The organism is Lentzea albidocapillata subsp. violacea, assembly GCF_900100275.1.
GTDB lineage: Bacteria > Actinomycetota > Actinomycetes > Mycobacteriales > Pseudonocardiaceae > Lentzea > Lentzea violacea.
Map to the genome: position 1 here is coordinate 1 of NZ_FNET01000011.1, position 57290 is coordinate 57290.

Annotated in this window: 54 protein-coding genes and 2 pseudogenes (1 of these 56 running past the window's edge); 20 read left to right on the forward strand and 36 right to left on the reverse strand. The window is 68.9% G+C overall.

The annotated features are described in order from the left end of the window. A partial coding sequence (locus BLR21_RS23625; protein WP_143027847.1) for an IS3 family transposase occupies nt 1-282 on the forward strand: 282 nt, incomplete at its 5' end. 109 nt (nt 283-391) lie between these two features. Here BLR21_RS23625 and ftsY read toward each other — a convergent pair. Then, nucleotides 392-1660, reverse strand: a complete 1269-nt coding sequence (ftsY, locus tag BLR21_RS23630; RefSeq protein ID WP_090008392.1) for a signal recognition particle-docking protein FtsY — start codon at nt 1658-1660, stop codon at nt 392-394. Between the two features lie 120 nt (nt 1661-1780). Between ftsY and BLR21_RS23635 the strand changes: the two genes are divergently transcribed. After that, nucleotides 1781-2905 carry an anhydro-N-acetylmuramic acid kinase gene (locus tag BLR21_RS23635; protein WP_090008394.1) on the forward strand — a complete coding sequence of 375 codons (1125 nt, stop codon included), beginning with the start codon at nt 1781-1783 and terminating at the stop codon, nt 2903-2905. Then, nucleotides 2893-4452: a sodium:solute symporter gene (locus BLR21_RS23640; protein ID WP_090008396.1), complete on the forward strand. Its 1560-nt coding sequence runs from the start codon at nt 2893-2895 to the stop codon at nt 4450-4452. The genes BLR21_RS23635 and BLR21_RS23640 overlap by 13 nt, the downstream gene beginning before the upstream one ends. On the opposite strand, the gene BLR21_RS42680 is transcribed toward BLR21_RS23640, so the two are convergent. Continuing rightward, nucleotides 4402-5325, reverse strand: a complete 924-nt coding sequence (locus tag BLR21_RS42680; protein ID WP_176929761.1) for a GNAT family N-acetyltransferase — start codon at nt 5323-5325, stop codon at nt 4402-4404. The genes BLR21_RS23640 and BLR21_RS42680 overlap by 51 nt on opposite strands. Nucleotides 5326-5415: 90 nt before the next feature. On the opposite strand from BLR21_RS42680, the gene BLR21_RS42685 reads away from it, so the two are divergent. From BLR21_RS42685 to BLR21_RS23660, 4 genes are all read left to right on the forward strand, one after another. After that, nucleotides 5416-5865: a tetratricopeptide repeat protein gene (locus BLR21_RS42685; protein ID WP_176929762.1), complete on the forward strand. Its 450-nt coding sequence runs from the start codon at nt 5416-5418 to the stop codon at nt 5863-5865. A 128-nt stretch (nt 5866-5993) separates the two neighbouring features. Beyond that, the gene (locus BLR21_RS23650) at nt 5994-6332 is read left to right on the forward strand and encodes a hypothetical protein (protein WP_030479697.1); all 339 of its coding nucleotides are present in this window, start codon (nt 5994-5996) and stop codon (nt 6330-6332) included. A 24-nt stretch (nt 6333-6356) separates the two neighbouring features. Then, nucleotides 6357-7070, forward strand: coding sequence for a lysophospholipid acyltransferase family protein (locus tag BLR21_RS23655; RefSeq protein WP_090008825.1), 714 nt, complete (start codon nt 6357-6359; stop codon nt 7068-7070). Next, nucleotides 7067-9751, forward strand: a complete 2685-nt coding sequence (locus tag BLR21_RS23660) for an AfsR/SARP family transcriptional regulator (RefSeq protein ID WP_176929763.1) — start codon at nt 7067-7069, stop codon at nt 9749-9751. Before BLR21_RS23655 ends, BLR21_RS23660 begins: the two co-directional genes overlap by 4 nt. 58 nt (nt 9752-9809) lie before the next feature. On the opposite strand, the gene smc is transcribed toward BLR21_RS23660, so the two are convergent. The 4 genes from smc to BLR21_RS23680 are packed head-to-tail and all read right to left on the reverse strand — an operon-like array spanning nt 9810 to nt 14941. Then, entirely contained in the window at nt 9810-13481 is a 3672-nt protein-coding gene (smc, locus tag BLR21_RS23665) for a chromosome segregation protein SMC (protein WP_090008402.1), read from the reverse strand. Nucleotides 13482-13541: 60 nt separating this feature from the next. Further along, nucleotides 13542-14132, reverse strand: coding sequence for an anti-sigma factor family protein (locus BLR21_RS23670; protein WP_090008404.1), 591 nt, complete (start codon nt 14130-14132; stop codon nt 13542-13544). Continuing rightward, nucleotides 14129-14635: a sigma-70 family RNA polymerase sigma factor gene (locus tag BLR21_RS23675; RefSeq protein ID WP_090008406.1), complete on the reverse strand. Its 507-nt coding sequence runs from the start codon at nt 14633-14635 to the stop codon at nt 14129-14131. Before BLR21_RS23675 ends, BLR21_RS23670 begins: the two co-directional genes overlap by 4 nt. 33 nt (nt 14636-14668) lie before the next feature. Continuing rightward, on the reverse strand, nt 14669-14941 hold the full coding sequence (locus BLR21_RS23680; RefSeq protein WP_090008408.1) for an acylphosphatase: 273 nt from the start codon (nt 14939-14941) through the stop codon (nt 14669-14671). 81 nt (nt 14942-15022) lie between these two features. On the opposite strand from BLR21_RS23680, the gene BLR21_RS41775 reads away from it, so the two are divergent. The 3 genes from BLR21_RS41775 to BLR21_RS23695 all read left to right on the forward strand — a co-directional run bounded on the left by BLR21_RS41775 (nt 15023) and on the right by BLR21_RS23695 (nt 16864). After that, nucleotides 15023-15751 (forward strand): CAP domain-containing protein, encoded by a 729-nt coding sequence (locus BLR21_RS41775; protein WP_256334894.1) that lies wholly within the window; start codon nt 15023-15025, stop codon nt 15749-15751. A gap of 22 nt (nt 15752-15773) precedes the next feature. Then, nucleotides 15774-16250, forward strand: a complete 477-nt coding sequence (locus BLR21_RS23690) for a hypothetical protein (RefSeq protein WP_090008410.1) — start codon at nt 15774-15776, stop codon at nt 16248-16250. Nucleotides 16251-16378: 128 nt separating this feature from the next. Then, nucleotides 16379-16864, forward strand: coding sequence for a hypothetical protein (locus BLR21_RS23695; protein ID WP_143027849.1), 486 nt, complete (start codon nt 16379-16381; stop codon nt 16862-16864). A 162-nt stretch (nt 16865-17026) separates the two neighbouring features. Here BLR21_RS23695 and BLR21_RS23700 read toward each other — a convergent pair whose 3' ends face one another. After that, nucleotides 17027-17707 (reverse strand): response regulator, encoded by a 681-nt coding sequence (locus tag BLR21_RS23700; RefSeq protein ID WP_090008416.1) that lies wholly within the window; start codon nt 17705-17707, stop codon nt 17027-17029. Continuing rightward, a complete protein-coding gene (locus BLR21_RS23705; RefSeq protein WP_256334895.1) occupies nt 17704-20193 on the reverse strand; it encodes a DUF4118 domain-containing protein in 2490 nt (829 codons plus the stop codon). Before BLR21_RS23705 ends, BLR21_RS23700 begins: the two co-directional genes overlap by 4 nt. A gap of 330 nt (nt 20194-20523) precedes the next feature. On the opposite strand from BLR21_RS23705, the gene BLR21_RS23710 reads away from it, so the two are divergent. Further along, entirely contained in the window at nt 20524-20964 is a 441-nt protein-coding gene (locus BLR21_RS23710) for a MarR family winged helix-turn-helix transcriptional regulator (RefSeq protein ID WP_090008418.1), read from the forward strand. Nucleotides 20965-20998: 34 nt separating this feature from the next. Here BLR21_RS23710 and BLR21_RS23715 read toward each other — a convergent pair whose 3' ends face one another. The 8 genes from BLR21_RS23715 to BLR21_RS23750 form a co-directional block, all read right to left on the reverse strand. Next, entirely contained in the window at nt 20999-22102 is a 1104-nt protein-coding gene (locus tag BLR21_RS23715; protein ID WP_090008420.1) for an HAAS signaling domain-containing protein, read from the reverse strand. Continuing rightward, on the reverse strand, nt 22099-22425 hold the full coding sequence (locus BLR21_RS23720) for a PadR family transcriptional regulator (protein ID WP_030479709.1): 327 nt from the start codon (nt 22423-22425) through the stop codon (nt 22099-22101). Before BLR21_RS23720 ends, BLR21_RS23715 begins: the two co-directional genes overlap by 4 nt. 166 nt (nt 22426-22591) lie before the next feature. After that, nucleotides 22592-23449: a bifunctional DNA-formamidopyrimidine glycosylase/DNA-(apurinic or apyrimidinic site) lyase gene (gene mutM, locus BLR21_RS23725; RefSeq protein WP_090008422.1), complete on the reverse strand. Its 858-nt coding sequence runs from the start codon at nt 23447-23449 to the stop codon at nt 22592-22594. Between the two features lies 1 nt (nt 23450). Further along, nucleotides 23451-23651 carry a hypothetical protein gene (locus tag BLR21_RS23730; RefSeq protein WP_030479711.1) on the reverse strand — a complete coding sequence of 67 codons (201 nt, stop codon included), beginning with the start codon at nt 23649-23651 and terminating at the stop codon, nt 23451-23453. 8 nt (nt 23652-23659) lie between these two features. Beyond that, nucleotides 23660-24463 carry a ribonuclease III gene (rnc, locus tag BLR21_RS23735; protein ID WP_030479712.1) on the reverse strand — a complete coding sequence of 268 codons (804 nt, stop codon included), beginning with the start codon at nt 24461-24463 and terminating at the stop codon, nt 23660-23662. 16 nt (nt 24464-24479) lie between these two features. Next, the gene (gene rpmF / locus BLR21_RS23740; protein ID WP_030479713.1) at nt 24480-24662 is read right to left on the reverse strand and encodes a 50S ribosomal protein L32; all 183 of its coding nucleotides are present in this window, start codon (nt 24660-24662) and stop codon (nt 24480-24482) included. Nucleotides 24663-24664: 2 nt separating this feature from the next. Further along, nucleotides 24665-25246, reverse strand: coding sequence for a YceD family protein (locus tag BLR21_RS23745; RefSeq protein WP_090008424.1), 582 nt, complete (start codon nt 25244-25246; stop codon nt 24665-24667). Nucleotides 25247-25395: 149 nt separating this feature from the next. Next, on the reverse strand, nt 25396-26112 hold the full coding sequence (locus tag BLR21_RS23750; RefSeq protein WP_030479715.1) for a DivIVA domain-containing protein: 717 nt from the start codon (nt 26110-26112) through the stop codon (nt 25396-25398). Between the two features lie 121 nt (nt 26113-26233). On the opposite strand from BLR21_RS23750, the gene BLR21_RS23755 reads away from it, so the two are divergent. Next, the gene (locus BLR21_RS23755; protein WP_338061067.1) at nt 26234-26674 is read left to right on the forward strand and encodes a GNAT family N-acetyltransferase; all 441 of its coding nucleotides are present in this window, start codon (nt 26234-26236) and stop codon (nt 26672-26674) included. On the opposite strand, the gene coaD is transcribed toward BLR21_RS23755, so the two are convergent. The 4 genes from coaD to BLR21_RS23775 form a co-directional block, all read right to left on the reverse strand. Beyond that, a complete protein-coding gene (gene coaD / locus BLR21_RS23760) occupies nt 26671-27153 on the reverse strand; it encodes a pantetheine-phosphate adenylyltransferase (protein WP_030479717.1) in 483 nt (160 codons plus the stop codon). The genes BLR21_RS23755 and coaD overlap by 4 nt on opposite strands. 53 nt (nt 27154-27206) lie before the next feature. After that, nucleotides 27207-27761 carry a 16S rRNA (guanine(966)-N(2))-methyltransferase RsmD gene (gene rsmD, locus BLR21_RS23765; RefSeq protein ID WP_090008428.1) on the reverse strand — a complete coding sequence of 185 codons (555 nt, stop codon included), beginning with the start codon at nt 27759-27761 and terminating at the stop codon, nt 27207-27209. Between the two features lie 455 nt (nt 27762-28216). Then, nucleotides 28217-29290, reverse strand: coding sequence for an MBL fold metallo-hydrolase (locus BLR21_RS23770; RefSeq protein ID WP_090008430.1), 1074 nt, complete (start codon nt 29288-29290; stop codon nt 28217-28219). 126 nt (nt 29291-29416) lie between these two features. Continuing rightward, entirely contained in the window at nt 29417-32794 is a 3378-nt protein-coding gene (locus BLR21_RS23775) for a pyruvate carboxylase (RefSeq protein WP_090008433.1), read from the reverse strand. A gap of 319 nt (nt 32795-33113) precedes the next feature. Between BLR21_RS23775 and BLR21_RS23780 the strand changes: the two genes are divergently transcribed. Continuing rightward, nucleotides 33114-34349 (forward strand): hypothetical protein, encoded by a 1236-nt coding sequence (locus BLR21_RS23780; protein ID WP_143027850.1) that lies wholly within the window; start codon nt 33114-33116, stop codon nt 34347-34349. 119 nt (nt 34350-34468) lie between these two features. Here the strand turns inward: BLR21_RS23780 and BLR21_RS23785 are convergent, their stop codons facing one another. The 4 genes and pseudogenes from BLR21_RS23785 to BLR21_RS23795 form a co-directional block, all read right to left on the reverse strand. Further along, nucleotides 34469-35980 (reverse strand): alpha/beta fold hydrolase, encoded by a 1512-nt coding sequence (locus BLR21_RS23785; protein WP_256334896.1) that lies wholly within the window; start codon nt 35978-35980, stop codon nt 34469-34471. A 369-nt stretch (nt 35981-36349) separates the two neighbouring features. Next, nucleotides 36350-38014: pseudogene (locus BLR21_RS43230) on the reverse strand (helicase-related protein); the annotation flags it as partial. A gap of 1020 nt (nt 38015-39034) precedes the next feature. Continuing rightward, a pseudogene (locus BLR21_RS43950) lies at nt 39035-39532 on the reverse strand (OB-fold nucleic acid binding domain-containing protein); the annotation flags it as partial. Between the two features lie 14 nt (nt 39533-39546). Next, complete coding sequence (locus BLR21_RS23795) at nt 39547-41157, reverse strand: DAK2 domain-containing protein (RefSeq protein WP_090008441.1); 1611 nt, start codon at nt 41155-41157, stop codon at nt 39547-39549. 148 nt (nt 41158-41305) lie between these two features. Between BLR21_RS23795 and rpmB the strand changes: the two genes are divergently transcribed. After that, nucleotides 41306-41497 carry a 50S ribosomal protein L28 gene (gene rpmB, locus BLR21_RS23800; RefSeq protein ID WP_030467945.1) on the forward strand — a complete coding sequence of 64 codons (192 nt, stop codon included), beginning with the start codon at nt 41306-41308 and terminating at the stop codon, nt 41495-41497. 19 nt (nt 41498-41516) lie between these two features. Here rpmB and BLR21_RS23805 read toward each other — a convergent pair whose 3' ends face one another. The 5 genes from BLR21_RS23805 to BLR21_RS23825 are packed head-to-tail and all read right to left on the reverse strand — an operon-like array spanning nt 41517 to nt 45380. Then, complete coding sequence (locus BLR21_RS23805; protein ID WP_176929764.1) at nt 41517-42692, reverse strand: MFS transporter; 1176 nt, start codon at nt 42690-42692, stop codon at nt 41517-41519. A 26-nt stretch (nt 42693-42718) separates the two neighbouring features. Then, nucleotides 42719-43393, reverse strand: coding sequence for a uracil-DNA glycosylase (locus BLR21_RS23810; RefSeq protein ID WP_030479726.1), 675 nt, complete (start codon nt 43391-43393; stop codon nt 42719-42721). Nucleotides 43394-43413: 20 nt separating this feature from the next. Further along, nucleotides 43414-43935 carry a gamma carbonic anhydrase family protein gene (locus BLR21_RS23815; protein ID WP_030479727.1) on the reverse strand — a complete coding sequence of 174 codons (522 nt, stop codon included), beginning with the start codon at nt 43933-43935 and terminating at the stop codon, nt 43414-43416. Nucleotides 43936-43945: 10 nt separating this feature from the next. Beyond that, nucleotides 43946-44401 carry a GNAT family N-acetyltransferase gene (locus BLR21_RS23820; RefSeq protein ID WP_090008445.1) on the reverse strand — a complete coding sequence of 152 codons (456 nt, stop codon included), beginning with the start codon at nt 44399-44401 and terminating at the stop codon, nt 43946-43948. 10 nt (nt 44402-44411) lie between these two features. Continuing rightward, nucleotides 44412-45380, reverse strand: coding sequence for a thiamine-phosphate kinase (locus BLR21_RS23825; RefSeq protein ID WP_090008447.1), 969 nt, complete (start codon nt 45378-45380; stop codon nt 44412-44414). A 97-nt stretch (nt 45381-45477) separates the two neighbouring features. Between BLR21_RS23825 and BLR21_RS23830 the strand changes: the two genes are divergently transcribed. After that, nucleotides 45478-45711 (forward strand): Lrp/AsnC ligand binding domain-containing protein, encoded by a 234-nt coding sequence (locus tag BLR21_RS23830; RefSeq protein ID WP_090008449.1) that lies wholly within the window; start codon nt 45478-45480, stop codon nt 45709-45711. A 19-nt stretch (nt 45712-45730) separates the two neighbouring features. Next, the gene (locus tag BLR21_RS23835; RefSeq protein ID WP_256334897.1) at nt 45731-46294 is read left to right on the forward strand and encodes a DUF3515 domain-containing protein; all 564 of its coding nucleotides are present in this window, start codon (nt 45731-45733) and stop codon (nt 46292-46294) included. Here BLR21_RS23835 and BLR21_RS23840 read toward each other — a convergent pair. Both BLR21_RS23840 and pdxR read right to left on the reverse strand, forming a co-directional pair. Continuing rightward, complete coding sequence (locus tag BLR21_RS23840; protein ID WP_090008451.1) at nt 46291-47340, reverse strand: D-alanine--D-alanine ligase family protein; 1050 nt, start codon at nt 47338-47340, stop codon at nt 46291-46293. The genes BLR21_RS23835 and BLR21_RS23840 overlap by 4 nt on opposite strands. Nucleotides 47341-47382: 42 nt before the next feature. Next, nucleotides 47383-48753 carry a MocR-like pyridoxine biosynthesis transcription factor PdxR gene (gene pdxR / locus BLR21_RS23845; protein WP_090008453.1) on the reverse strand — a complete coding sequence of 457 codons (1371 nt, stop codon included), beginning with the start codon at nt 48751-48753 and terminating at the stop codon, nt 47383-47385. Between the two features lie 67 nt (nt 48754-48820). On the opposite strand from pdxR, the gene BLR21_RS23850 reads away from it, so the two are divergent. Next, a complete protein-coding gene (locus BLR21_RS23850; protein WP_090008455.1) occupies nt 48821-49453 on the forward strand; it encodes a pyridoxamine 5'-phosphate oxidase family protein in 633 nt (210 codons plus the stop codon). On the opposite strand, the gene BLR21_RS23855 is transcribed toward BLR21_RS23850, so the two are convergent. The 4 genes from BLR21_RS23855 to BLR21_RS23870 all read right to left on the reverse strand — a co-directional run bounded on the left by BLR21_RS23855 (nt 49434) and on the right by BLR21_RS23870 (nt 52799). Then, entirely contained in the window at nt 49434-49892 is a 459-nt protein-coding gene (locus BLR21_RS23855) for a cysteine dioxygenase (protein ID WP_090008457.1), read from the reverse strand. The two genes, BLR21_RS23850 and BLR21_RS23855, sit on opposite strands and share 20 nt — an antisense overlap. Before the next feature lie 119 nt (nt 49893-50011). After that, entirely contained in the window at nt 50012-51079 is a 1068-nt protein-coding gene (locus BLR21_RS23860; protein ID WP_090008459.1) for a cystathionine gamma-lyase, read from the reverse strand. Then, complete coding sequence (locus BLR21_RS23865) at nt 51076-52086, reverse strand: NAD(P)H-dependent glycerol-3-phosphate dehydrogenase (protein ID WP_090008461.1); 1011 nt, start codon at nt 52084-52086, stop codon at nt 51076-51078. The genes BLR21_RS23860 and BLR21_RS23865 overlap by 4 nt, the downstream gene beginning before the upstream one ends. 5 nt (nt 52087-52091) lie before the next feature. Then, complete coding sequence (locus BLR21_RS23870; RefSeq protein WP_090008463.1) at nt 52092-52799, reverse strand: lysophospholipid acyltransferase family protein; 708 nt, start codon at nt 52797-52799, stop codon at nt 52092-52094. A gap of 70 nt (nt 52800-52869) precedes the next feature. Here BLR21_RS23870 and cofC point away from each other — a divergent pair, with 70 nt between their 5' ends. The 3 genes from cofC (at nt 52870) to BLR21_RS23885 (ending at nt 55850) form a co-directional block, all read left to right on the forward strand. Beyond that, complete coding sequence (gene cofC, locus BLR21_RS23875; RefSeq protein WP_090008830.1) at nt 52870-53493, forward strand: 2-phospho-L-lactate guanylyltransferase; 624 nt, start codon at nt 52870-52872, stop codon at nt 53491-53493. A 53-nt stretch (nt 53494-53546) separates the two neighbouring features. Then, nucleotides 53547-54521 carry a hypothetical protein gene (locus BLR21_RS23880; RefSeq protein WP_090008465.1) on the forward strand — a complete coding sequence of 325 codons (975 nt, stop codon included), beginning with the start codon at nt 53547-53549 and terminating at the stop codon, nt 54519-54521. Nucleotides 54522-54680: 159 nt separating this feature from the next. Next, on the forward strand, nt 54681-55850 hold the full coding sequence (locus BLR21_RS23885) for an acyltransferase family protein (protein ID WP_090008467.1): 1170 nt from the start codon (nt 54681-54683) through the stop codon (nt 55848-55850). Here BLR21_RS23885 and BLR21_RS23890 read toward each other — a convergent pair. Then, nucleotides 55769-57290, reverse strand: partial view of an LVIVD repeat-containing protein gene (locus BLR21_RS23890; RefSeq protein ID WP_090008469.1) — the 3' portion only. It continues 14 nt past the right edge of the window; 1522 of the gene's 1536 nt are visible here — the last part of the coding sequence; its start codon lies off the right edge, out of view; the stop codon is at nt 55769-55771. The genes BLR21_RS23885 and BLR21_RS23890 overlap by 82 nt on opposite strands.

Genomic DNA, 57290 nt, shown 5'->3' on the forward strand with positions numbered 1-57290 from the left:
CAGGGCCTGCACTACCAGCACCCCACCTGGCGCGCCATCCTCGACAAAGCCCGTCTGCCCCAGTCGATGTCCCGCCGAGGCAACTGCCTGGACAACGCCATGGCCGAGAACTTCTTCGGCCACCTCAAAGCAGAACTGTTCCACCACACCAAGTTCGACACCGTCACCGAGCTCACCACCGAACTCGACAACTACATCGACTGGTACAACACCACCCGCATCTCCACCACACTCGGCGGCCTGAACCCGGCCCAATACCGAGCCCAGAACCAACCCGCCTAACCTCCACTTAGCCAGTCCAACTTCCGGGGACCAGTTCAGGGCAGCGCCCCCAGGGGACGCACGCAACCGCAAGGTCGCCGCCCGCAAGCCAGGGGAACGGACCAGGCGATCACCCAAGCAAAGCATCCACAAACGCCCCAGGCTCAAACGGAGCCAAGTGATCAGCCCCTTCACCCAGCCCAACCAGCTTCACCGGCACCCCAAGCTCACGCTGAACCTGAAAAACAATCCCACCCTTGGCCGTACCGTCCAACTTGGTCAGCACAATCCCGGTAATCGCAACCTGCTCAGCAAACACCCGAGCCTGCGTCAACCCGTTCTGCCCGGTAGTGGCATCCAAAACCAGCAGAACCTCATCCACCACAGCCTGCTTCTCGACGACACGCTTGACCTTGCCAAGCTCGTCCATCAAGCCCTTCTTGGTATGCAACCGCCCAGCAGTGTCGATCAACACCGTGTCAACCCCGGTGTCCACCCCCCGCTTCACCGACTCAAAGGCCACAGAAGCCGGATCCCCACCCTCAGGCCCGCGCACAGTCTCCGCACCAACCCGCTTACCCCAGGTCTCCAACTGGTCAGCAGCAGCAGCACGGAACGTGTCGGCGGCACCGAGCAACACCGTCCGCCCGTCAGCGACCAGAACGCGCGCCAACTTGCCGGTGGTGGTCGTCTTGCCGACCCCGTTGACCCCGACCACCAGCAGCACAGCGGGCTTGCCGGCGTGCGGCAGAGCCTTCAAAGAGCGATCCATCGCCGGCCCGAGAGCATCGACGAGCACGGACCGCACCAACGCCTGAGCCTCAGCCTCGGTCCGCACCCCGGACCCGGCGATCTTCGCGCGCAGCGTCGACACGATCTCGGTGGTCAGCGCCGCGCCCAGGTCGGCGACCAGCAGCGTGTCCTCGACGTCCTGCCACGAGTCCTCGTCCAGGTCTCCAGCACCCAAAAGCCCCAGCAGCGAGGTGCCGAACGCGTTGCGGGACTTCGAGAGCTTGCCGCGCAGACGTTCCAGGCGACCGGCCGTGGGCTCGATCTCCTCGACCTCGGACGCCTCTTCCGGCAGGTCGACCTCGACGAAGCCGCGCTTCGCCGAGTCGCGTGGCACGGCGGCGTCGTCGCCTACTCCCGGCTGGCCGTCTACCTCGGTCCGCTCGGCCACCGGGTGCTCGACGGGCACCGGGGGCTCGGCCACCGCTTCGGGGGCGGCCGGGGTCAGCGAGATCCCGGACGACGCCTGGTATCCGCCAGGCCTCGGCGTCTCCTCCTTCTGGGTCAGGCTGATGCGACGGCGACGCGTCAGCACCACACCGGTCACCAGCGCGGCGATCAGGACGACCGCCACGACGACGAGGATCAGGACAAGGGAGGACGTCGACACGGGCTCATGGTTTCACAGACGCTCATGTGACCTGTCAACCATGTGTTGCTCAATTAGGCGAAGATTTCACCAAAGCACTTGCGTCCCGCCACACTGTGGAATAGACCACACGTCGTGAGGGTGATCGGACTGATTTCCGGCACGTCGATGGACGGTATCGACGTCGCCGTCGCCGACCTGTCGATCCACGGCGACGTCGTCGAGCTCGTGCCGGTGCAGTGCGCCGAGCACCCGTTCCCGAAGGACCTTCTGGAGATACCACGGGACCTCGCCGAAGTGTGCGCCTTCGACACGTCGCTCGGACAGGCTTTCGGCGAAGTCGCCGCCGGGTACCTGCCGGCGGACCTGATCTCCTCGCTCGGGCAGACCGTGCACCACGAGGTGCAGGACGGCGACTGCCTCGGCACCCTGCAGCTCGGCCAGCCCGCCTGGATCGCCGAACGCACCGGTGTCCCCGTCATCGCCGACCTCAGGGTCCGCGACGTGGCCGCGGGAGGCCAGGGAGCGCCTCTCGCGAGCACCCTCGACGCGCTGTGGCTCGCCGGCATGGCGGAGAACGCGATCGCGCTGAACATCGGCGGCATCGCGAACATCACCGTCGTGAGACCCGGAAGCCGGCCCGTCGCGTACGACACAGGGCCCGGCAACGCGCTGATGGACGCCGTCATGGAGGTGCTCTCCCATGGCGAACGGCGCCAGGACACCAACGGCGAGTTCGCGAGCAGGGGCAACGTCCGCGAGGACGTCCTCAAGAAGCTCCTCGCCGACCCGTACTACGCCAAGCCGTGGCCGAAGTCGACCGGCAAGGAGCACTTCAACGCCGAGTACCTCCAGGGCTTCCCGACGGTCCAGGCCGAGGACATGCTCCGCACGCTCGCCGAACTCACCGCCCGCACCATCGCGGACGCCTGCCGCGCGCACGACGCGAGCACCGTCGTCGCGTCCGGCGGCGGGATGCGCAACCCGGTGCTGGTCGAGGCGCTGACCAGGGCGCTCGACCCCATCCCGTTGCAGATCAGCGACTCGCTGGGCCTGCCGCGCGACGGCAAGGAGGCCTATCTCGCCGCGCTGCTCGGATTCCTGACGTGGCACGGGGTCGCGGGCAACACGCCGTCCGCGACCGGGGCGTCCGGGCCGCGGCTGCTCGGCAGCATCACGCCCGGCGCCGGGCCGCTGCGCCTGCCAGAACCCGTCACCGGTCCAGTGACCAAGCTGAATGTGGGGGAGCCGAAGTGCGTGCACTAGACCTCGCGATCATCGTCCTGTTCCTCGTCGGAATGCCGTTGCTCGGCATGTGGATCGGCGGCAGGCAGAAGTCGTCCACCGACTACTTCGTCAGCGAGAAACGCATCTCGTGGTGGGTCGTCTGTCTCTCGGTCGTGTCCGCGGAGACGTCGACGCTCACGGTGCTGAGCGTGCCGGTGATCGCGTACATGGCGACGCCCGCGCAGGGCGGCATGACGTACCTGACGCTCGCGCTCGGCTACATCATCGGGCGCATCATCGTCAGCTTCGTGCTGCTGCCGCGCTACATCGCTGGTGACCTCGTGACGGCGTACGCGTTCCTGGGCAAGCGCTACGGCAACGGCATGCGCGCCACAGCGTCCGTGACGTTCCTCTTCACGCGCCTGCTCGCGGACGGCATCCGGCTCTTCGCGACGGCCATCCCGATCAAGCTGGTGCTGAGCCAGTACGGCATCGACGCGAACTACTGGACGATCATCCTGGTGCTCGGCATCGCGATGGTGTTCTACAGCTTCTTCGGCGGCGTGCGCGCGGTCGTGTGGGTCGACGCCATCCAGATGCTCTGGTACGTCCTCGGCGGCCTCGTGGTGATCTGGTGGCTGTCCGGCCAGCTGCCCGACGGCTGGTTCTCCAAGGCCGTCGACGTCGACAAGTTCCAGGTCTTCGACTTCACCTCGTCACCGCTGACGGGCGCGTACCCGTTCATCGCCGCGTTCTTCGGCGGTGCGCTGCTGTCGATGGCCTCGCACGGCGCGGACCAGCTGATCGTGCAGCGGCTCATGTCCACCAAGGACGTGAAGTCCGCGCAGAAGGCGTTGATCGCCTCCGGTTTCGTGGTGTTCCTGCAGTTCGCGTTCTTCTTGTTCATCGGCGTGATGCTGTGGGCGTTCTACAACGGCGTGGACCCGGTGAAGGACCTGAAGCTCGGCAACAAGGACGAGCTCTTCGGGTACTTCATCGTCAACTCGCTGCCGTCGGGCCTGTCCGGCTTCGTGATCGCCGGCATCCTCGCCGCCGCGCTGTCGTCGTCGCTGGGCGCCCTGGCCTCCAGCACGGTCACCGACGTCTACGAACGCATCCGCAAGACCCCGATGACCGACGCGGAACGCCTGCGCCACGGCCGGCTCTGGACCCTCGCGTGGGCGGGTCTGCTGATCGTCTGCGCGGGCCTGTTCGCTTCCTCGAACAAGACCACGGCGGATCCGATCGTGGTGCAGGCGCTCGGCATCGCCGGCTACACCTACGGCGCGCTGCTCGGGGCCTTCCTCCTCGGCCTGATCTTCAAGCGCGTCACGCAGGTGGACGCGATCATCGCGTTCGTGTCGACGGTGCTGGTCGTCGGTTTCGTGATTCTCGGCGTCAAGTTCGCCGGCAGCACGCCGACGATCTACTTCGGGAAGGCGACGGCCGACCTGAAGTCCCTGACCGGCTGGTGGAACACGCCGCTGGGGGTGGCGGTCACCTTGCTGGTGGGTGGATTGCTGCAGTTGCGGCACTCACGCGGTGTGCCGGTACGAGACGAGCTCGATGTGAAGGCGGAATCCTAGGCGGGCGAACATGTTCTGCGACGACTCGTTGCCCGCGTAGATGGACGCGGCGGCCTGCGGCCGGGCACCGTGGTCCGCCGCGAGCTTCCACAGCAGTTCGGTGACGAGGGCAGCGCCGACGCCCTGACCGCGGACGTCGGGCTCGACGGCCACGAAGTCGACGTAGTACTCCTCGGGCTGGGCTTTGCCCGCGGCGTAGCCGAGCACGCGTTCGCCGTCCATGGCGACGACGACCGTGCGTTTGGCCGGATCGGATTCGACGAGTTGTTTGCCGGACAGGTACGTGTGCGGAAAACATCGTTCGTGCAGGACCGCGACGGCCTCGTGCACGAACCGGTCGGTCGGGAGGACGCGCATCTCACGGTCGCTGGGACATTTCGCGTCCCTGAGCAGCAACGTGCGCAGGTCCCCGTTGTCGAGGATGTGGATGGCGCTCGCCTTGCCGGCGCTGAAGGCGTGCCGTTCGGCGAACGCCGCCAGTCGCCGGTGGGCTGTGTGCCCGTAGAGCTCGAGGTCGGTGATGCCGGTGAGGAGCTCGGCGGCGCGCCGGAACATGGCGTCGGCGGTCTGGTCCCAGATGCGGCTGCCCGCGGGGTGGTTGACCGGTACGTCGACGAACGGTCCGTGCAGCCACGCACGGCCGAGCTCGGCATCGATCTCCACGCTGAGCATGCCGGTGATGTTGTCGTCGGCGTCGACGGCCACCACCGTGCAGTCCGCCCAGGAGGGCTCGAACTCGCCGAGCTCCGCGCGGAGCTCTTCGACTGTCTCACCGAGGTACCCGATGTGGTGTGCCTTGTCGGCCTGGAGCCGGACCAGCAGCGCCATCGTGGCGCCGAGGTCGCCAGGTTCGGCGAAACGGATGTCGTACATAGAAGGAATGGTCACTCGCACGGCCGTTCGAAGCGAGGGAGTTTTCGCCTGTCCCAGGTCACGAACGGTTTGCCCGGTAAAATCGCGCGGATGTCGTCCGTCGGAGAACTCGAAGAGCTGACCGCCAGGAACGCTCAGGCGCAGGCCAGGGCCCATGCGGGCGACTTCAGGGGCGCGGCCGGCGAGTTCAGGGCGCTCGCGAGGGATTTCACGCGCCTGGCGGGTGCGGACGACCCCCGGACCCTCGGCGTTCGCCTGAACCTGGCGCGGGTGCTCGGCACGGCGAAGCAGGCCGGCAAGGCCATCGAGGTCTGCGTGCCCCTGCTGCGCGACCAGGCCCGCGTCCTCGGTCCCGACCACGACGACGTCCTGGAGACCACTCAGCTGCTGGCGAACCTGCGCTACCAGGCCGGTGACGCCGAGGGCGCGGCCGAGGATCTGGAGCGGCTGCTGGCCGCTCTGTCCCGCGTGCTCATGCCCACCCACGACCGGATCGCCAAGGTGAAGCGCGACATCGCGTTCTTGAAGCGCACTACATGACGCACGAGACATCACTCACACCGGTGGGCTCCGCGGCGCTGGTATGCCGTGTCACGAACACCCACGTCGCAGGCGCAACCCCCAGATTCGGGCTTGCAGGGCAGGTGAGGGTGGGGGACTCTTCTACAGTGAGTGAGGAAACGATCCAACTCGATCTCAACGAATCCGGGGTGGCCGTCGACCTGCCCTTGCCGCCGAACAACCGGGACGGTGTCCAGGGTGTTCCGTATCGGCCGGTCGAATTCCGAGACGATGATCTTCCGTCAGCTCTGGAACGCGCTGCCGCCTGGTTGCGGCAGACCCAGGACTGGCTGGGCGAGCCCGTGGACGTGATCGCAGTCCATCTCGACTACGACGACACCCACGGCAACCCGTACTACGACCTCAAGCTGCTGTGCAACGACGAGGATCTGGCGGGCGTGCCAAAGATCATGCGAGAACACGAAGGGGCCGCAACCGGTCAGTAGCTTCCTACGCTACCGTTCGGAAGCATGTCGGATCGCGTATATCCCCCGGTGATCGCCGCAGCGAAGCTCATGTTCAAGGTGCTCGACCTGCGGATCACCGTCGAGGGGGCGCACCACGTTCCCCGCACGGGTGGGGCGGTGCTGGCGTCGAACCACGTCAGCTACCTCGACTTCATCTTCGCGGGCTTCGGCGCGCATCCCTCGGGGCGTCTCACGCGGTTCATGGCGAAGCACGAGATCTTCGCCAACAAGATCGCAGGCCCGCTCATGCGCGGCATGCACCACATCCCCGTCGACCGGAGCGCGGGTCAGGGCTCCTACCAGCAGGCCCTGTCCGCGCTCCGCACCGGCGAGGTCGTCGGGATCTTCCCCGAGGCCACGATCAGCCGTTCGTTCACGATCAAGGACATCAAGTCCGGCGCGAACCGCCTGGCGCACGAGGCCGGCGTGCCGATCATCCCCGTCGCGCTGTGGGGCACCCAGCGCCTGTGGACCAAGGGCCGTCCCAAGAACCTGACCCAGCGGCACGTGCCGGTCACCATCCTCATCGGCGAGCCGTTCGAGCCCTCCCCCGGCGACTCCGGCGACGACGTGCTGCGCAAGCGGATGCAGGAGCTGCTGGACACGGCGCAGGCCTCCTACCCGAACGAGCCCGGTGCCTGGTGGGCTCCGGCGCACCTCGGCGGCACCGCGCCCACCCCGGAACAAGCGGCACGGCTGGACGCGCGCGGCGCGTGACGCGGTTCCGCCTGCTCGGCGAGGTGACGATCGACGGCCGTCCGCTCGCCACCTCGCACGCCAGCGTGCTCACCGTGCTGTCGGTGCTGCTGATCAACGTGAACCGCGTGGTGCGGACCGAACAGCTCGTCGACGACCTCTGGGGTGAACGGCTACCGGCCAAACCGCGCGACGCCCTCTACAGCTACCTCTCCCGGCTGCGCGCCGCTCTGCCGCCGGACATCTCCGTGCGGCAGCGCTCGGGCGGCTACGTGCTGCAGGCCGATCCCGGCTCGGTCGACCTGCACCGGTTCCGCGCGCTGGTCGCCACCGCACGGGCGGACGACCAGGACCGGGTCGCGACGCTCACGGAGGCACTGGCGCTGTGGACGGGCGAGCCCTTCACCGGTCTGACGGCACCGGGACTGGAGGCGACGCGGCCCGCGCTCGCCGCCGAGCACCTCGCCGCCCGGCTCGACCTGCACGACGCGCAGCTCCGGCTGGGCCGGCACGCGGAACTGCTGCCCTTACTGCACCCGTTGGCCGAAGAGCACCCGCACGACGAACGCCTCGCCCGCCAGCTGTTGCTCACGCTGACGGCGTGCGGGCGGCAGCACGACGCGTTGTGCCACTACCACTCGCTCCGGGAGCGCCTCGCCGACGAGCTCGGCGTCGATCCCTCGCCGGAGACCCGGCAGGTCTACCAGCGGATCCTGGACGGACCACCCACGACGTCCGCGGTGCCCCGCGAGCTCCCGGCCAGGCCTGGTCACTTCAGCGCCAGGGCCGCGGACCTCGCCGCGCTCACGGACGCCACGGGCGAGGGACCTGTGGTGATCAGCGGGCCGGGCGGCGTCGGGAAGACCGCGCTCGCCCTGTCCTGGGCGCACGACCACCTGGACCTCTTTCCCGACGGCCAGCTCCACCTCGACCTCCTCGGGTTCACCCCGTCCGGTGAACCCGTGCCGGCGGCGGACGCGTTGCAGCGGATGCTCGCCGGCCTCGGCGTCACCAGCGTGCCCGACGGCGTCGACGCGCGGGCGGCGTTGTTCCGCAGCACGGTGGCCGATCGGCGGATGCTGCTGGTGCTGGACAACGCGGCCGACAGCGCCCAGGTCACGCCGCTGCTGCCGGGAACGGCGTCGTGCTCGGTGCTGATCACGAGCCGCGACCGGCTGTACGGCGTCATCACGGCCGTTGGGGCGCGGGCACTTCCGCTCACCACGCTGTCCGCTGAGGACTCCCGGCTGCTGCTGGCCGAACGGCTGGGCACCGCGCGGCTCGACGCGGAGCCGGTGGCCGTGGACGAGCTGCTCACGTGGTGCGCCGGGCTGCCCCTGGCGCTCAGCGCCGTCGCCGGCCACGCCCGGATGCGGCCGGGCTTCGGGCTCGCGGTGCTCGCCGACGAACTACGGGACGAGTCCGATCGCCTGCAGGCCATGGACTTCGATGATCCGGTGGCGTCACTGACGGTCGTGCTGTCCTCGTCGTACCGGGCGCTGGAACCCGATCACGCCCGCACGTTCGGCCTCCTGGCAGCCGCTCCGGGTCCGGACATCAGCCTGGAGTGCGCGAAGGCGTTGACCGGAAACCCTCGCGTGCGCGGCGATCTCCGCACGCTGGAACGGGTCTCGTTGGCCGAAGAGCACCTCCCCGGCCGATGGCGGATGCACGACCTCGTGCGCCTCTACGGCCAAGCAAACGCCGCTCCGCCAGACCTGAGCGAATCGTTGAACCGGCTGACCAACCACGTCCTGCACACCGCCGCCGCGGCCGACCGCCTGATCCTCTCCAGCCGCAGACCGATCACGCTCACGCCGTGCTTCACCGTGCCGCTCGCGTTCGAGGACCGGGCGGCGGCGGTGGCGTGGTTCGACGCGGAACACCGCACGGTCCTGGCACTCCAGCGGGTCGCTGACGACACCACGTCCTGGCAGCTGGCGTGGGCGCTGGACAGCTACCACCAACTCGGCAGGCGCCACATGGACGACTTCGTCGCGGCATTGCGGCACGGTCTGGCGGCGGCGCAACGACTGAACGACCCCACCGCGCTCCTCGTCCTGCACCTGCTGCTCGGGAAGCAGCGCCTGAATGTCAACGCCTTCGCGGAAGGCGAGCGTCACCTCCGCGCGGCACTCGTGTTCGCGGAGGCGCAGAACGACCGGTGGCGCCGGGTCGCCGCACTGATCACGCTCTCGCACGTGCTGCAACAGCAGGGCGATCCGCTGGCAGGCCTGGAGGTCGCGCTCGACGCGCTCACTCTGACGCGCTCGCTGGGAAGCCCCGCCTGGGAAGCGGAGGCCATCACCACCGTCGGTCTGCACGCGACGAAGGCGGGCAAGTTCGACGTGGCCGAGGAGCACTGCCGGGAGGCCCTGACGACGAGCATGGCTCTCGGCGACCGCGAGGCCGAGGCGATGAGCCGCGCGACCCTCGGCTCCGTTCTGCACGCGACCGGACGGCACGCGGAGGCGCTGTCGTCGCTCGGCGCCGCGGCGGCACTCTTCAGCGAGCTGGGCAGCAGGTTCCAGGAGGCGCTGGCGGTGGAGCAGATCGGCGACACCCTGCTCGCCCTCGGCAGGACCGCCGAGGCGGGCGAGGCCTACCGGCGGGCGCTGCCGCTCGTCGAGCAGCGCCAGGACTCGTCGCTGGCGTCCCGGCTGCGGCTCAAGATCGGTGCCAGGTCCGCGCAAGATCGCTGACAGGTCCGTCCGGCAGAGCGGGCGCGAGGCCGGTTCAAGCCTGCCCCGACCGCCCTTCTCAGGCCTCTGTTTCCGCCGGTCCAGGCGAAGTATCAGCGGTTTCGACGGGCTCCGCCGCCGCGACTGGTTCGGCCACCGCGGCGGGTTTCGCACGCGCGGGCTCGTCACCCGTCGTGCGCAGCCGCTGCGAGATCACCTGCGAGATGCCGTCACCGCGCATCGAGACGCCGTACAGCGCGTCCGCGATCTCCATGGTCGGCTTCTGGTGCGTGATGATCAGCAGCTGTGACCGTTCCCGCAGCTGCTCGAACAGGCCGATCAGCCGGTGCAGGTTCGTGTCGTCCAGCGCGGCCTCGACCTCGTCCATCACGTAGAACGGTGAGGGGCGGGCGCGGAAGATCGCGACCAGCATCGCGACCGCTGCCAGCGACTTCTCGCCGCCGGAGAGCAGCGACAGGCGCTTGACCTTCTTGCCGGGCGGGCGGGCCTCCAACTCGATGCCGGTGGTCAGCATGTCGCCGGGCTCGGTCAGCACCAGGCGGCCTTCGCCGCCGGGGAACAGGACCTTGAAGACGATCTCGAACTCACGCGCCACGTCCTCGTAGGCCAGCGAGAAGACCTCGAGGATCTTGTCGTCGACCTCCTTCACGACCGTGAGCAGGTCGCGGCGGGTGTCCTTGATGTCCTCGAGCTGCGTGGAGAGGAACTTGTAGCGCTCCTCCAGCGCGGCGAACTCCTCCAGGGCGAGCGGGTTCACCTTGCCCAGCAACGACATGTCGCGCTCGGCGCGCTTGGCGCGGCGGAGCTGGGTGTCGCGGTCGTACGGCATCGGCTGCGGCTCGGAGACCTGCTCGCCGCGTTCCTTGGCGGCCTGGTACTCGGCCATCTCGGCGGCCGACGCGGGCACCATGACGTCGGGGCCGTACTCGTTGGCAAGATCTTCCAGCCCGATGCCGAAGTCCTCGGCGATCTTGGTTTCCAGCTGCTCGATGCGCATGCGCTGCTCGGCGCGCAGGACCTCGTCGCGGTGCACGGCGTCGACGAGCTTCTCCAGCTCGCCGGACATCTCCCGCACCAGGCCCCGCACCTGGGTCAGCAGGAGTTCGTGCTGCGAACGGCGTTCCTGGGCCTGGTCGCGCTCGCGGGCGGCACGGGACAGCGAGATCTCGATGCGTTCCAGCGCCTGCTCGCCGCCGCGGACGACGGCCTTCGCGACCACGGCACCACGGGCGCGGTGCTGGGTGGCGCGGGCGTGGCGTTCGCGGGCCTCACGCTCGGCGCGGGCGGCACGACGGAGGCCCTCTGCCTTGCCCTGCAACGCCCGTGCGCGCTCTTCCGCGGTGCGCTGCACCAGACGCGCGTCCATCTCGGCCTGGCGGGCCTCAGCAAGCTCCGCGGCCAGCGCGTCCCGCTGGCCGGTGTCCGGCTCGTCGTCGAGGGTCTGCTCCTCCTCGGCCATCAGCAGCCGCTCTTCGAGCTCGCCCAGCTTCATCAGGGCTTCCTCGCGCGACCGCTCGACCCTGGCACGCTGCTCGGAGATGCGGTTGACCTCGGCCTGCGCGGACCGCACGGCCGTGGCCATCCGGTTCAGCCGCTCGCCGGAGCGGGCCTGGCGGACCTTGGCCTCCTGCATGGCCTCCTTGACCGCGTCGAGCACCTTGCGGCGGGCCTGCTGCTCGGCACGGGCGCCTTCGAGCGCGGCCGTTGCGTGCTCCAGCGCCCGTTCCGCGGTCGCGAGCTGCTCCTGTGCCTCGTCGACGGCGGCCTGCACCTCGATGACGCTCTGGCCCTGGGCACCCGAGCCACCGACGGCCCAGTCCGTGCCGAAGAGGTCGCCCTCCCTGGTCACCGCGCGACCGTCGAACCCGGCCGCGGTGTCCAGATCTCCCACCACAGCAAGGCGATCGAGCGCGCGAGCCAACGCCGGACGCAACGCCTCGGGCGCGTGCACGACGTCGATCGCCCACCTCGCGCCGTGCGGCAGGTTGCCCCACCGCGAGGTGTCCACAGTGGATCCGGGCGAGCCGATCAGCACGCCGGCGCGGCCGCCGTCCTTCTCCTTCAACAACTTCAGGGCCGCGAGCGCGCCGTCACCGGACGACACCGCGACGGCGTCGGCGATCGGGCCGAGTGCCGCGGCCAGCGCGACCTCGTAGCCGGGTTCGACGGTCAGCAGCGCGGCGACGGAACCCAGCAGGCCCGGCACGTCCGACGCGAGCAACGCGCCCGCGCCGTCCTTGCGCGTGAGGCCCAGCGAGAGTGCGTCGACACGAGCGCGCCACGACGCGATGTCGCGTTCCGCGGTGCGTTCGGCCTTGACCAGTTCCTCGACGCGCTGCCGTGCCGCGTCGTTGGACTGCACGGCCTGGTGGTGGCGTTCGTCGAGGCCGTGGTCGTCCTCGTCCTCGGTGCCGGTGATCTCGCGGGCCTCGGCCAGCTCCATCGACGCGTACTCGGCGCGTTCGGACGCCTCCGACAGCGTGACGGACAGGCGTTCGATCTCCTCGGCGGTCGCGTTCGTCTTGCTGCGCAACGCTTCCACCTGACCGGACAGGCGGGCGAGGCCCTCCCGGCGGTCGGCGATCGCGCGGACGGCGGCGATGTGCGCCTTCTCCGCCTGCGAGACCATGCGTTCCAGTTCGGCGCGCGTCTCGACGGCCTCGGCCAGCGCGATGCGGGCCTCGGTCACGCCTTCCTGGAGCTCCAGCTCCATCTCGGCGGTCTCCTCGGCCTCGCGGTCGAGGTCGTCGGGATCGCGGCCCCTGCTGGGCGCGTCCACGTCCGCGGACAGGTGGCGGGCTCGTTCGGCGGCGAGGCGCACGGTGCCACGGAGGCGTTCCTCCAAAGCGGACAGCCGGTACCAGGTGTCCTGCGCGGCCTGGAGCTTCGGCGAGTCGGCGGCGACCCGCTCCTCCAGCTCGTTCTGCTGGTACTGCGCCGCCTGCAACGACTTCTCGACCTCGGCGCGGCGAGCGCGGGCCTTCGCCTCGTCGTGCTCCTCCTGCGCGATGGCCTCGCGCTGCGTCACCAGGTCGTCGGCGAGCAGGCGGAGTTTGCTGTCGCGCAGCTCGGACTGGACGACCTGCGCGCGGCGGGCGATCTCGGCCTGCTTGCCCAGCGGCTTGAGCTGGCGGCGCAGCTCCGCGGTGAGGTCGGTGAGGCGCGTCAGGTTCGCCTGCATCGCCTCCAGCTTGCGCAGCGCCTTTTCCTTGCGCTTGCGGTGCTTCAGGACGCCGGCGGCCTCTTCGATGAACGCGCGCCGTTCCTCCGGTTTGGACTCGAGGATCGCGGCGAGCTGGCCCTGACCGACGATCACGTGCATCTCGCGGCCGATGCCGGAGTCCGACAGCAGTTCCTGGATGTCCATGAGGCGGCACGAGTTGCCGTTGATCTCGTACTCGGTGGCGCCCTCGCGGAACATGCGGCGGGTGATCGACACCTCGGTGTACTCGATCGGCAGGATGCCGTCGGCGTTGTCGATCGTCAGCGTCACCTCGGCGCGGCCCAGCGGCGCGCGGCCGGACGTGCCGGCGAAGATGACGTCCTCCATCTTGCCGCCGCGCAGGTCCTTGGCACCCTGCGTGCCCATCACCCAGCGCAGCGCGTCGAGCACGTTGGACTTGCCGGACCCGTTGGGGCCGACCACACAGGTGATGCCGGGCTCGAAGCGCAGCGTGGTAGCCGAGGCGAAGGACTTGAAGCCCTTCAGCGTCAGGCTCTTGAGATGCACGCGGGGCAGAGTACCCAAACGCTTGCGGGTGATGCGGGACGCGGGCCTTGACCTGCGCGTCTATGGACGGAGAGTAACCAACAGCCCGCTTTCGTCCGACACCTCCAACCGGTCGATCTGGTCGACCCGGAACGACGTGGAACCGGGAATCCGCTCGTCAGGCCCGTGATCGGAACCCCACCAGCCCCCGACCTCACGCTGCCCTTGCCGGTCGAACACGATGACCTTGCAGCGCGCGCCCGGTTTGACCTCCTCGAGCTTGAACCACATCTCGGTGCCCCAGGACTTCTGGACCATCGAGACCTCGCCGTTCACCCCGGTGCCGGGGTTCTCGGCGGCCCAGGTCGGTGGCGGTGGGGCCTGCAGGAACACGATCCCGCCGGCCAGCGCGAGCGTCACCAGGACGGCCGCGCAGACCAGCACCACCCGGCGGCGGCGGTCCGGCCTGGGCGGACGGGAGGGGATCTCGTCGAGGTTCTCGACGTCCTCCAGGGTCAGGCGGCCGAGCAGCCCCGGCAGCGGGGCCAGCCGCAGCATCTCGGCCTGACAGCAGTCGCAGCCGCCGAGATGACGTTCGAACGCGGCACGTTCGGAGAGGTCGAGCGAGCCGAAGAGGTAGGCGCCGACGTCGACGGTGTGCTGGCAGCTCACGCCTCGGTCACCCCTCTTTCCTCCAGTGCGTCGCGCAGCGCCCGCAGTGCGTAGAAGCAGCGCGACTTGACGGTGCCCGGCGGGATGCCGAGCGTCCTGGCGGCCTCCGCGACGGTGCGGCGGCGGTAGTACAGCTCGATGACGACCGTCCGGTGCTCGGGCGTGAGCGCCCGCAGCGCCGACGCGATCTGCCACGTCTGCAGCACGTGTTCGACCTGGTCGCTGACCGGTGGGAGGTCCACCGGTTCGAGCGGAACCTCGGTCGCGCGTGCGTTGCGGCGGCGGTAACCCGAGATCACCAGGTTCTTGGCGACCGTGTAGAGCCACAGCGCCGCGTCGTCCGGTTTCAGATCCTCGTGGTTGCGCCACGCGCGGAGCAGCGTCTCCTGCACGACGTCCTCTGCCTGCTGGTAGTCGCCGTCGACCAGCCGCAGCACGTAGTGCAGCAGCGGGCCCCGCCAGCGGTCGTACAGCTGGATGAGGACGTCTTCTGAGGAGTCCACGATTCCCTACTACGCCGGCTCTCGGAGAACGGTTCAGCGCTCGACGAACCCGGTCAGGTCGCCCCTGGCATCAGACCACTGCTCACCGACAGAGTCGACGTGTCCGGGGGTTTCACCCGAACGGAGAGCTTTCAGCAGTTGTTCACACTTCTCCCGCGGACCCTCGGCAACGACCTCGACCCGGCCGTCCGGCCTGTTCGAAGCGCTCCCGACCAGGCCCAGTTCTAGTGCCCTGGTTCGCGTCCACCAGCGAAAACCAACGCCCTGAACCCGTCCTCGCACCCACGCGTTTAGTCGCACGTCCACCTCCGAATGGTTGCGTAGTCACACCAGGTGACTGAAGACGCACTCTGGGGTTGTCACCCATTAGTGGTACGGTCCCGACCCGTGAGTGCCCGCAGCCTCTTACTCGGCCTGCTGATCGGTGCAACCGGTATCGGCGGTCTCGCCATCACCGGTACCTCCCCTCTCGGCATCGGCTCCACCAATGCCGCGCAGCAGGAGAGCACCGACCCAGCGAACCAGTTCGGAACGGGCAACGCCGCCGCACCCAACGGTGGCAGGCAGCCGTCCGGCGGCGACACCAGTGACGGCACGTCCGCGCCTCAGACGACCTCCTCGGTGCCCGCCACCTCGACGACGACCGAGACGCCTCCTTCCACGCCTTCGACGCCGGCTGCCCCGTCCACCACGACGCCACCCGCCGAGGCGCCGAAGCCGCCCGCCCAGACACAGCCGCCCACCGGCCAGACGCCGGAGCAGGCCGTGCTCGCGCTCGTGAACGACGCCCGTGCCGCGAAGGGCTGCAAGGCCCTCGTGATCGACGACCGCGTCACGACCGCCGCGCAGGCCCACAGCACGGACATGGCGACCAAGAAGTACTTCTCGCACACCTCGCAGGACGGCAGGACGTTCGACGTCCGCATGCGCGAGGCGGGTTACCCGAAGCCGGGCGGCGAGAACATCGCGATGGGCTACCCCACCGCCGCCGCCGTCGTCGACGGCTGGATGAAGTCCACCGGCCACCGCGAGAACATCGAGAACTGCACCTTCACAACCATGGGCGTGGGCCTGGACACCCGCGGTAACTACTGGACCCAGAACTTCGGCCGCTGACCGTTCGAGCAGGGGAAACTTCGTGTACGAGAGCCCGGAACCGGACTCGCGCCCGCGCATCTTCCGAGGTGCACCGCAAATCGTCCTGGCCGCCTCAGGCGTCGTGCTGGCGACCGTCTTCGCCGCCGTCGCCTCCCTCGCCGCGGGTTCGAACACCGCGAACGAGTCCCCGGCGACGCAGCCGCCGCGCAAGGAGGCCGGGCGCGACGCCCTGAGCATCGTGCCGACGACCGCGCCGTCCTCGACCGTCGAGCAGACGTCGTCGGCCGCGGAGACCACCACCACCTCGGCGACCACGACGCCGAAGAGGCAGACGCGGGTCACGACCATCACGCGCGCTGACGGCACCACGACGACGGTGACGACCGACGACCCGCCGCCCAGCCCACCGTCCAGCCCGGACAAGCCATCGACGCCCTCGACGCCCCCTTCGACGCCGTCCACTCCGCCGTCCGACCCCAACCCGCCGGGGTCGTCCTCAACGACGCCACCGGCCTAGAGTTACGCCAGTCACCGCCCAGTGACGCAGTGCTACACGAAGGTGTGGCGTAACTGAGGCGTTGGTTCGTTTCCGCCGATAACTCGAACACAAGTCCATCCGACCGGGTTTCCCCCGAGGAGCGAGTGGTGTTCGAGGAAGATCATCCGCAGTCACCGGCCGAGGCCCCGAAGAAGCGCGTGGGCACAGCCGTGCTGCTGGCCGCGGGCGGTGTGGTCGTCGCGACCCTGTTCGCCACGGTGGCGTCCATGCTCGCCGCGTCCGGCCGCGAGGCGAGCCCTGAGCGCACGGGGGCCGACGTCGTGCAGACCGTCACGAGCGTGGCACCGGACGGCAGCACCAGCACCGTCCTGGTCACGGTGTCCTCCGACGCGCCGTCGTCGGTCAAGCCCGACCGCAGGCAGGCCGCGCGCCCGCAGGAGCAGCCGAAGCCAGGCACGCCGGAGCAGCCGCAACTGACCACCGACCCGGCGCAGCCGACGCAGACGCAGCCGGAGAGCACCCCGCCGCCCCACACGGAGCCGCCTTCGTCCACGCCTCCTTCGTCGGCGTCGTCGGCCACGCCGCCGTCGTCCACACCGTCGAGCACCGGCGCGCCAGATCCGAAGCCCTAGTGGTGTGGCCCGGAACGTTGCCGGGGGAATTCGTGGTCAGACGGGTGCATCGTGGTGTCGCCCCCACGTCCTCGTACTGGTTGTACGGGGCGTGGGGGCGGCGCCGCGAGGCGGCCTGCTGAGCATGGATTACCTCGCCAACGTTCCGGGTCGCGCCACTAGCTAGGGCTCGAACCGGTAGCCCATGCCCGGCTCGGTCAGCAGGTGCCGCGGCCGGGCGGGCTCCGGTTCCAGCTTCCGCCGCAACTGCGCCAGGTACACCCGCAGGTAGTGCGTCTCCTTCTCGTACGCGGGCCCCCACACGTCCCGCAACAGCTGCTTCTGCGCGACGAGCTTGCCCGCGTTGCGCGCCAGCACCTCCAGCAGGCCCCACTCGGTGGGCGTGAGGTGCACCTCGGCGCCGTCCTTGAGCACGCGCTTCGCCGCCAGGTCGACGGTGAACGAGGCGGTCTGCACGATGGGCTCGTCCTCGGGGCCGGTCGCGGACGAGCGGCGGACGGCGGCGCGCAGCCGTGCGAGGAGTTCGTCCATGCCGAACGGTTTCGTCACGTAGTCGTCGGCGCCGGCGTCCAGGGCGTCGACCTTGTCGGCCGAGTCGGTGCGGGCGGACAGGACGATGATCGGCAGGGTGGTCCAGCCGCGCAGGCCCGCGATGACGTCGGTGCCGTCCATGTCGGGCAGACCGAGGTCCAGAACCACCACGTCCGGTTTGCCCTCCGCTGCCACACGGAGGGCGGTGGCGCCGTCGTGGGCCGTGAGGACCTCGTAGCCCCTGGCCGACAGGTTGATCCGCAGGGCGCGCACGATCTGCGGCTCGTCGTCGACCACCAGTACTTTTGTCACGCGATCCTCTCCTCGGCGGGGAGTGAGATCACCACGGTGAGGCCGCCACCGGGTGTGTCCTCCATGGTGATCGTGCCTCCCATGGCCTCGGTGAAGCCCTTCGCCACGCTCAGACCGAGACCAACGCCACCCGGCGTGCGGTCGCCGAGGCGCTGGAACGGGGCGAAGACCTGGTCCGCGGTGCCGCTGGGCAGGCCGCGGCCATGGTCGACGACGCGCAGTTCCACCTCGGAGCCGTGGGCGGAGGCGCGCACCGCCACGGCTCCGGCGTAACGCACGGCGTTGCCGACGACGTTCGCGATCACCCGTTCGAGCAGGCCGATGTCGGCGCGCACGGGCGGCAGTGACTCCGGCACGTCGACCTCGACGTCGCCGGCCTGGCCGACCAGTGCTCGTGCGACGGCCTCGTAGTAGTCGACGGCGCGGAACTGCGGCTCCACGGCGCCGGCGGCGAGGCGGGAGGAGTCGAGCAGGTTGTCGACGAGGCCGGTCAGGCGGTCCGCCGACTCCTCGACCGCCTCCAGCAACTCGGCGGTGTCGGTGTCCGACAACGTCAACTCCGGGTCGCGCAACGAGCCGACGGACGCCTTGATCGAGGTCAGCGGCGTGCGGAGGTCGTGGCCGACGGCCGAGAGCAGCGCGGTGCGCAGTTCCGTGCGGGAGGCCTGGCGCTGGGCTTCGAGGGTCTGCTCGGCCATGCGCTGCTGCCTGAGCGCGAGCAACGCCTGGCCCGCGGCCGCCTCCAGGACGCGGCGGTCGGACGCGGGCAGCGAACGGCCGCGCAGCGCGAGGTGCACGTCCGGCGTCACGGCGATGTCGACGTCCGCGTCGTCGGGCTCGTCGCACGGGCCGATGCCTGCGCACGCGACGCGCTCCCACGAGCCGTCGACACGTTCCAACAGCGCGACGGACGTGAGGCCGAAGTTCTCCTTCACCTTCTCCAACAGCCGTGCGAGCGGCTGCGGGTTCGTCAGCACGGTGCGCGCGTACGACGCAAGGAGCGTGGCCTCGGTGCGAGCGCGCGCCGCTTGGGTCGCACGGCGCGCGGCGTGGTCCACCACCAACGCCGTGGAGACGCCCACGATGATCATCGCGAAGAAGGTGAGCACGTTCTGCTGCGCGTCGATGGTGAACGTGTAGAAGGGCTCGGTGAAGAAGAAGTTCAGCAGCAGCGCGTTGATCAGCGCGGCGGCCATCGCGGGGCCGAGCCCGCCGACGATCGCCACGACGAGCGTGACCAGCAGATAGCCGATGACGTTGGTGGAGAAGTTCAGGCCGCCGCGCAACGACACCCCGGCGGCCGTGACCAGCGCGGGACCGGCCACCGCGAGGAACCAGCCCAATGCGAGCCGGCTCGGCTTCAACGGACTGCCGGCGAACCGGGCGCGCCAGCCGGTGGTCGTCGCCGGATGCGTGACCATGTGGACGTCGATCGGACCGGACTCCTGCACGACAGTGGAGCCGATGCCAGCCGAGAACACGCGCGCGAACCGCGAACGGCGCGAGGTGCCGACCACGAGCTGTGTGGCGTTGACGCCGCGTGAGAACTCCAGCAACGCCGTCGGCACGTCGTCGCCGACAACGGTGTGGAACGTGGCACCGACATCCTCGGCGAGCTTGCGGTACTTCTGCAGTGAGTGCGGATCAGCCCCTGCGAGGCCATCGCCGCGAAGCACGTGCACGACAAGAAGGTCGCCACCCGCGCGCGTGGCGATGCGACGCGCGCGACGGACGAGCGTCTCGCTTTCCGTGCCGCCGGTGATGGCGACGACGACACGTTCGCGCGTCTCCCACGTGTCGGTGATCTGCTGTTCGGCCCGGTAGCGCAGCAACGCGACGTCGACCTGATCGGCGACCCAGAGCAACGCGAGTTCGCGCAACGCGGTGAGGTTTCCGACGCGGAAGTAGTTGCCGAGCGCGGCGTCGATCTTGTTCGCCGCGTAGACGTCGCCGTGGGCGAGCCTGCGACGCAGAGCTTCCGGCGTGAGGTCGACGAGCTGGATCTGGTTCGCTTTGCGCACGACCTCGTCCGGCACGGTTTCCGTCTGCGGGACGCCCGTTATGCGGTGCACGACGTCGTTCAGGGATTCCAGGTGCTGAATGTTGACCGTGGACAGCACATCAATCCCGGCTTCGAGGAGTTCCTCGACGTCCTGCCATCGTTTTGCATTACGGGACCCAGGTGCGTTCGTGTGCGCCAGTTCGTCGACGACGGCGACCTGCGGAGCACGGGCCAGCACGGCGTCGACGTCCATCTCGGTGAGTTCGACGCCACGGTGCCCGGAGCGCCTGCGCGTGACGATTTCCAGGCCTTCGGCCAGTTCAGCGGTCTTCGCACGGCCGTAGGTCTCCACGAATCCGACGACCACGTCCGTGCCGCGTTCCCGCCGGCGGTGCGCCTCACCGAGCATGGCGAACGTCTTGCCGACACCGGGAGCGGCGCCGAGGTGGATGCGGAGCTCGCCACGTCTGGGTTTCGGACTCACCGGACCAGTCTGCCCCTGACCGGAGGTGGACCGTTCGGGGGTACGCGCTGCGCCACACGGGCAAACGAGTGCGCCTTCCCACAGTTCTGACAGCAGATCTGTCTCGTTGAATCATGCTTCAGCCCGGCGCCCGTTCGAGTGAGCTTCGCTACGCTTTTTACGCTGTTTACCAGCGCATTTAAGTGTGCCGGACGCGCACCGTGACACCTCGCGTCACCACAACGGCCGAATGGGTTATCGGCAGTTGGCGGATAGCGCGCGGAGCGTGAATGAGGGAAAGTGCCAGGGTTCGTGTCCGAATTCGGACAATCACATGCGCGCGGAGAAACGATGCCCACCACCGTCACCAACCACGAGGCACTTCAACTCGTGGTGGCCGTGCACCGGCTGGTGCGAAGTCTTCGACAGGCCGCTCCGGCCCGTCGTTTGCAACCCACCCAGTTATTGGTGCTGTCAGAACTGAGCGCCCACGGCCCGATGCGGATCGGCGAGATCGCCGTACGCGCGCTGTGTTCTCAGCCGACCGCTACAACCGTCGTGACCAGCTTGGAGTCCACCGGCCTCGTCCGCAGAGAGCCTGACGCCGCCGACGGCAGAGCGACGATAGTCGTGCTCACCGAAGTCGGCCGCGAGACGATCCTGTCGCTCGCTCACGGCGAAGCCGAACTATTGAGTGAAAGAATGTCCGAACTTTCGCCAGAAGACCGAGAACACCTGCGCTCGGCCATGCCGGTTTTGCGCCACCTGGCTGATCCGCAGCAGAACAAGTAGGAGCGGGACCCCCCGACGGGTCCCGCTCCTACGATTAGTTGCTGGGTGACACAGAAGTCGGTGGCACCGAGCTCGGAGTCGCGCTCCCAGAACTCGGCGGAGCCGTACTCGACGTTGATGACGGAGCGGTCACGGTCGGTTCCACTGTGTAACAACGGCCGTTTTCGTAGTCGACCTGCGGCCGTGGATAGCGGTTAGCGGGAATGACCGGCTCACGGCCGTTGCCGGGCTCGAAGCAGCCGGTGTAGCCCTCCCGCGCGTTGATCGGCCTGCCGTCCTGGTCGTACAGCGTCACGTTCGAGAGCAATTTGCCGTTCTCGTCGTACACGTAGATGTTCTCGTACGTCTGCAGGATGGGTCCTGAGTACGAGGACGGTGACGACTTGTACGCGAGCTGATCAGCCGTCGTGTCGATCACCTGCAGGAGCAGTCCGACCGCCAGCGCGGAGGCCGGCAGACTGAACCACAGCCAGCGCCGGTCGACCTTGGCGCGCGGCCCGGCGAACACCGACACCACGGCGACGGCGGCGATCGCGAGGAACCCGAGGATGTCGCGACCGGCGAGCAGCACGGCACCAAGACCGAGCAACCCGGCCCGCGCCAACCACCAGGCGGGCTGCAACGACCTGAGATAGGTGATCGCCCGCTCGGCCGGCGTACCCGGCTCCGGCGTCAGCCACTTCTTGAGCCTGATCGTCTCCGGCAGGTTCATGATCTCCTGCTGCGCGGGCCCCCGGTCGTTCACTAGAGCCAGGCTCAGCACGAGGATCACCGCGGGCAGAAGCAGAATCGCCGGCTCCCGCAACGCCGCCGCCCCCGCGAGCAGCGTGATGCCGGTGGCCGCCGCCAGCCCCCAGGCCGCGGCCCTGGGCCGGGTCAGCAGCTGCTTCTTGGTCGTGACCGGCAGCCGTTCGGTCCGCGGCGGGTACCCGGCGGCCTGCCGGAGCTCCAGCGCGTACTGCTCGGGCGGCCCGAGTCGCTGCTCCAGGGTCTCGTTCTCACCGAGCTCGGACGACAGTTCGGCGATGTGCGCCTCGACGTCCTCCATGATCTCGGCGACCTCGTTGGGCGGCAGGTCGTCGAGGGCGGCACGCATCCCGGTCAGGTAGTACTCGACACCGAGCGCTTGCGTGTTCATGCTGCGACCTCCTCGAGCAGGCCGTCCAGCGTGCTGGCGAACGACCTCCACGTCTCCCTCGACTCAGCCAGGCGCGCCCGCCCGGTCTCGTTGATGCTGTAGTACTTGCGGTGCGGTCCCTCTTCGGAGGGCACAACGTACGAGGTCAGCATCCCCGCGCTGTAGAGCCGCCGCAGCGTTCCGTACACCGACGCGTCGCCCACTTCGTCCAATCCCCCGGCGCGCAGTCTGCGCAGCACGTCGTACCCGTACCCGTCGTCCTTGCGGAGAACCGCAAGGACGGCCAGGTCCAGCACCCCTTTGAGCAGTTGACTGGTGTCCATGGCCCCCTCCGAAGCTCTTACGCTGTGGACAGTACTACGCAGTGCGCAGTACTGTCTAACGCGCGTTACGGCTTCGAGATTTGAGACGCGGAACAAGGGTTTGACTACAGGACGCTCAGGCGCGTGCGCAGGTTGTCAGCACGTCGTGGAGCAGGGAAAGAAAGCCTCAAGCCCTGGGGCGAGGCTGGCACCGCGGGCACGAGTACGAGGACCGGTTCATGAACGGCTCACGGATGATCGCCGCCCCGCACCGCTTGCACGGCCGGTTCTCCTGGCCATAAGCACTCAAGGACCGATCGAAGTAACCGGACTGCCCGTTGATGTTGACGTACAAGGCGTCGAACGACGTCCCGCCCTGGCCGAGCGCCTCACGCATCACGTCGGTGGCGTGGTCCAGCAGCTCGGCGGCCTTGGGTTTCGTGAGCTTGTCCGTCATCCGGGTGCCGTGCAGCTTCGCGCGCCACAGGGCCTCGTCGGCGTAGATGTTGCCGATGCCGGACACGAGGGTCTGGTCCAGCAGGGCACGTTTGATCTCCGTGTGACGCAGGCGCAACGCGCGCACGGCAGCATCACGGGAGAACAAAGGGTCCATGGGGTCGCGCGCGATGTGCGCGACCGAGTCGGGCACCAGGGTGCCGTCGACCTCGACCAACTCGGCCAGCGCGAGGCCGCCGAAGGTGCGTTGGTCGACGAAACGAAGCTCTGGTCCGCCGTCGTCGAACCGGAAACGGACGCGCAGATGCTTCTCGTCGGGGGCCGACGAGGGCTGGACGAGCATTTGGCCGCTCATGCCCAGGTGAGCAAGCATGGCGGCCTTGTCGGCCAGTTCGACCCAGAGGTACTTGCCGCGGCGCCTGGCAGCGGCCATTGGCTGGCCTGCCAGGCGCGCGCAGAAGTCCGAGGAACCCATGTCGTGCCGGCGGATGGCGCGTGGGTGCAACACCTCTACCGAGGAGATGACCCTGCCGGCGACGTGGGCTTCAAGGCCGAGGCGTACTACCTCGACCTCTGGGAGTTCGGGCACGTCAGGCTTCGGACTTGCCCTCGTCGACGGGCTGTGCGTCGATCACGGCGGCCTGCGGCTTGGTGGGCTTGAGCACCCATACCCCCGCGCGGCTCGTGTCCCTGACCAGCACAAGGCCCTGGATTCCTCCGCTGCGGGAGGTGTTCACCGGGCCGCGAGCGGTGCGCGTGCGGCGGTTCGTGCGGTTCCTGGTCGCATACATTTGCGGTCTCAGTCTTCCTCGGTTGGGGAGATCCCTGGCGTCACCGAGGCGCCATTCTGTCCGTTCTTGACCCCGACCGACTCCTGCTCGGCCTTGGCCCGTTCCGACAGAACATGATAAGCCGCTTCAGCGGCTTTCTGCTCGGCTTCCTTCTTGGTGCGCCCATCACCCTTGCCGTAAGGCTGGCCACCGACGAGCACCGTTGCGGTGAACTCCTTGCGGTGATCCGGCCCCTGGTCGTCCACGCGGTACTCCGGGACGCCGAGACTGGCTTGAGCGGTGAGCTCCTGCAGGCTTGTCTTCCAGTCCAGTCCAGCACCCAAAAGCGGAGCTTTGGCCAAGAGCGGATCGAACAGCCGGTGAACGAACGTTCGTGCGGTATCGATACCGAACTGCAGGTACACCGCACCGATGACGGCCTCGAGGCCGTCAGCGAGAATGCTTGCCTTGTCCCTGCCGCCGGTCAGCTCTTCGCCACGACCGAGCAACAGGTGTGCACCAAGCCCACCGTCACCGAGATCACGCGCCACGCCGGCCAGTGCGTGCATGTTGACCACGCTGGCACGGAGCTTCGCGAGCTGACCTTCGGGAAGGTCGGGATGGGTGCGGTAGAGGTGGTCGGTGACGACCAGCCCCAACACCGCGTCTCCCAGGAACTCGAGACGCTCGTTCGGCGGCAGGCCGCCGTTCTCGTATGCGTAAGACCGGTGGGTGAGTGACAGCACGAGCAGCTCGGCGTCCAGGTGGACGCCGAGCGCTTCGAGCAGGTCCGCGCGGTCCGCTTGCGGTGCGCGCGGCGGCTTTCCCCCCACTACGTCGCCGAGGAGATCAGGCCGGCTGAGCGACCTGGCGGCCAGCGTACTGACCACAGGCCGGGCAGGTGATGTGCTGCGGCTTCGGCTGGCGGCAAGCCTTGTTGGAGCACGCCACCAGGTGCACGGCAGACGTCTTCCACTGGGAACGGCGCGCACGGGTGTTCGAACGCGACATCTTCCGCTTCGGGACGGCCACGACTACTTCTCCTCCGAGTTGTCATCGCTGAACCGCTCTTGCAACGCGGCCCAACGAGGGTCAATCGTCTCATGCCCGTGGTCGGGCCCGAGCTCCGCCCACCTGCCACCACACTCGGGGCAGAGCCCCTTGCAGTCCGGCTCGCAGAGCGGCGCCTGCGGCAGCGCGAGAACGATGGCGTCCCGCACCACAGGCTCGAGGTCGATCAGATCGTCGACGATCCGCATGACCTCGTGTTCATCAGTGGTCTCGTCCGTGGTGCTGTCCGGCCACGCGTAGAGCTCCGTGATCCGGACTTCAACCTCATCGGTGAGCGGCTCGAGACACCTCGAGCACTCCCCTTCGACCTTCGTGGACGCTGTCCCCGACACGAGCAGGCCCTCCACGACCGATTCGATCAGGAGGTCGAGCTCGACTTCCCCGCTCTCGGGCACCGCGATCACCCCGAGCAGCCCCACACCTTCGCCGGGGACCGACCTCACGAAGGGTCGGCTCAGACCGGCGCGACGGCCGATGTCCCTGGTGTCGATGACCCAGGGACTGGATGCTGTGGGACGCGTGGACGCGTGACGATGCTGTGTCATGATTTTCGGGTTTTGCCGGCGGGGACCTACCACGTCCAGCCGGTCCAGGGTACGGGACGACGCCCCCGCGCGTGAAATCGCCAGGTGATCGCACCTGTCCGACGTAGCGCGAATCACACGTTCAGTCGACCCGGGACCGGGCTGGTTCGTCAGGAACCGTAGTCGAACGGCGCCGCGGCACCCGCGACCGCCGGTCCGCGCAGGTGCGAACGGCCCTTGCCGACCGACCTGAGCGTGTGCGCGAGGAGGTCCTCGAAGTCCGCGAGCTTGCCGTCCACGTACGCGTCGCACTCCGACCGCAGCCGGATGGACTCGTTCTGGGCGGCGTCGAGCAGGCGTGCCGCCTCGGCGTGCGCCGTCCGGACGACCTCCTGCTCGTTGACGAGCCTGGCCTGCTCGGCGCGACCGTCCTCGGTGGCGCGCTCGTAGTTGGCGCGGCCCGCCTGGATCATGCGCTCGGCCTCGGAGTGCGAGCGACCCACCAGGTCGTCGTACTCCTGGCGGCCCGCGGCCACGGTCCGTTCGGCCTGATCCTCCGCCTCGGCGATCATCCGCTCGGCACGGGCGCGCGCGTCGGACAGCATCGCCTCGGCCTCGGCCTGCGCCTCGGCGAGCATGCGATCCGCGTCGGCGCGTGCCTTGGACACGCCGGACTCCGCCTCGTGCTTGGCCTTGCCGACGACCTCGTCACGGTGGTCCAGCACGTCCTGCGCGTCGTCGAGCTCCGCGGGGATCGCGTCGCGTACGTCGTCGAGCAGTTCGAGCACATCGCCGCGCGGCACGACGCAACCCGAGGTCATCGGAACTCCGCGCGCTTCCTCGACGATCGTGACGAGCTCGTCGAGTGCCTCGAACACCCGGTACACGTCTCACTCCCTAACCCCTGTGACTCCCACCCACAAGTGTGCCCTGCCGATCTCTTCGGGAGAGGGAGATCGGCAGGGCGTGTCAGGATTTGGCCACATCCAGCCGGGGAGAAACGTGAAGATCACAATCAGGCGGGCGGTAGCCGCCGATGTCCACCCGATCGTGGCAATGCTGGCCGACGACCCACTCGGCGCGCAGCGGGAGAAACCCGGCGATCCGGCCTACCTGAAGGCGTTCGAGGTGATCGACGCCGACCCGCACCAGCACCTGGCCGTGGCCGACGCCGGCGGCGAGATCGTGGGCACGCTGCAGCTGACGTTCACGGCGGGCCTGTCACGCCTGGGCATGACCCGCGCGACCGTGGAGGCCGTACGGGTCCGCTCCGACCAGCGCGGCAACGGCCTCGGCGAGCACCTCGTCAGGTGGGCGATCGACGAGGCGCGCGCACGCGGTTGCGGCATGGTGCAGCTGACGACGGACGCGTCACGAGCGGACGCGCACCGGTTCTACGAACGGCTCGGTTTCACCGCATCGCACGTCGGAATGAAGCTCGCGCTCTAGCGAGTCTCGGCGAGGCGCTGCTGCAACCGCTGCTCGATGGACGCGGGCAGCAGCGTCGAGACGTCGCCACCGTACGTAGCGACCTCCTTGACCAGCGAGGACGCCAGGTAGGAGTACTGCGGGCTGGCCTGCATGAACAGCGTGTCGACACCGGTGAGCTGGTGGTTCATCTGCGCCATCTGCAGCTCGTAGTCGTAGTCACTGACCGCGCGCAGGCCCTTCACGATGGCCTTGATGTTGTTCTCGCGGCAGTAGTCGACCAACAGGCCGTGCCAGGAGTCCACGCGCACGTTGTCCCACTGCGCCGTGACCTCGCGCAGCATCTCCTGCCGCTCCTCAACGTCGAACAAGGTGCGCTTGTTCTTGTTGATGAGCACAGCGACGACAACCTCTTCGAAGAGGTGCGCGGCTCTCCCGATGATGTCCAGGTGACCGTTGGTTACCGGGTCGTAGGAGCCGGGGTACACGGCACGCGTCATGAGCCGGACGTTAGCACCCGATCGGACGCCTCCAGGCGTGTCCGTGGTTCTCGTCACCCATCAGCACGCACCTGAGCCCAATACACGGCCGTGTCCCCATAACGCTTGGCACGCAAGGCTTCCACCTCTTCAGGCCACGCTGGTTCGCCACTTCGCGAAGCACGTTCCACGATCAAGATGGCGTCCGCAGTGAGCCGCGGCACGATCCCTTTGAGCACCTTGGCGAGCTCGTCATCGCCCACGGCATACGGCGGATCGGCGAACACGACGTCGAACTTCTCCCCCTCGGCCATGACATAAGCCTCAGCCGTACGGTTGACAATGGTCGTGTCCGCGAACCCAAGCTCCTTGGCATTACCTTTGAGCACGTCAGCGGCCCGCTTGTCAGACTCGACGAACGTGGCATGCGCCGCTCCCCGACTCAACGCCTCAAAGCCAAGCGCCCCCGACCCGGCATACAGGTCAAGCACCCGCGCCCCGTCGAGGTCGACCAACGCCTCCAGCGAACTGAACAGCGCCTCCCGCACCCGCTCGGACGTGGGCCGCGTGCCCTTGGGCGGAACCTTGAGCCTGCGACCTCCCGCGGTCCCGGCAACAATTCGAGTCACCCGCCTATCGTCCCAGGCGATCCCGTCCGCATGACCCGCCGCCTCCGAACGCGATGCCGTAGGCGAGCCGTCCTTACCGCGCGGGCCAGGCGGTGGGGTCCCATCACGAGTCGCGCCATAGCACTTGCTGCACCTGAGGGGTGAGGTCAAGTCGACACGCTTTTCGTCGACTTGACCTCACCCCTCAGGTGTGGCCCGCTCTTGGCTCGGCTCGTGATGGGACCCCACCGCCAACGCAACTCTCTAAGCAACGCGCGGCCGCCCGACGCAACTGGCGTGCCATCAACCCGCCCGTGGCGTGGACCCCCTGATCAGATTGCCGGGGTCTGGGGCAGAGCCCCAGGGGAAGCACGCAACCGCAAGCTCGCCGCCCGCAAGGTGACCACCCACCCGGCCGCGGCACGCAAGCCCGGAGCCCGGCCACGCCCAGCCCCCGTCACCACCCGCCGAACACCTCAGGCGAGCGCCTGCCACCACCCATCAACCTCACCAGGCGAATCAACATCAACCCGCTCCCCAGGCCGAGGCACAGCCAACGCCACCCCACCAGCCTTGGCCTCCCGCCAAATCCGGTCAATCGGCTCCCCCCAAGGATGAAACCCAAGGTTGAAAGTAGCCCAGTGCACCGGAATCAACAGCCCACCACCAAGATCGTCAAACGCCCGAACCCCTTCCTCAGGCGTCATATGGATGTCCGGCCAAGCGTCGTCATAAGCACCAACCTGCATCAACACAGCGTCAAACGGCCCGTGCGCCACCCCGATCGCCTTGTACCCCTCGAAATACCCGGTGTCCCCGCTGTAGAACACCGAACGCGACCCACGCTTGATCACCCAGGAAGCCCACAACGTGACGTTGCGCTGCACCGAACGCCCAGAGAAGTGCTGGGCAGCAGTGCAGGTGAGCACAAACCCGTCCACAGAGTGCGACTCGCCCCAGTCCAACTCGACGATCCGAGAAGCGGGCACGTCCCACCGAGCCAAGTGCGCCCCAAGCCCCAACGGCACAACGAACACCGCGGAAGTGCCAGACGTCAACGCCTGCACGGTCTGCATGTCGAGATGGTCGTAGTGATCATGCGAGATAACCACGGCGCTCACAGCGGGCAGATCCGACAACTGGTGCGGAACCGGGTGCAGCCGCCTGGGACCAACGCGCACGGAAGGCGAGACGCGGTCACTCCACACAGGATCGATGAGCACCGCGGCGCCGTCGATCTCGATCAGCGCGGAAGCGTGGCCGTACCAGGTGATGTGCAGGCCCTCGGACACCGGCGCGGCGGGTCCCACGAGCGGGACCGCGACGGACGGCTTGCGGTCCTCGCTGCCGAAGACGAAGTCGCGGATGGAGAACGAGTCGCGGTCAGGGACCGTGCGGACTTCCTTGTCGTTGTGGAACTTCCCGTCGCGGTAGCGCGGTGATCGCGCCATCCGGACCGGGTCGGGCTTGCCGCCCAGTTGCTTCGGCACGTCCTTCAGCGCCCATGCCACCCCTGCCAGGCCGAGCAGGCCGGCCAACGCCTTCTTCATGATGCGAATCCCTCTTCCCTGTCCCCGTGACCGGTGCAACGCAGGGAATCGTCGTGGAGTTCCGCACTCCTCGCACCACGAAGGCCCGGCCTCGACGACGAGACCGGGCCCTTCGGGATCAACGACCTACTCCAGGACGATCAGGAGGTCGCCGCCTTCGACCTGCTGGGCGCCGCGCAACGCCAGGCGTCCGACGACACCGGCCTTCGGGGCGGTGATCGCGGCCTCCATCTTCATGGCCTCGATCGTCGCGACGGTCTGACCGGCGTCGACCTGGTCGCCCTCGGCCACCGTGGCCGTCACCACGCCGGCGAACGGGGCCGCCACGTGGTTCGGGTTCGAGCGGTCGGCCTTCTCGGCGGCCGGGATGTCGGCGGCCACCGAACGGTCGCGGACCTGGATCGGGCGCATCTGGCCGTTCAGGGTCGCCATGACCGTGCGGATGCCTCGCGCGTCGGCCTCGGAGATCGCCTCCAGGCCGATCAGCAGCCGCACACCCGGCTCCAGGTCGACGGAGTACTCCTCGCCCGGACGCAGGCCGTAGAAGAAGTCCTTGGAGCGCAACACCGACGTGTCGCCGTAGGCGTCGCGGTGCGTGCGGAACTCCTTGGTGGGACCGGGGAACAGCAGCCTGTTCAAGGTCGCCCGCCGGTCGTCGACGAGACCCGCCTCGTCCTGCGCGGAGAGCTCCTCGACCGGCTTCGGCGCGGGACGACCGGCCAGCGCCTTGCTGCGGAACGGCTCCGGCCAGCCACCGGGCGGGTCGCCCAGTTCGCCGTGCAGGAAGCCGATCACCGACGCCGGGATGTCGAACTTGCCGGGGTCCGCCTCGAAGTCCTTGGGCGAGACGCCCGCGCCCACGAGGTGCAGCGCGAGGTCGCCGACGACCTTGGACGACGGCGTCACCTTCACGAGGTGGCCGAGCATGCGGTCGGCGGCCGCGTACATCGACTCGATCTCCTCGAACTTCTCACCGAGGCCGAGCGCGACGGCCTGGGTGCGCAGGTTCGAGAGCTGACCACCGGGGATCTCGTGGTGGTAGACGCGGCCGGTCGGGCCGGGGATGCCGGACTCGAACGGCGCGTAGATCTTGCGCACCGACTCCCAGTACGGCTCCAGGTCGCAGACGTTCTGCAGGTCGAGGCCGGTGGAGTGCTCGGTGTGGTCGGTCAGCGCCACGATCGACGACAGCGGCGGCTGCGACGTCGTGCCCGCCATCGACGCGGTCGCGCCGTCGATCGCGTCCACGCCCGCCTGGATCGCCGCGAGGTACGTCGCCAGCTGGCCACCCGCCGTGTCGTGCGTGTGGAGGTGGACCGGGACGTCGAACTCCTTGCGCAGCGCGGTGATCAGGCGCGACGCGGCCGGAGCCCGCAGCAGCCCGGCCATGTCCTTGACGCACAGCACGTGCGCGCCGGCGCCGACGATCTGCTCGGCCAGCTTCAGGTAGTAGTCCAGTGTGTACAGACGTTCGTCCGGGTTGGACAGATCGCTCGTGTAGCAGAGCGCGACCTCGGCGATCGCCGTCCCGGTCTCGCGCACGGCCTCGATCGCCGGGCGCATCTGCTCGACGTCGTTCAGCGCGTCGAAGATCCGGAAGATGTCGATGCCGGTGTTCGTCGCCTCCTGCACGAACGCCTTGGTGACCGCCTCCGGGTACGGCGTGTAGCCGACCGTGTTGCGGCCGCGCAGCAGCATCTGCAGGTTGATGTTCGGCACGGCCTCGCGCAACGACGCGAGCCGCTCCCACGGGTCCTCCGCGAGGAACCGCAGCGCCACGTCGTAGGTCGCGCCGCCCCAGCACTCCAGGGACAGCAGCTCCGGCGTCATCCGCGCGACGTGCGGCGCGACGGCGAGCAGGTCCTTGGTGCGTACTCGGGTGGCGAGCAGCGACTGGTGGGCGTCGCGGAACGTCGTGTCGGTGACGCCGACGGCCTTGCTCTCCCGCATCCACCGCGCGAAGCCCTCGGGGCCGAGCTCGGTGAGCTTCTGCTTGGAGCCGGCGGGCGGTTCGGCGTTGAGGTCGATGACCGGCAGCTTCTCGCGCGGGTCGACCGCGGTCGGGCGGGTGCCGTTCGGGTGGTTGACCGTGACGTCGGCGAGGTAGGTCAGCAGGCGTGTGCCGCGGTCGGCCGAGTGGCGCGCCGTCAGCAGGTGCGGGCGCTTCTCGATGAACGACGTGGTGACGCGGCCCTCGTAGAAGTCCGGGTCGTCCAGCACCGCCTGCAGGAACGGGATGTTCGTGGAGACACCGCGAATACGGAACTCCGCGATCGCACGGCGCGCACGGGCGACGGCGAGCTCGAAGTTGCGGCCGCGGCACGTCAGCTTCACGAGCATCGAGTCGAAGTGCGCGCCGATGGCCATGCCCGCGCCCGCCGTGCCGCCGTCGAGGCGGATGCCGGAACCACCCGGCGAGCGGTAGGCACTGATCGTGCCGGTGTCCGGGCGGAAGCCGTTGGCCGGGTCCTCCGTCGTGATGCGGCACTGCAGCGCCGCGCCGCGCAGCTGGACGGTCTCCTGGGACAGGCCCAGGTCCTCCAGCGTCTCGCCGGACGCGATGCGCATCTGCGACTGCACCAGGTCGACGTCGGTCACCTCTTCCGTGACCGTGTGCTCGACCTGGATGCGCGGGTTCATCTCGATGAAGACGTAGTGGCCCTGCGGGTCGAGCAGGAACTCCACGGTGCCCGCGTTGCGGTAGCCGATGTGCCGCGCGAACTTCACCGCGTCGGCGCAGATGCGGTCGCGCAGCTCGGGCGCGAGGTTCGGCGCGGGCGCGATCTCGATGACCTTCTGGTGGCGCCGCTGCACCGAACAGTCGCGCTCGAAGAGGTGGATCACGTTGCCCTGGCCGTCGGCGAGGATCTGCACCTCGATGTGGCGCGGTTCGACCACGGCCTGCTCGAGGAACACGGTCGGGTCGCCGAACGCCGACTCCGCCTCGCGCGACGCCGCCTCCAGCGCCTCACGCAGCGCGGCCGGTTCGTCGACCTTGCGCATGCCCCGGCCACCACCGCCGGCGACGGCCTTCACGAAGACCGGGAAGCGCATGGTCTTCGACGCCTCGAGCAGCTCGTCGACGTTCGACGACGGCTCGCTCGACTCCAGCACCGGCAGCCCGGCCTCGCGGGCGGCGGCGATGGCGCGCGCCTTGTTGCCCGTCAGCTCCAGCACCTCGGCGACGGGGCCGACGAACGTGAGACCTGCCTCACGGCACGCCATCGCGAGTTCCGGGTTCTCCGACAGGAAGCCGTAACCGGGGTAGATCGCGTCGGCGCCCGCCTTGCGGGCGGCCTTGATGATCTCTTCGACGGAGAGGTAGGCGCGGACGGGATGTCCGGGCTCGCCGATCTCGTAGGACTCGTCCGCCTTCAACCGGTGCAGCGAGTTCCGGTCCTCGTGAGGAAAGACGGCGACCGTTCCCGCGCCTAGTTCGTAGGCGGCGCGGAACGCGCGAATCGCGATCTCGCCGCGGTTGGCGACAAGAACCTTGCGGAACATCCGTGCCCTCCCGGTGTTACTCGGCAGCCATCAGTCGTGGCACGTTACCGTGCGACTCTTGCCTGTTGGGAGAACCGTCCCACGTGATGGGTGTCATCCTGATCGGTCTTGTTCACCCGGATTCTCGCGTGGTGAGAGCAAAGTGGATACCCACCACCCGGTCAGACTGCGGCCGGTAGTGGGTTTAACCAGATCGAGTGACGATCTTCGCGACTATCTCGGTAGGGTGAGCCATATGGCCGGGGCTGATGGAGCCGGGCAGCCTACTGCCCGCACACCGCATTTCGACGTTGTCCTTCGTGGTTACAACCAGCGACAGGTGAACGAACGAGTCACCCGCTTGGAGTTCGACCTCAAGAACTCGAACCGCGCCCGCGACGCGGCCGCCGCGCAGGTGGGAGAGCTCACCAAGCTCCTGAACTCGATGCGCGCTGACCTAGACAAGAGCAAGATCCAGCTCCAGAACCTCGCCACCAGTCCGGTGAGCGCGTCGAACGTGACCGAGCGTGTCCGCGTGATGATGAGCCTGGCCGAGGAAGAGATCGCGGACATCCGCAAGGACGCCCTCGACAAGGCCGCCGCGACGCGGGGTGAGGCCGAGAAGTGGGCGGCCGGCCAGCGCGAGGCCCACCAGCGCCTGCTCGCCGAGACCGAGGCACGCCGCAAGCAGCTCGAGGTGAACTACCAGCAGCGCCACGCCGAGCTCGACCAGCAGACCGCCGGCCGCAGGTCGGAGCTGGAGGCGGAGCACGCGGCACTGCAGGCGAAGCTCGGCGCCGAGCACGAGGCCCTGGTCGCCGAGGTGCGCGCGAACGGTGAGCACCTCGCCGCCGAGTTCGAGAAGAAGTCGGCCGACCTGGACGCCCACCGCGTCGAACTGGACGCCAAGTACAAGGCGTACCACGACGAGCTGGACAAGGAGTACGACAGCCTCAAGGCGACGCTGACCGCGGAGCACCAGAAGCTGATGGCGGACGCGCGGGCCGAGGCCGAGCGGATCGCCGCCGACGCGGAGGCCAAGCGGACCGCGGCGCTGCAGAAGCTCGACAGCGAGCTCCAGGCCAAGCAGGAGGAGGCCGCGAAGGTCCTCTCCGACCTCGAAGCCGAGACGATCGCTCGCGCCGAGAAGACCACCACCGAGGCGTCCGAGAAGGCCGTTGCCCTGGTCAGTGCCGCGGAGGAGAAGGCGGCGACGACCCTGCGCGAGTCCGAGGAGAAGGCCGAAACCACCGTGCGCGAGGCCAGCGAGAAGGCCGTCACGCTCGTCCGCGACGCCGAGACCCGGACGTCGGCGCTGGTGCGCGACGCCGAGGAGAAGACGGCCGCGGCCGTCGCCGAGGCGGACCAGCGCGCGGCCGCCGCGGCCGAGAAGGAGTCGTCGCTGCGGTCGGCGCACGACAACCTCGCGACGCAGTTCCACGCCGCGCAGGCAGCGGTCGAGGCAGCGATGTCGGTGCTCAAGCCGCTGGAGGACGTGAACGGCGACGACGAGCCCGTCGCGCCTTCCGGTGAGCAGAAGACCGAGCAGCTGCCGAAGCCGCGGCAGAAGGACTGAGTTCTACCCGGGGAACGGCGGCAGGCTGCTCGTGGCCCAGCCCGTGTGGCAGCCGCCGTTCGCCGCGAAGTCGCTCGCGAACCCTCAGCGGTGAAGGCACCGCGCCTCTCGGCCCACGGTCACCGCGGGGCGAAGTCGGTGCAGTCGATCTTCTTGTCCGGAAGCCGGCCGGTGGCCAGGAACGTCACCGTCGTCTCGTCCACGCACGTGGAGCCCTGATCGAAAACGTAGTGCCCGCCGTTGTCCGCGCCCACGAACGCCGCTCGCTCGCCGAGGACCTCGTACAGCCCGAGGCCGTCCTCCCACGGTGTGGCGTTGTCCCTGCGGTTCTGCAGGATCAGCGTGTTGCGCGGCCCTTCGTCCGTCACGCGGACGGGTTCTTCGATCGGCTTCGGCCAGAACGCGCACGCCCAGATGTTGGCGGGCATGCCCGCGGTGAGTGGCCAGGTCGCGCGGTCCGCGGCGGTGCGGCGGGCGTACTCGTCGACGTCGCCGGACCACGATGCGTCACCACAGGTCAGTGCCAGGAACATGGTGGCCTGGTTGTCGGCCGGCACGCCGGGGGTCGGCGGCGGTGCCGCGAAGACCTGCTGTAGCACCTGGCCGTCCGCCTCGGTGAGCGTGCCGCCGGTCAGGCCTGCGGCGGCCTTCCAGAACTGCGCAAGCATCGGGAGGGTGTCGTTGTGCAACAGGAGGCTGTAGGTGACGGTGCGCAGCATCGAACCCGTCAGGGACTGCGGGGTGCCGGGGACGGGCGCGGGGGTGCGGTCGAGGCGGTCGGCGAGTGCGATGTACTTCCGGGTCACCTCGCCGACGGTGCCGCCCAGTCCGAGCGTGGCGTGCTGCGCCGCGGCAACCCCTGCCGCGTCGGAGAAGCGTTCCGACATGGCCTTGCCCCAGTTGTCCTTCGCGTGGGCCCAGACCTTCGTGGGGTCGACGTTGCCCTCGAGGACCACCCGGTCGGCGCGCTCCGGGAACAGTGACCCGTAGACGGTGCCGAGGTACGTGCCGTAGGACTGACCCCAGTAGGAGATCTTCTCCTCACCGAGCGCCGTGCGGATGCGGTCCATGTCGCGGGCCGTGTTGGCGGTGGTGAAGTACCGGAGCTTCTCGCCCGCGTTCTTCGCGCACCGGCCGGCGTCGGCGCGGGCGCGCTCGACATTCGCGGCGATCGAGCCGTCCGCGGCCGGGTACGGGAACAGGCCGGCCAGAGACGGGTCGTCGAGGCCACAGCTCTGCGGGGTGCTGTGCCCGACCCCACGCGGGTCGAAGCCGATCAGGTCGTAGGCCGCCAGCACCGGCGGCGGCAGCGTCGGTGCCACGACACCCGGTGTGTCCAGGCCGGGCAACGCCGGGCCGCCTGGATTCAGCATCAGGACACCGCGGCGGTCGCTGGACTTCGCGGCCGGCAGCTTCGAGACGGCCACCTCGATCTTCTCGCCGCCGGGATTGCGGTAGTCCAGCGGAACCTTCACCGTGGTGCAGGTGAGGCGAGGGTCGCGACTGACGCCCTCGGCCAGCACCGGGCACGTGCCCCAGGTGATCGGCGTGGCCGCCTCGGCAGTGACCGGTGACTTCGCGTCTTCCGGAGCGGCCCCACAGGCCGCCACCGCGGCGATGGTGAGCGACACCGCGCACGCCACCCTGGTGAACCTTCGGGGGATACCGGTTCCTGCTGACCGTTGCATCGTCTTCAACGTCCTCGACCTCGATTGTCGGCGTACCACGACGCACTGACGTCGTCGCCAACGAAACCTATGGAAGACCGCGATGCAACGAATCCCCTTGGCGTGGACACTGTCCTGTAGTCCTCACGGGGGACAGGGCGCCGACTGGCCGTCGTCCCGCGTGACCCCCCGATAGGGCGAACGCGGAGTTCGCCGCCCGCATCGAACTCACCGCCTGGCAACACAACCAGCGCGGAGTCGACTGGCAGCTCACCACCGACGAACACGCGTCAAACTCCGCCGTGTACCACCAGAGTTGGCCGCGGCACTCTGCTAGGTCTTCTCCAGGAACTCGGCGCGCTCGTCTGTCAGCAACGTCGCCACCATCCCCGCGAGGCCGGGGTGCCGCTCCAGGTCCGGGTCCGCGTCCACGACCTGCTGGGCGGCCGTGCGGGCGTCCGCGATGATGTCCTCGTCGCGCAGCAGGGACAGCATCTTCAGGCCCGAGCGGCGGCCTGACTGGGCGGCGCCGAGGATGTCGCCCTCGCGGCGCAGCTCCAGGTCCAGCTGGGCGAGTTCGAAGCCGTCCAGAGTGGACTCGACGGCGCGGAGGCGTTCCATCGTCGCGGTCATCTCCGGCATTTCGGTGACCAGCAGGCAGAGGCCCGGCGCGCTGCCGCGGCCCACCCGGCCGCGGAGCTGGTGGAGCTGCGAGACGCCGAAGCGGTCCGCGTCCATGATGGCCATGACGGTGGCGTTCGGGACGTTGACGCCCACCTCGATGACGGTGGTGGCCACCAGGACGTGGACCTCGTTGGCCGAGAAGGCGCGCATCACCGCGTCCTTCTCCTCGGGGGGCATGCGGCCGTGCAGGATCTCGATTCGCAGGCCGCGCAACGGGCCCGCGGCGAGCATGGTCGCCACGTCGATCACGGACAGGGCCGGGCGCTTGTCCTCGTCGTCGGACTTCGCCGGCTCCTCGTCGCCGATGCGCGGGCAGACGAAGTACGCCTGGTGGCCCTTCGCCACCTCCTCGCGCACGCGGGCGAACGCCCGGTCGAGCCAGGCGGGCTTCTCGCGGACGGGCACCACCGAGGTCTTGATCGGCGAGCGGCCTCCCGGCAGCTCGCGCAGGGCCGAGACCTCCAGGTCGCCGTAGACCGTCATGGCCACCGTGCGCGGGATCGGCGTCGCCGTCATGACCAGCACGTGGGGGTTCTCGCGTTCGCCGCGCGCGCTCAGGGCCGCTCGTTGTTCCACGCCGAAGCGGTGTTGCTCGTCGACCACGACGAGGCCCAGGGAGTGGAACTCCACCTTCTCCTGGATGATCGCGTGCGTGCCGACGACGATGCCCGCCTCGCCGGTCACGATGTCGAGCAACGCCTGACGGCGCTGGGCCGTGTTCATCGAACCCGTCAGCAGCGTCACGCGCGTCGCGTCCTCGGCACCGCCCAGCTGGCCTGCCTGGGCGAGGTCGCCGAGCATCTCGGTCAACGAGCGAGCGTGTTGTGCCGCAAGGACTTCCGTGGGCGCGAGCATCGCGGACTGGCGGCCCGCGTCGACGGCCTGGAGCATCGCTCGCAACGCAACCATGGTGTTGTGGGTGACCACAAAGTGGTCGGTGACGTAGAGCTGGTCAGGGTGTGCGACGGAGATGCACTGCACTGGCTTGCGGCCGACGAACTCGACCGCACGGATCGCCCGCACAGGCTTCTCGTACTTGGTGCGTTCCTTGACAAGCTCCGCTTTCCGAGAGAGACGGAACGGCGGGAACTCGTTGGGCAGACGAAGGCTGACCAGGTGGTACGTGTTTCCCATCTTCTCGACAGGGCGGACTCTGCCCGTGCCACCCAGTGACTCCGCCAGCCAGGACACCTGATCAGCGAGCCGTGGTGACGCCGACAGGAAGGTCACGTTCGAACCATAGTCGTGATCGAGCGTGCCATCGGTGTCCAGCAGCCCCTGTAGCAGCGCATGCCGAACCTTCACCGGGGCGATCAGATAGTTCTCGGGCAGGAACTTGTCCCTGGCACGGTGACCGTAGACCCCGAGAGTCCGCAACGCGTTGAGAACCGGGTTCGTGCCCTTGCGACATCCGTTCACAAACCAGTCGTACTTGTTCGCCCACTCAGGCTTGACGAGGTGTGCACCCTTCGGAAGAGCCGCCATCATTTCTACGAGCAACTCCGGATCAGCGCTGGTGAACATGACTCTTCCGTTGAGCAGAGAGCCGTCTCCGATCAAGAGCCCCAGCACGTACGGGTCCAGCGGCCGGTCGGTCACACAGTCCAACTCCGGTGCTTCCACCACGGGCAGGTGCCACTTCGACGACCTGTTCGCTGTTGTCAGGTCGTCGCGGATCTCCCGCAACGTCAGCACTTTGAGCGGATTTCCTCGGTGCCGGCGCACAGTCGTGTTCACGGCCCACAAGTGCTCGAGATCAGACTCCACACTGCGCCCATCAGAGAGCACTACTCGATAGACATCTCGCTCGCCTTGGGGAAAAACCCCGGTCACGACGGTGATCTCGCCGTTGGGCGCGATCACCTCGTCCCCGACTCGAACCTCGCCCATCTTGATGAAACCGGTCGGCGTGAGAACGAGCGAGTCAAGCGGTTGAGCCTTGCCCGAGCCGACCTCGCCTTGCAGGAGGCGGTTCATCGGCACGGTGGATTCCAGGTCCGACGCGATCGTCTCGCCGACCTCCACCTGGCCCGCCGTCAGCGTGAACGGCAGCCGCGCGTCGAACGCGTCCAGGATCCCGCCGGACCTACGCGCACAGGCGGGCGCCGGCCGGGCCGTCGAAGCCTTGCGGCGCTGGGCGAGGGCGAGCTGCACGGCCAGCGCCTCGTCCCACTTCAACCGCAGCTGCGCGACGGAGATCTGCGCCCAGCTCTCCGGCCGGTGGATCGCCCGCAGCGCGTCCTCCAGGCCGATCAGGCCCTGCTCCTCGCGGAAGTCGGCGGGCAGCGGGTCCTCCGGCACGCCGTCCCAGACCTCCAGGAGCTGCTTCACGCAGTTCGCGATGTTCCACGTGTTGATGTGCTGCGACGCCGGGTAGATGGGCAGGAACGCCTGCAGGAACGACGACCCGTCCTGCTCCGCGGTGAGCACCTCGAACGCCGGGTGCACCAGTTGCAGGTTCTGCCGGTAGCGGCCCACCTTGCCGGCGAACAGCGCGCGCGTGCCCGGCAGCAGCTCCTGCTCGGCGACGAACGCCGGCTTGCCGAAGAACACCAGGTGCAGCTCGGAGGTGCCGTCGGTGATCACGGCCTCCGTCATCTGGCCGCGGCGCGCCTTCATCTGGCGCTTCTGGCACTTGCGGACCTCGGCCTGCACCGTGACGTGCTCGTCGATTTCCAGCGACCTGATGTCGGTCAGCTTCCCGCGCTCGTCGTACCGGCGCGGGTAGTGACGCAGCAGGTCACCGACCGTCGTGAGGCCGAGGCCGGTCTCCAGTGCGTCGGCGGACTTCTTGCCGAGCAACGGCTGCAGCTTGTCGTCGAAGGAGATCATCGCGCCCTATTGAACTACTCGACACCGACAAAAATCACCGTGTCCGGCTGTCCACCCGGATACGCCGTCACCTCGACCTCCGGATGGGTGACCCGCACGTGGTCCTCCAACACGTCGGCCAGGCCTTCGGGCGCGTCCGCGCCGAGGATCACGGTCACCAGCTCGCCGCCGCCCGCCAGCATGCGGTCGACCAGCCGGCAGGACAGGTCCATCAACGACTCCGGCGCCGCGGGGCCCGGTTCGATCAGCACGACCTCGCCGTCCAGCATGCCCAGCAGGTCACCCGGCTGGCAGCGGCCCACCCACGTGAGTGCCTCGTCGGCGGCGATCGAGAGTTCGCCACGGCGCGTGGCGGCGGCGGCCTCGGCCATCGCGACAACGTCGTCACCGGCACGCCTGGAAGAGTCGTGCACCGCCAACGCCGCGAGGGCCTGCACGGGCGAGAACGTCGGCACCACCACTACGTCCTGCCCTGCGGCCTGCGCGTACGCCACGGCCTCGTCCAAGGCCTCGCGGAGGTCCGGATCACCCGGCAGTACCGCGACGTGACGCGCGCGCGTCGACACGATGGCCGACACCAGGTCCGTGGGCGTCGCCGAAGAAGAAGCGAGGTCGAACACCGTGGCACCCTCCGCGCGGAACAGGTCCACGGCACCGCTCACCACCACCACGATGGCCCGGTCACGCACGAACCGTGACGCCTGCGCGGCGATCTGATCGGCGAACCGCGCCACGGTAATGCGGTGCGGACGCCCCGCGCGCACACCCGACTCGACGGCCGCACCGATGTCGTTGCAGTGCACGTGCACGGTCCACAGCGAGACGCCGTCGCCCACCACCGACACGCAGTCGCCCAGCCCGTTCAACGTGGCGCGCAGCTCGGCGACCGCCTCCTCCGAGGTGCCGTCGAGCAGGTACATGACCTCGTACTCGAACTCAGACGACCCGCTCTCGCGCTCGGTCGTCAGCGATTCCGGCGTGCGCGGCAGCAACGGCGCGTCCATCGGTGTCTCCACAGTCTGGCCGGTGATGACCGCGGCCAATGTGTCCAACAACACAACGAGCCCTCGCCCGCCGGCGTCGACCACCCCGGCCCTGGCCAGCACGGCGAGCTGACGCGGCGTATCGGCCAGTGCGACGGCACCCGCGCGCGACGCCGCCATCACCACGTCGTCCAGTTCGTCCGACGCGCAGTCACGAGCGGCCTCGGACGCCGCGTGCAGCACCGTCAGAACGGTGCCGGCAACCGGCTTGGACACAGCGGCGGTGGCCAGCTCATCAGCCCGATGCAGGCCTTTGCGCAGAGACGTGCCGGTGACCAGGGAGACCTCCTGCACGGTCTCGGCCAGGCCCCGGAGCACCTGGGACAGGATCACGCCGGAGTTCCCGCGCGCCCCGGCCAGCGCGCCGCGGGCGAGCGCCGACAGCGCGTCCCCCACCGTCGACATGGGCGAGCGCAGCAGCGCGTCGAGCGCCGACTGCATCGTGTGCAGCAGGTTCGTGCCTGTGTCACCATCCGGGACGGGGAAGACGTTGATCTGGTCGATCGACTCCCGATTAGCGTCCAACGACCGCACGCAGGCGTCTGCCCATCTGCGCACCGCGACCGCATCCATGACCTGCATGGCGGCGAGAGTATCCACCCGGTTTGGCCGAGGGTGAGGCCACCGGCTACCCTCATTGAGTTGCCGTGCCCGGTTGAGGCTTGTGCACGCTTGCGCGCCCACCGGGACGCGAGACTTACCGCTTGAGGAACCTGAAGGAGTGGCTGACGTGGCTGCCGTGTGCGACGTCTGTGGCAAGGGGCCGGGCTTCGGCCATTCGGTTTCGCACTCCCAGCGGAAGACGAACCGCCGCTGGAACCCGAACATCCAGTCTGTGCGCGCGAAGGTCTCGGCCTCGCAGCGCCAGCGGATCAACGTGTGCACGTCTTGCCTGAAGGCCGGCAAGGTCGTGCGCGGCTGATCACCGCCACAGATCGTTTTCAGTTCGAAGAGAGCTCGGCTACGGCCGGGCTCTTTTCGCGTTTCAGGGCACGGCACACGAACACCAGGCAGGCGACACCGCTGAGCAACGCCCCGGTGCCGCCGAGCGCGAACACCGCCCGAGGCCCCATGACCAGCAACAACCCGCCCGCGGCAGCCGTCCCGAGCAGGTTCGCGCCGGTCACCATCGACCCGACCGCGGCGAACGCCCGTCCGCGCATCTCCTCAGGCGTGCGCAGCCGGACGATGGCGTTCATGGTCACGTTGCCCACACCGTTCGACACGCCCCCGATCAACCAGCCGGTCCCCGCCGCCACGACGAACGGGAACGTCGCCGGGATCAACACCGCGACGCCCGTGGCGACGCCGGACATCGCGAGCCAGTAGGCGACCTCCGGCACGGTCTTCAACCGCGCCACCAGCCGGTTGCCGAGCAGGATCCCGACCATCCAGCACGCCTGCATCGCACCCAGCACGAACTCGTCGCCGTGCAGCACGTACCGCACGAACGCGGGATCGGCCACGTTGATCACCACGACCGCGCCGACGACCAACGCCAGCCCGATGATCGCCGCGAACAGCACGGGATCCAGCCGCACGTGCCGGATGCCCGCCAGAGCACTGGGACGCGCGGCGTGCTCACCGGACGGCCTGCGTTCCGACCGCACGAACACGAGCAACGCGGCATAGGCGATGAAGGTGCAACCGTCGATGAGCAACGCGGCGGGGTGGCCGAAGATCCCGGCGAGCACCGCGCCACCGGTCACACCCGCGATGTTGCCGACGCTGCGCGCGGTGCCGAGCCACGCATAACCACGCGTCGCTTCTTCCTCACCCGCGATGTGCGGAACAAGCGCGGACGTGGCGGGCACGGCGACCGCGCGGCCGCAGCCCGACACGAACACCAGCGCCACCACGAAGGCCGGCTGCCCCATCAACGGCGCGATGGCCGCGATCGCGACGCCCTGGCACAGCAACGCGGTGATCAGCAGGCGGCGGTTGGGCAGCCGGTCGACGAGCGCGCCGGCCAGAGGCGCCCCGAGCACGAGCGGAAGCAGCTCGGCGACGAGGATCGCGGCGACCAGCAACGGGCTGATCGGCGTCGCCCAGAACAGCAACACGAGCAACGACAACGAGTTGCCGAATTCGGAGACGGCCGCTCCCGCGGCCGTCAACCTCAGATCACGTCTTGCCTGGGGAACTACGGAAGTTTCCAGTCGATCGGGTCCGCGCCCTGCTTCTCCAGCAGTTCGTTGGCACGGCTGAAGGGCTTCGAACCGAAGAACCCGGCGTGCGCGGACAGCGGCGACGGGTGCGCGGACTCGATGGCGGGCAACGGTTCGAGCAACGGACGCAGGTTGCGCGCGTTGCGGCCCCACAGGATCGAGACCAGAGGTGCGTCACGAGCGGCGAGCGCCTTGATCGCCTGCTCCGTCACCTTCTCCCAGCCCTTGCCCTGGTGGGAGTTCGCCTTGCCGGGCTGCACGGTCAGCGCCCTGTTGAGCAGCAGGACACCGCGCTCGGACCACGGCGTCAGGTCGCCGTTGGACGGCAACGGGTGCCCGAGGTCCTCGGCGTATTCCTTGTAGATGTTGATGAGCGACTTGGGAATGGGCCGCACGTCGGGGGCCACCGAGAACGACAGGCCGACCGCGTGGCCGGGCGTCGGGTACGGGTCCTGGCCGACGATCAGCACCTTCACCTGGTGGAACGGCTGCTGGAAGGCACGCAGCACGTTCTCGCCCGCGGGGAGGTAGGTGCGACCGGCGGCGACCTCCTCGCGCAGGAACTCACCCATGGCGGCGATCTGGTCAGCAACGGGGGCGAGAGCTTCAGCCCAACCGGCTTCGACAACTTCGTTGAGGGGACGAGCCACGGCTGTGAACCCTATCTCACTCAATCCAGCCGACGGAGCTTCTCCCGGTACAAAGCGATGTTCTGAACGTATTTCTCGACGATGAACGCCCAGGCCTGTTCCGGCACAACGTGCCCGGCACGTTCGCGCGCGGGAACCCCCAGCACCATCGTGCGTTCGCGGACGTGGCCGTCGAACGAGACCACCGCGCCGGCGCCGACGATCGCGCCCTTCTCCACGATGGAACCGTTGAGCACCACCGAACCCGAGGCGATCAGGCATTCGTCGGCGACGGTCGCGCCCTCGATGTGCACGTTGTGGCCGATGACGCACGACGACCCGATGTGCACCGGGTGGACCTCGGTGCAGTGGATGACCGTGCCGTCCTGGATCGACGTGCGCTCGTCCACGACGATGCGCCCGTAGTCGCCGCGCAGCACGGCTTGCGGCCACACCGACGAGAACGCGCCGATGCGCACGTCCCCGATCACCGTCGCGTCCGGGTGCACGTACGCCTCCGGGTGGATCTGCGGCGTGTAGTCCCCCAGCGCATAGATGGCCATGCGGCCGAACCTACAACGACTTCCCGAAGCAGCGACTCTCCGGGTGGTCGCGGTACACGCCGAAGTTGTCGATCCGCTCGTATCCGCTGGACGTGTACAGGGCGATCGCCTCGGGCTGGCGCAACCCCGTCTCCAGCACCATCCGCTGCAGGCCCGCCTCGCTCGCGGTGACTTCCAGATGCGCGAGCACGAGCCGTGAGAGGCCCTTGCCGCGTGCGGAGTCGATGACGTACATCCGCTTGATCTCGGCGGCGCCGGCCAGCTCGTCGTTCACGCGCCAGCCGCCACAGGCGACGGGTGCGTCGTCCAGGTAGCCGATGACGAAGTAGCCGAGCGGCGCGGCGAACTGCGCCGGATCGACCGGCGTGACGTCGACGTCGCCGTAGCGCTCGACGTAGACCTGCTGGAGGTCGGCGATCATCTTGACCGAGTCTGGATGGTCATACGCGCGCGTGCATAGTTCCACGGATTGAATTCTACGCCCGCCAGTGCTCCCAGCCAGGAGGTTTTTCGTAGTTCCTGCCGTCGACCGTGACACCTTCGCCCGCGCGGACCGTGCCGATCGTCGTCCAGCCGGGCGGCACCGCCTTGGGGCCGGGGAACGTCGCCGCGAGGGCGTGGTCCTCGCCTCCGGTCAGCGCCCAGTGCCGCGCGTCCCCGCCGAGCGCCGACGCGACGTCGAGCAGGCGCGGGTGCAACGGCAGCAGTTCGGTGCGGATGTCGATCGCCACGCCGGAGGAGTCCGCGATGTGGCTCAGGTCCTGCAGCAGTCCGTCCGAGACGTCGATCATCGACGTGGCGCCGGCCTCGGCGGCCCTGGGCCCCTCCTCGTACGGCGGCTCCGGGGTGCGCTGGGCGTTCACGATGCCGACCGGGGAACGGAATCCACGACCGAGCACGGCGAGTCCCGCGGCGGCCCAGCCGAGCCTGCCGGTCACCGCCACGACATCTCCCACGAGCGCGCCGGACCTCGTGACCGGCTCGAGTCCGTTCATGTCGCCCATGGCGGTGATCGAGATCACGAGTGTGGCGGAGCTGACCATGTCGCCTCCGACGATGCCCGCGCCCGCCTTCGCCGCCTCGTCCCACAGCCCCGCCATGATCCCCTCGACGACCGACGCGGGGGTGTCCGCGGGACAGGCGAAACCGACGAGCAGCGCGGACGGCAGCGCTCCCATCGCGACGACGTCGGCGAGGTTCACGGCAGCCGCTTTTCGGCCCACCTGCTCGGGACTGGACCAGTCGAGTCTGAAGTGGACACCCTCTACGAGCAGGTCCATCGAGGCCACGACCCGTCCGTCCGGGACGGCGACGACGGCCGCGTCGTCACCCGGACCGAGGATGGTCGTCTCCGGCTGCGCCCGACCGGTCGTCACCCGGTGGATGAGGTTGAACTCACCCACATCGGCGACCGTCTCCGCGTCGCGCGGCGGCTCCGGACGCAAAGTTGCCTCCCAATCTGAGCATTCGGAACCCCGACTGGGGTACGTTGCGTGACACGTTCCTACCCCGACCCAACCTGTCGCGACGAAGGGGCACGCCGTGGTGCATGCATACATCCTCATCCAGACCGAGGTCGGCAAGGCCGCCGCAGTCGCCTCCGAGATCTCCGGGATCACCGGGGTAGCCACCGCAGAGGACGTCACCGGTCCTTACGACGTCATCGTGCGCGCCGAAGCGGAGACCGTCGACCAGCTCGGCCAGCTCGTGGTCGCGCGCATCCAGAACGTCGAAGGCATCACGCGGACACTGACCTGCCCGGTGGTTCATCTCTGACCCGTGTTGTCATAACCGGGTGACTCAGCAGGAATCCACGTCGGCGCTGTCCCGGCCGCTGCTCGCGGCGGTCGGGCTCGCTGTGCTGCTCGCCATCGGTGTCGCCGGCCTCGGTCTAGTGCTGGGCACGGGGAACCAGACGCAGGACGTGCCCGGTCGCACGGGTCCCCTCGCGCTGGTCTCGATCGACGCTCCGTCCGCCGGCAGTCCGGAATGCGCTTCCCTGGTCGAGAAGCTGCCGGTGGGGCTGCCGTCCGGGAAGGACATGCTGTCGCGCCGGGAGATCGCCGCGCCCGCTCCCCCCGCCACGGTGGCGTGGGGTGACGCCAAACACGATCCGGTGGTTCTGCGCTGCGGTCTGCCGAGGCCGTCCGAGCTGACGGCGACCTCGCAGCTGCGGGTGATCTCCGACGTGCAGTGGCTCGAGCTGCCCGGCTCGGACAGCTCGACCTGGGTGATCGTGGACCGCGGCGTGTACGTGGCGCTGACGGTGCCCGCCGGCGCGGGCACCGGACCGTTGCAGGACATCTCCACCACCGTGCGCGACCTCCTGGCCAAGCAACCGGTCAAGACTGCGCCCTAACGCAGGCCTGAGCCGCGGGCGATCGCCGTCTCGATCAGCGTGGTCAGCAGCGTCGTGAAGTCGATGCCCGTCGCGTCCCACGCCTTGGGGTACATGGAGATCGGCGTGAAGCCGGGCATGGTGTTGAGCTCGTTGACGATCAGCTCGTTCTGCTCGGTGAGGAAGAAGTCCACCCTGGACAGACCCTGGCAGTCGAGCGCCCTGAACGCGGTGACGGCCAGCTCGCGCAGCTGCGCGGTGATGTCGTCGTCGAGCTTCGCCGGGATGTCGGCCTCGTAGGAGTCGTTGACGTACTTCGCCTCGAAGTCGTACCAGTCGGCGCCGTCACCGACCGGGCGCAGTTCGGCGGGCAGTGAGGCCTCGACGCGGCCGTCCGGGAACTCCAGCACCGCGAGCTCGATCTCGCGGGGGTTCACCACGGCGGCCTCGATGATGACCTTGGGGTCGTGCTGCCGCGCCTCGAAGATCGCGGCGTCCAGGTCGTCCCAGTCGCTCACCTTGGAGATGCCGACGGACGACCCCGCGCGTGACGGCTTCACGAACACCGGCAGGCCGAGGTACTCGCGCTCGTCCAGCGTCAGCGTCGTGGCGGCGCGGTCGAGGGCGACGAACTTGCCGACGTTGATGCCCTCGGCCTGCAGGATCTTCTTGGCGAAGATCTTGTCCATGACGGCGGCGCTCGCGAACACACCGGGCCCGACGTAAGGAAGGCCACCGAGTTCGAGCAGGCCCTGGATCGTGCCGTCCTCACCCCACGCGCCGTGCAGCAACGGGAAGACGACGTCGACGTCCTTCAGCGCGTGACCGGGCTCGATCGCGACGACGGTCTGGTTGCGCAGCGTCGGGAGGTTGCCGGCGCCCGGCTCCAGCGCGCTCGGGTCCGTGCCGAGTGCCCACTGCCCCTGCGGCGTGATGCCGATCGGCACCACCTCGAACCGGTCCGCGTCGAGGTGCGGCAGGACGCTCTTGGCGGACTGGCAGGAGACCTCGTGCTCGGAGCTGCGGCCACCGAAGACCACGGCCACCCTTGTCTTGCGCTGCGTCATGCGGGCGACCCTACCCGTTTGGGCGATTGTGCCCACCCGTGGTCAGCTGGTGGTTCTGAGCAGCTCCGTCAGCACCGGCAGAGCGCTCACCAGCTGCTCCCGCGAGCACGCGCTGTACCCGATGACGAGCCCCTGCAGCTTGGGCCGGTTCACGTAGTGCCGGGCCAGCCCGTCCACCCGCAGCCCGCGCTCGAGCGCCTGCCTCATCAACGAACGCTCCTGCTCGGCACTGGGCAGCAGCACCACGACGTGCGCGCCCGCGTCGTCGCCGAGCACCTCGATGCCGGCGGCGGCGAACGTGTCGATGATGAGCGCGCGCCGTTCGGACAGCTCTCGCCGGAGCTTGCGCAGGTGCCGGCCGAGGTCGCCCATGCGTGCCAGTTCGACGACGACCCGCTGGCCCGCTGCCGCCGGGCTGGTGCCGGTCAGGTCGCGGTGTTCGAGGACGGTCGTGGCGATGTGCTCGGGGGCGACCATCCAGCCCGCGCCCAGGGTCGGCGTGAGGATCTTGCTCGTGGTGCCGAGGTGGACCACGACGTCGGGGGCCAGCGCGGCCAGTGACGGCAGCGGCGCCACGTCGTACCTGAGTTCGCCGTCGTAGTCGTCCTCGATGACGAGCCAGCCGTCGCGGCGCGCCCGTTCCACCAGCGCGACCCTCCGTGCCGCCGACATGCGGCCGCCCAGCGGGTACTGGTGGGCGGGCGAGCAGTAGACGGCCTTCACGCCCGCCGGCACGGCCTCCGGCAGGAGCCCTTCGGCGTCGACTGCGGCCTGGACGACCTTCAGGCCGTTGGCGCGGAAGACGCCCACCGCCCGCTGGTAGCCGGGTTCCTCGACGGCCACCGCGTCGCCGCGCTTCAGCACCGCGACGGCGATCTCGGTCAGCACGGCCGTGGTGCCGCCGGTGGCCAGGACGGGGTCGGCGTTGACGGCGAGGCCGCGGTGGCGCAGCAGGTGTTCGGCGATGGCCTCGCGGTATTCGGGCAGGCCGGCGCGTTCGGGACGGGACAGCGGGGGCGCGTCCGCCGCGGCGCGCCAGGCGCGGCGCCAGGCCGCGCGGTCGAGGCCACCGGCCCAGGGCGCGCCGGTGCCGAGGTCCACGAAATCGGTGATGACGGGGGCGACGGGCTTGCGCGAACGTTTGCGCAGCGGGCCGGGCGGCGTCGTGGTGACGTAGGTGCCGGAGCCGTGCCGACCAGCGATCCAGCCCTCCGCGTGCAACTGTTCGTAGGCGGCGGCGGTGACCGTGCGGGACACTCCGATGGAGTCGGCCAACGCGCGTGTGGACGGCAACCGGTCACCCGCCCGCAGACGGCCCTCCGACGCGGCGGAACGCAGTGCGTCGGCGAGCTGGACGGCGAGTGGTTCGGCGGACTCGCGGTCCAGCGCCACGGGAAGCGCGGTCTCTGCCAAAGTGGCCTTCTCAGATCGATGGAAAATGGCGCTTCAATAATGCCACTTCTTCCCGCAGGGTGAAACCATGCAGCTCTCACCCACCCCGCGCAGCACCGTCGTCCGCGGCAAGAATCGAGCCGTCGAAGACCGTCAGGTGCTCTACGACATCCTCGACGCGGGTCTCGTGTGCCACCTCGCCGTGGAGGTCGACGGGGCGCCGTTCCTCATCCCCACCGCGTACGGGCGGGACGGCAACCGCATCTTCCTGCACGGCTCGACGGGCTCACGGTCCATCAGGAGCATGCTGGAGGGCAAGCCGGTTTGCGTCGCGGTCACGCTCGTGGACGGCGTCGTCTACTCGCGGTCGGTGTTCCACCACTCGATGAACTACCGGTCCGCGATCATCCACGGCACCGCGAAGATCGCCGAGGACACCGCGCACGCCCTGCGCACGATCGTCGAGCACGTCACGCCCGGTAGCTGGGACTACGCGCGCGAACCGTCCAGGAAGGAGCTCGCGCAGACGGCCGCGCTGGAGATCGACCTGACCGAGGCGAGCGTGAAGGTGCGCGAGGGCGGGCCGGGCGAGGAGCCGTCGGACCTCGAAGCGAACCTCGTATGGGCCGGGCACATGCCGCTCATCACGACGTGGGGCGCGCCCGTACCGCACGAAACGGACAAGGCCATCCCGCCGCACGTCAGCGAACGGGGCCGTTGACCGGGTCGTAGCGGTACGAGTTCATGGCGCGTGTGCCGTGGCGGTAGACGTGGATAGACACGGCCGGATCCACGCCGTCGTTGCGCACCCGGTGCACGTAACCGGGCCCCCACACGCGCGACTGACCGGCGTGAAGTGAGTGCACGACCTGGATCTTCGTGGTCACGACCTCGGTCAGCAGGCCGCTGACGACGGTGAACGCACCCGAGGTGTGGTCGTGGTCGTGCAGCGACGCGGTTTGACCGGGGAGCCAGCTCATCAGCCAGATCTCCTGGTCGTCGGTCTTGTCGACCAACGCCGAGAAGCGCTCCTCCGGGTCGTACCGGAGCAGGTGCTTCCAGCGGTCGCGGTCGGCAGCCCACGACAGAGCCACTCGAACGGGGTGCAGCAACGCGGAGTTCTCAGACAGCACGACGCTGTTCTCAGGAACGGCGAACATCGGGGAAAAGGTCCTAACCAGGCGAATGCGCGAAAAGAGGACGCGGGACTATCGCCGGGTACAACAGCAACATGTGTTGAAGGACATGGAGCAGAGGGTCCCGGAACCGGGACCCTCCGTCAATCCAGTCCCAAAGCGTGGGACACGTCCGCGACCAGGTCCCGAGTGTCCTCACAGCCGGCCGAGAAGCGCACCAGGCCTTCCGGCACCGGGTCGCCGAACTGCGCACGCCGGTCGGCCGTCGAGTGCAGGCCGCCGAACGACGTCGCCGCCGACACCAGCTTCGAGCGTTCCAGGAACCGGTTCACCGCTTCGACCGACTCGAGCTCGAACGTCAGCACGCCGTTGAAGCGCCGCATCTGCTGCGCCGCCACGAGGAACGCCGGGTCGTCCGACGCTCCCGGCCACCGCAGGTTCACCACGCGGCCCTTCAGCAACGCGTGGATCGCGGCGGCGTTCTCCGCCTGCCGCGCGAGCCGCAGGTCCAGGGTTCCGAGGCCGCGCAACGCGAGCCACGTCTCGAACGGCCCGGGAATCGCGCCGTTCAACGTCCGCGCGTCACGGATCCGAGCCGCCAGCTCGCCGCTCGCCAGCGTCACGTGTCCGAAAAGGACATCGCTGTGCCCCGCGACCGCCTTGGTGTCCGAGGCGACCACGATGTCCGCGCCCAGCTCCAGCGGCCGCTGCCCGAGTGGTGTCGCGGTCGTGTTGTCCACGGCCAGCAACGCGCCCGCGGCGTGTGCCTGGTCCGCCAGCGCGGCGATGTCGCAGACGTCCAGACCGGGGTTCGACGGCGTCTCCAGCAGCACCAGCCGCACGCCCTCGAACGACGGATACGGCCCGGCCGTGGGCACCTCGACCACGTTCACGTCCATTTCGGACACGAACTTCCTGGTCAGGAAGTAGCCGTCGGACGGGACGACCAGGGTGTCCCCGGTGGACAGAACCGTCCGCAGCAACGTCGAGATCGCCGCCATCCCGGACGGGAAGACGACGCACTCACCACCTTCGAGCGAGCCCAGCGCCGTTTCGAGAGCACGCCACGTCGGGTTGCCCGCGCGGCCGTAGTAGTCCTGGCCGCCCAGGTGGTACGCCGACGCGAACACCGGCTGCGCGCCGAACGGTTCGCCCGGCTCACCTGAAACCGCGTGCACGACCCGCGTGCCATCACCGAGTTCGGGGGTCACTGGCGCTCGTGCTTCCGGTTACGGCCCAGCAGCGCGGCACCGAGGTCGCGCACGCTCAGCCCGTCGTGGCAGACCTGGTGGATGCCTTCGGTGATCGGCATGTCGACGCCGTGCGCGTGGGCGAGCTCACGGATCGACGAGCAGGACTTCACGCCCTCGGCGACCTGCCCGTGCGCGGCTTCCTGTGCCTGCGCGAGGGTCTCGCCACGCCCGAGCCGTTCGCCGAAGGACCTGTTGCGCGACAACGGCGACGCGCACGTCGCCACCAGGTCGCCCAGTCCGGCGAGGCCCGCGAACGTCAGCGGGTCCGCGCCCAGCGCCGCGCCCAGCCGTGCCGTCTCGGCCAGGCCGCGGGTGATGATCGACGCCATCGTGTTGTCGCCGTAGCCCATGCCCGCCGCCATGCCGCACGCCAGCGCGATGACGTTCTTGCACGCCCCGCCCAGCTCGCAGCCGACCACGTCGGTGTTGGTGTACGGGCGGAAGTACGAGTTCGAGCACGCGTGCTGCAGGTCGACCGCCCGGTCGTGGTCCGTGCACGCGATGACGGTCGCGGTCGGCTGCTCGACGGCGATCTCCTTGGCCAGGTTCGGCCCGGACACCACGGCCACCTGCGACTCGTCGACGCAGGCGACCTCGCGGATCACCTCGCTCATCCGCTTCAGCGTGCCGAGCTCTACGCCCTTGGACAACGACACCAGCGTCGCGTCCGGCGGCAGCAGCTCCTTCCACCCCGACAGGTTCACCCGCAACGTCTGCGACGGCACGGCCAGCACCACCGCGTCCGCCCCGTCCAGCGCCTTCGCCGGGTCGGAGGTGGCCGTGAGGTTGGCCGGCAACGAGATGCCGGGCAGGTAGCCGGAGTTCACGCGGGTCTCGGTGACCTCGGCAGCGACCTCCTGACGCCGCGCCCACAGCACGACCTCGGGACCGGAGTCCGCGATGACCTTCGCGAAGGCCGTGCCCCACGAACCGGAGCCGAGCACCGCAACTCGTTCGATCGCCATGGTGTTCAGGCCTTCCTCGGTCCGTAGAAGCCTTCGGGCGCCTGTTCCCCGCGCACCTCGGCCAGGTGTTCCTTGACCGCGCCCATCAGCAGGTCCGTGACCTCGCGCAGCAACGGCAGCGTCTCCTCCTTGTCGCGGTACGCGGAGAGGTCGACCGGTTCACCGACGAAGTGCGTGATCGTCTTGCGCGGGAACGGCCGGAACTTCTTCTGGTAGTGGTTGTAGAGATCGAGCGTGCCCCAGCGGGCGACGGGGATGACCGGACCGTCGTGCTGCAGCGCCAGCCGGGCCACCCCGGTGCGCGAGTTCGCGGGCCAGCCGTCGGGGTCCCTGGTGATCGTGCCCTCCGGGTAGATCACCACGAGCTGACCGGTCTCCAGCGCGTTGTGCGCCTCGCGCAGGCTCTGCTGGGCGTCCGTGGTGCCCCGGTAGACGGGGATCTGCTTCGCACCCTTCAGGATGCTGCCCATGATCGGCACGTTCCACAGGCTGTGCTTCGCGAGGAAGTGCGGCACGCGGTAGTTCTTGTGCACGAACATGGCGTCGTAGCACGGGTCGAGGTGCGAGATGTGGTTCATGACGAGCAGTGCGGCACCTTCGCGCGGGATGCGCTCCCCGTGCACCATCCGGTGCCTGCCCAGCACGAACGACATCGGGTAGACGATCGCCGCGGCGACCCCGACCCAGAAGCCGCCCTTCTCCCTTTTGGCCACGAGGCCTCTCCTAACCTGCTAGATCTGCGCCCGAGAGCACAGTAGTCCGCGAATCGTGGACTATGGCCAGGTGCGGGATGAAGTTGACCTCGTGGTTCCGGTGAAGACGCTGGACCGGGCCAAGACCAGGCTGACCAGCGCGACCGGCGGAGATCCGGTGTCACACGCGGCGCTGGCGCTCGCGCTCGCCCTCGACACGGTGAGCGCGGCCGTGGCCACTCCCGGTGTCCGGCGCGTGGTCACCATCACATCGGACCCGGCGGTCGCCGCCGAAATGGCCGCACTGGGTGTCGAGTCGCTGCCGGAGCCGCCGCAGCCGGGCCTCAACCAGGCGTTGCTCCACGGCGCGCGCACGCTCCGGTCGTCCCGAATCGGCGCGCTCCAGGCCGACCTGCCGGCGCTCAGGCCCGACGAACTCCAGGCCGCGCTCGAAGCCTCGACCGGACGCCGCGCGTTCGTCCCCGACCGCCAGGGCACCGGCACGACGCTGCTTCTCGCCGCGCCCGGCGGGGAACTCGACCCGCGGTTCGGCGTCGGGTCGGCCGGACTCCACCGGCTTTCCGGTGCGGTCGCGCTGATCGGGGCGTGGCCGTCGTTGCGCTGTGACGTGGACACGGAAGAAGACCTGCGGCTCGCGCTCGCGCTGGGTCTCGGCACGCGCACCGCGAACGCCTTGCCCGCCAGGACAACCTGAACACTCGCCACACGTCTTCCGGGTCACTGGGGTGATCACGATTTGGGAGACTGATGCGAGCGCTCATCGCGCTGGCGGGTGTCACGGCCGTCGCGGGCTGTGTGGCCGCCTATCCGATCGACCGGCCGTCCGACTACACGGCGGAGAGCAGGCTCAGCACCTGCCGGGTGGACCTGCCCCAGAGCTGGAAGGACCTCCTGTCGCGCGACCGGACGGAGGCGGGCCCGCACGAGAAGGTCATCGTCGTCGCGGCGAACGAGGACGCCGGCACGACACTCGTGAAGACCACGCGCAACAGGACGACCGAGCTCGTGCTGCACGACCACGGCAAGCGCCAGCAGGTGATGGCGGTGCAGAACGACGGGCAGCTCTTCGGTGTCGAGTTCGACGGCCGCTGGGTGACGTTCTCCACGACACCGAACCCGGCCGACCACACCACCACGACCTACGCGTGGGACTCGCGCGACGACGGCGCACCCGTGCGGATCGGCGACGACGGTGCCGTGGTGCACAACGGCAAAGCCGCCTGGTCCGACAGTGCGGGCGTACACCTCTACGACCTGGCGAAGAAGAAGGACAGGGTCGTCGGCCCCGGCACGAAGCCGGCTTTCCTCGGTGACGCGGTCATCTGGCTGCAGGACGGGAAGTTCCGCGCCGAGGGAGCGTTGCCCGAGCAGCTGCAGAACGCCGAACCCGGTGACAGCGTGGCATCCGACGGCCGCACGGTGGTGTGGACGCGGGACGAGAAGCTGATCGGCTGGCGCGAGGGCTGGGCGCAACCGCGCGAGCTGGCCGGGATCAGGCCGGCGCCGAGAACGGAAGGCATTGTGTTCCCGCGGGTGAGCGGCGACTTCGTGTCGTGGCAGTCGGAGTCGTCGTACGTCACGGACATCCGCAGCGGCGCGACCCTGCACACGACCGAAGGCGGGTACTGGCTCGAAGTCCACGGCGGAGCGCTCACACGACAAGGCTGGCGCGTCGCGGCCGCCGCTCCGCTGGCGAAGCTCTCACCGCTCTCCCGCTGCTGACCGGGGAAACCTCTTGAGTTCGTGACGAACAACACGAAAATGTTGGTTCGGGCAACTCAACGGGGAACCCCGGCACCTTTACATCCGTATCCCCCTGTGCCGACGACGCTTCCCCCGGTGTCGTCATCCCCCGACGCGTTGCCCTGAGGTGTTTCCTGCATGAGTTCACTGACGCACGCCGACTACCTGGCGTTGCGCCGCTTTCCCGCTCTGGACGGCCTGCGTGCCATTGCCGCGGTGCTGGTCGTCTTCTTCCACTACGGCGGACCGGATCGGCTCCAGGGCTGGGCCGGGGTCCAGATGTTCTTCGTCCTCAGCGGATTCCTGATCACCACGCTGATGCTGCGCGAGGAACAGCGGACCGGCCGGATCTCGCTCGGTGAGTTCTACCTGCGGCGCGGTTTCCGGATTCTCCCCGTCTACTTCGTGCTCCTGCTCGTGACTGTCGTGGCGTCCGCGCTGGCGGGCACGTTCCTGAGCAACGGCATCGGCTCCGCGCTGCCGTACTTCCTCTCGTTCACCAACGAGTTCGCCGGCGCCAGCCCGTACGGGCAGTCGTGGTCGCTGGGCATCGAGCAGAAGTTCTACCTGGTCTGGCCACTGGTCGCGATCGCGCTGGGCACAGTCGTGCTGCGCCGCCGCGCCGGTGCCGCCGCCCTCGGCATGCTGCTCGCGCTCGTGGTCGTGAACTTCACCGCGTCGCACAGCAACCCCGGCTGGCCGTTGCACTACTTCTCGATCCTGACGGGTGTGCTGCTCGCGATCGCTCTGCACAGCCCGCGCGGATTCGCCGTGCTGCGCCCGCTCACGAACCGCGTCGCGCAGGTCATCGTCGCGATCGGATTCGTCGCGGTGCACCTGAGCGTGAAGCCGATCGCCGGATTCCTCGACGGCATCAACGGAATCCCTGGTCACGTGCTGGTCATTCCGGTGTACGCGCTCGCGACGGCCGTCCTGCTGACCGCGATGATCGCGCCCGGACCGGCCACGACGTTCCTGTCCGTGAAGCCGATGCAGTTCGTCGGCGAGCGCTCGTACTCGCTCTACCTGGTGCAGACGATCGCCGCGACCGTCATCGCGTTCTTCTGGCCCGCTCTGTCCGGTCTCGGGCAGGCCGTCGTGGTCACGGCACTGGGTCTGGCGCTGGCGAGTGTTCTCTACCTGACCGTGGAGATCCCGATGATCAACCTCGGCCGGCGCGTGATCACCCGCCAGCGCGCGAAGGCCGCTGTCACGGCCGGGGTGTCTCAGCAGGGTGCGCCGCAGGCTCCCGCACCGCAGTCCGCCGAGTCGTCGCGGTTGGCGACCATCGGGCAGGCCCAGCCGTAGAACGGGTTCGGGGCGAGCGGCACGGGTTCCCTGTCGCTCTCCCTGGCCAGTTCCCTGGCGTGGTGCGCGGTCAGCGTCACGGGAGTGCCGCTCGCCTGCGCCTCGTAAGCGCCCTTCTCCAGCTGCAGGATCTCGACGCCGCGCGAGATGTCCGCCACGAACACGGTGCCGCGGTGCCAGTACGGCGCCCAGGACGTCGCGGTGTCCGGCCGCCAGTACCCGATCTGGATCGGCCTGGCGGGGTTGGAGATGTCCAGGAACCGGGTGCCCTGGTTGTACCAGGAGTAGGCCACGATCCTCTTCTGCACGTCGAAGTAGTGCGCGGAGCACGTGACGTTGCCGGGGATCGTGCCCTCCTGGTCGTCCGGGCTCCAGATGCCGACGGTCCTCATCTCCTTGGGCGTCTCGGCCCAGCCCTCACCGTTGTGCGTGCCCTGCAGCGAGGAGATGACGAACCGGCCCTCGGTCTTGCAGGTGGGCGAGCCGAACGCCTCCTCGGTGTGCAGCAGCAGTGAGCCCGGCGGGTTCTCACGCGTGGGCAACGGGCCGTCGAGGAGCGTGCGGCCGATCGGGCGGAACGAGTTGTGCGTGAACGAGGTCGGCATGTCCGCCTTCGGCACGGCGCCGCCCGCGTACGGAACGGGATCCCACGCCTTCGCCTCGCGGTACCTGCCGGTCAACGGGTCTCGGTGCCAGCCCTTCGTGTGGTAACCGCGGGTGCCGTCGTCGCCCGCCACCCACGCGATGCCCTGGGCGTCGACCTGGACGTCGTGCGTGATCTTCCCCTCGCCCGCCTTGCCGCGGACGTCGACGGAGACCGGAAGTTCTTTCGGGGTCTTCGGATCGCGGATGTCCGTGACGAAGATCCGGCCGGTCTTGGCGTCCGACCGGTCGAGTCCTGCCGTCCAGAGGAACTGGCAGTCGTTGATGCAGGTGCTGGTGTGACCGGTGTTCTGCCGGTGAAAGCTGAGGATTCTGAGGTCGGCGGGGTCCACAGCGGACACGATGTAGTTGCCCGTCGGGCGGTCGCCGGGCAGCGCGCGGCCGAACGAGTTGACCTCACGCGCCAGGAACGCGAGCTTGCGCTTGGGGTCGACGTTGATGTCCTCGTTCTCCCAGAAGCGCTTCGTCGGGTCGTCGCCCGGCAGTGCCATCTCCTCTTTCGTGAGGTGGTCGAGGAGTTTGGGCCTGTCCAGGTCGGTGACGTCGAACGTCTTGAGCCCGGTCTCCATGCTCACGAAAGCCACGTCGCGCTTGCCGTACTGGGCGAACGCGATCGAGATGGCCCGTTCGGTACCGGGAAGTGAGGCTTTGAGGCGGACGTTCTTGGCCGCCGCCTGCAGTCGTGGTTTGTCCACCTTCGGCGTCCTGGGTTCGGCGGAAGCCGCCGAAGCCAGGCCTGCCGTGGTGAAGGCCAACAGGGTCGCCGCGGTGATCGTG

Excerpts from the sequence above, each read along its gene's own strand:
- BLR21_RS23850 (WP_090008455.1), top strand. The coding sequence starts at position 48,821 with ATGCAGCTCTCACCCACCCCGCGCAGCACCGTCGTCCGCGGCAAGAAT.
- BLR21_RS23720 (WP_030479709.1), bottom strand. The coding sequence starts at position 22,425 with ATGGACACCAGTCAACTGCTCAAAGGGGTGCTGGACCTGGCCGTCCTT.
- BLR21_RS23840 (WP_090008451.1), bottom strand. The coding sequence starts at position 47,340 with ATGACGCAGCGCAAGACAAGGGTGGCCGTGGTCTTCGGTGGCCGCAGC.
- BLR21_RS23880 (WP_090008465.1), top strand. The coding sequence starts at position 53,547 with ATGCGAGCGCTCATCGCGCTGGCGGGTGTCACGGCCGTCGCGGGCTGT.
- BLR21_RS23865 (WP_090008461.1), bottom strand. The coding sequence starts at position 52,086 with ATGGCGATCGAACGAGTTGCGGTGCTCGGCTCCGGTTCGTGGGGCACG.
- BLR21_RS23655 (WP_090008825.1), top strand. The coding sequence starts at position 6,357 with ATGTCGGATCGCGTATATCCCCCGGTGATCGCCGCAGCGAAGCTCATG.
- BLR21_RS23770 (WP_090008430.1), bottom strand. The coding sequence starts at position 29,290 with ATGAAGAAGGCGTTGGCCGGCCTGCTCGGCCTGGCAGGGGTGGCATGG.
- BLR21_RS23855 (WP_090008457.1), bottom strand. The coding sequence starts at position 49,892 with ATGTTCGCCGTTCCTGAGAACAGCGTCGTGCTGTCTGAGAACTCCGCG.
- BLR21_RS23815 (WP_030479727.1), bottom strand. The coding sequence starts at position 43,935 with ATGGCCATCTATGCGCTGGGGGACTACACGCCGCAGATCCACCCGGAG.
- BLR21_RS23710 (WP_090008418.1), top strand. The coding sequence starts at position 20,524 with ATGCCCACCACCGTCACCAACCACGAGGCACTTCAACTCGTGGTGGCC.
- BLR21_RS23775 (WP_090008433.1), bottom strand. The coding sequence starts at position 32,794 with ATGTTCCGCAAGGTTCTTGTCGCCAACCGCGGCGAGATCGCGATTCGC.
- BLR21_RS42685 (WP_176929762.1), top strand. The coding sequence starts at position 5,416 with ATGTCGTCCGTCGGAGAACTCGAAGAGCTGACCGCCAGGAACGCTCAG.
- BLR21_RS23730 (WP_030479711.1), bottom strand. The coding sequence starts at position 23,651 with ATGTATGCGACCAGGAACCGCACGAACCGCCGCACGCGCACCGCTCGC.
- BLR21_RS23795 (WP_090008441.1), bottom strand. The coding sequence starts at position 41,157 with ATGCAGGTCATGGATGCGGTCGCGGTGCGCAGATGGGCAGACGCCTGC.
- BLR21_RS23745 (WP_090008424.1), bottom strand. The coding sequence starts at position 25,246 with ATGACACAGCATCGTCACGCGTCCACGCGTCCCACAGCATCCAGTCCC.
- BLR21_RS23715 (WP_090008420.1), bottom strand. The coding sequence starts at position 22,102 with ATGAACACGCAAGCGCTCGGTGTCGAGTACTACCTGACCGGGATGCGT.
- coaD (WP_030479717.1), bottom strand. The coding sequence starts at position 27,153 with ATGACGCGTGCCGTGTACCCCGGCTCCTACGACCCGGTAACCAACGGT.
- BLR21_RS23885 (WP_090008467.1), top strand. The coding sequence starts at position 54,681 with ATGAGTTCACTGACGCACGCCGACTACCTGGCGTTGCGCCGCTTTCCC.
- BLR21_RS42680 (WP_176929761.1), bottom strand. The coding sequence starts at position 5,325 with ATGTACGACATCCGTTTCGCCGAACCTGGCGACCTCGGCGCCACGATG.